The following is a 57,671-nucleotide window of genomic DNA, read 5'->3' as shown; positions in this document are numbered from 1 at the left end:
CTGGTGGTTAGGATCACCCCCGAAGGGCCGTGCTTCCGTCTGCTGGTCTTGAAAGACGGGGCCCAGTCGGGAGAGGCCCCGGCCGAGCCCCCGCCCCACGCCGGCCACGGCGGCTGTTGCGGCGGGAATACTTGTGGTTGAGAGGGTAGGTGCGTTTCGCTTGGGCCAGCCCACCGTCGTGAACGCCGGCCAGTCGATCGGGCCGGAGCTGGCCGAGAAGGAGGCCCATCTCCGCGAGGTCCTGGCCGGGCTGGGCGGGGCGGTGGTGGCCTTCTCCGGCGGTGTCGATAGCACCCTCCTGCTCTGGGAGGCCAAAGAAGCCCTCGGAGAACGGGTCCTGGCGGTCACCGCCTCATCGGAGACCTATTTCCCTGAGGAGATCGTCGCCGCCCGGGACCTGGCCACCGCCTTCGGGGTGCGGTTCGAGCTCATCGAGACGGCGGAACTCGAGAACGAGGAGTTCGCCGTCAACCCGTCAAACCGCTGCTACTACTGCAAGCAAGAGCTCTTTGGGAAGTTGGCCGAGATCGCTCGGACGAAGGGGCTCGGGTCGGTCCTCGACGGTACCAACGCCGACGATCTGTCCGATCACCGGCCGGGCCGCCAGGCGGCGGCGGAGTTGGGGGTCAGAAGTCCGCTCTTGGAGGCCGGGCTTGGCAAGGCCGACATCCGGGCCTTGTCGCGCGCCCACGCCCTGCCCACCTGGGACAAGCCGGCCCTGGCCTGCCTCGCTTCGCGTTTCCCGTACGGGCGGCGGATCACCCGACCGGAACTCAAGCGGGTGGCCGGAGCGGAACAGTTCCTCCATCAGCTGGGTCTGGGGCAACTCCGGGTGAGGAATCACGGAGACGTGGCCCGAATCGAAGTCGCGCCCGGTGATATGGCCCGGCTCGTCGAGGCTCGTGAGCGGGTCGCCGCCCGCTTGAAGGAGCTCGGGTTCACCTACGTGACGATGGACCTCGGGGGATACCGCACGGGGAGCATGAACGAGACTCTGAAGGGGACACGAAAGGGCGGATCGTCGTGACACCGATGACTGACGTCGCCGGACGGGTCGACCGCCTGGTCCGATGGATCAGGGACCAGGTCACGGCGGCCGGCGGCAAGGGCTGCGCCTTCGGCCTGTCCGGGGGGATCGACTCGGCGGTCGTGGCCGGCCTTTGTCGGCGCGCCTTTCCCGACGGCTGCCTCGGCCTCATCATGCCTTGCCACAGCCAACCCGTCGACCAGGAGGATGCCCTTCTGGTCGCTTCAGCGCTCGGGGTCCCGATCAAGACCGTCGACCTGAGCCCCATCTATGACCGCTTCATCGAGGTCCTCGGGATGGCCGAAGGACCGCCACCGCCCGGGGGTTCGTCCGAGGCCCTCGCCCTGGCCAACATCAAGCCCAGGCTGCGAATGATGACCGTCTATTACCACGCCAATCTCCGGGGCTACCTGGTGATCGGCACGGGGAACCGCAGTGAGCTGGCGATGGGCTACTTCACCAAGTACGGCGACGGAGGAGTGGACCTGCTTCCCCTGGGCAACCTGGTCAAGGCCGAGGTCCGCGAGGTCGCCAGGGAACTCGGCGTGCCGGTCAGGGTCGTCGATAAGCCGCCGACCGCCGGCCTTTGGCCGGGGCAGACCGACGAGGGGGAGATGGGCCTGACCTATGCCCAGCTCGATGAGTTCCTCCTGACCGGGAATGGACCCGCCGACGTGGTCGCCAAGATCCGGTCCCGGATGACCGGGAGTGAGCACAAGCGCCGGCTGCCCCCGATTGCCATGGTCTAGAGGTGGAACGAACCCAGGGGCGCTTCATGGCGCCGATGGGTAGGCGCCCGTCCGGGCGCCCTTTTCCACTTTTGCCAGGGGAGCCAGAGATGTGCTAGAATTAGACTCGGGTCTTACGTCAATCAGCTCGTAGGGGGAGAGACGCTTGTCAGGCCATTCCAAGTGGGCCACCACCAAGAGACAGAAGGCCAGGGTCGACGCGGCCCGGGGGAAGGTCTTCAGCAAGATCGCCCGGGAGCTGATCATCGCGGCGCGCGAGGGAGGGCCCAACCCCGACGGCAACTTCCGACTGAAGATGGTCATCGATAAGGCCAAGGCGGCCAACATGCCGGGGGAGAACATCCAGCGGGCCATCCAGCGCGGCAGCGGCGCCGGCGAGGCCGACCACTTCGAAGAGGTCGTCTACGAGGGCTACGGACCGGCCGGCGTGGCGGTCATGCTGGAAGTGATGACCGATAACCGGAATCGCACGGCGGCTGAGATTCGCCACATCTTCGACCGGAACGGGGGCAGCCTCGGGGCAACCGGCTGCGTCGCCTGGATGTTCAAGCGGCGGGGGCAGATTCTGGTCAACCTGGAGGACGTCAAGCTCTCCGAGGACGACCTGATGATGCTCAGCTTGGACGCTGGAGGCGAGGACTTCCAGAAGGAAGAGGACCAGTACGTCATCTACACCGTCCCGGAGCAACTCGAGAAGGTCCGGTCGAACCTGGTCAAGCGGGGAATCAAGACGGCCGAGGCCGAGTTGACCTACGTTCCCACGACCAATACCGAGCTCAGTGGGGACAAGGCCGACCAGGCCATGCGGCTCCTTGACCTCCTCGAAGAGCACGACGACGTTCAGCAGGTCCACGCCAACCTGGAGGTCAAGGGCTAGGGCCAGGATCAGGCCGGGCGGCGGCCGACGGATCATCGGAACAGAAGGTCATGGCAGGGTCGGTCAGCCTTGGGCTGAACCGGCCCTTATTGTCTCGACCCGAGACCCGTACGGCCGCCGAACGCCGGGCAAGCGGGCGCATAGACCGCCCCCCCGCTGGCAATCATAGCCAGGAGAGGGTCAGTGACCCTCGAAGGGGGAGAGCTCGCTTGAGAAAATGGCCGTGGAAACTCCTGGCGGCCGTCTTCGCGGCGTCCCTGGTCGTCGGGATGGTCTTGGCCCTGGTCACCGGCCTACCCAGCCCTGGTCGCCTGCTGCCCAGGCTGCTGGGGCGAGTCCCGGGCGGTCAGAACACGCCGGTCGGCCCGTCGGAGCGGGTCCTGGTCGGCGGGGACTGGGTGGTCATCTTCAGCACCACCTACCGGCAGTGTGGGGACACCGTCATCGATACCGGTCCGCCGCCCCAGGAGATGATCGGACTGAACCTGGAGGGGATCCGCAACCTCTACCCCGAATGGACCGTGGCCACCTTCGAGAAGGGGAAGGCCCAGCTGACGAGGTCGATCGACGGGTTGTGCCCGGATATGGAGCGCTTCCGCTATGTCAAGCTGGAAGGTGATCGGGTCAACATCTACTACGGGCGGCCGCCCAAGTTGATGTTCAAGGAGTTCATCGTCCTCGAGGTCGAGGGCCTCCGCCAGGCCGACCGCGACCGACTGTCCCAGGGGGTCACCGTCGAGGGCGACGACGGCGTGGCCGAGCTGCTGGAGGGGTTGGGGGACTGAACCCGGTCCCCGCCGTCCGGGCCTCACCGGCCGGGCGCCAGGCCGACGGCGCTGCGGCCTTACCGACCTTACGGCCTGTCGGACAGCCGCCGCAAATCCTTGCGGCGGTTATGTTTTGCCAGTCAAGCCTCGATCGACCAGAAAAGGGAAAGCTCGCCCGGACGTGGAATAACCAAGAACGCCTGGCAAACCTGAGGAAAAATGGTCCGGGCGGGAAGGGCGGGCGCTCCTTGATCGTCCTGGGTATCGACCCCGGCACGTCCCTGATGGGCTTCGGAGTCGTCGAAGAAGAGAATCAGAAGGTCAAGGCCCTCGAGTACGGTTGCCTGCGGACCTCCGCCGGCCGCCCGCGCGGGGAACGCCTGTCGTCTCTGTACGACGAGATCAACGGGCTGATCGACCGGCACCGGCCCGATCGTCTGGCCATCGAGGAGCTGTTCTTCAACCGTAACGTGACCACGGCTCTGTCGGTCGGCGAGGCCCGCGGAATCGTCCTGCTGGCCGCCCACCGGGCGGGCCTGCCGGTCGAGGAGTACAACCCGATGCTGGTCAAGCAGGCCGTGGTCGGCTACGGCCGGGCCGATAAGCAGCAGGTCCAAAACATGGTCCGGGTCATCCTGGGCCTGTCCGAGATCCCGCGCCCGGATGACGCCGCCGATGCCCTGGCCATCGCCATCTGCGCCCTTCATAGCGGCCTGGCGGCGGCCGTCCGGGGCGGCCCGGTGAGCGGAGCCGGTCAGAGGAGGGAAGGCCGTTGATCGCCCTCTTGCGGGGCGTCCTCGCCCACGTCGAACAGGATTGGGTCATCGTCGAGACCGGCGGGGTCGGGTTCCGAGTCCAGGTCCCCGTCTCTACTCGTTCGCGCCTACCCGGCGCCGGGGCCGAAGTCCTCCTCCATACCCACCTCCACGTCCGCGAGGATGCCCTGGTCCTCTACGGCTTCGCCACCCGCGAGGAGTTGGAGACCTTCGACCTCCTCCTCACCGTCACCGGGGTCGGCCCCAAGGTGGCCGTCGGGGTGTTGTCGGGGATCACCCCCGGCGATTTCCTTCGGGCCGTGGCCTTCCAGGATGAGGAGGTCCTCAAGGGCCTCCCCGGGGTGGGCAAGAAGACCGCCCAGCGGATCATCCTCGACCTCAAGGACAAGGTCGGCTCGTTCATCGAGAAGACCCGTCCGCCCGAGGTCATCGAGCCGAGAGCCGCCGACTCCCGGGCCGAGGCCATGGAGGCCCTGGTCGCCCTGGGATACGGCCGGCTCGAGGCGGGCCAAGCGGTGGAGCGGGCGGCCCGGCAGTCCGCCGGGAGTCGCCCCGAGGAGCTCGTGCGCCTGGCTCTGCGCCTGGTCGCCCGGGCTAAGGAGGCCTGATCGTGGCAGAAGAAGAGCAGCGCATCATGACTCCCCGGCCGCGGCCGGAAGACGGCGGGCTGGCCCTCACCCTCAGGCCCCGGACGATGGCCGAGTTTCCCGGCCAGGAAACGGTCAAGGAGCGCCTCGGCATCTTCATCCAGGCGGCCAAGGATCGCGGGGAGCCCCTCGACCACGTCCTCCTCTACGGACCGCCGGGACTCGGCAAGACCACCCTGGCCCACGTCATCGCCAACGAGCTGGGGGTCAACCTCCGGATCACCTCCGGGCCGGCCATCGAACGGCCGGGGGATCTGGCCGCCATCCTGACCAACCTGGCCGACCGGGACGTTCTTTTCATCGACGAGGTTCACCGCCTGAACCGGACCGTGGAGGAGATCCTCTACCCGGCGATGGAGGACTTCGCCCTCGACATCGTCATCGGCAAGGGCCCCAGCGCCCGGACGCTGAGGTTGGACCTGCCCCGCTTCACCCTGGTCGGGGCGACCACCCGGGCCGGCATGTTGACCTCCCCGATGCGAGACCGGTTTGGGGTCCTGAGTCGGCTGGAATTCTACTCCGTCGAGGAACTTGAGAACATCGTCCGCCGATCGGCTTCCATCCTCGGGGTCGAGATCGACGGGGAGGGAGCGGCGGAAATCGCCCGGCGATCACGGGGCACACCCCGGGTCGCCAACCGGGTCCTTAAGCGCGTCCGCGACTATGCTCAGGTCCGCGGGGACGGGGTCATCGACAGGCAGATCGCCGGGGAGGGGCTGGACCTTCTGGGCATCGACTCCCTCGGCCTCGACCGGACCGACAAGAACCTCATTGCGGCGATTGTCGAGAAGTTCGACGGCGGCCCGGTGGGAGTGGAGTCGCTGGCCGCCGGGCTAAGCGAAGAGGTCGAAACCATCGAAGACTTCTATGAGCCCTTCTTGATCCAGATCGGTTTCCTGCAACGGACCCCGCGCGGACGCGTTGTCACCCGTTCGGGCTACCAGTACCTCGGACTTCGTCCCCCCGAGAGGACCCAAGCCGTCCAAGACGGTACGCCCGGACGAACCGGGCCCGGCGGACCGGTCGCCTCCGGGGGGCCCGGCCGGCCGGAGGGAGAAGGGCCGGAAGACTCAGGCGGGTCTGGAGCCGGTCAGGGCAGGTTGCTCTAAGGAGGGACCCGATTGCCCGTCTTGCTGCACGTTTGCTGCGGGCCATGCGCGACATACCCGCACCAGGCCCTCAAGGACGAGGGGCATGAGGTTGCCGGCTACTTCTTCAACCCCAACATCCACCCCTATTCAGAGTACCAGCGCCGCCTGGCGACCCTTTGGCAGTATGCCGGCCAGAGCGGCCTTCGTTTGCTTCCCCCCGGCGACTATGACCTGGCCGGATACCTGAAGGCGGCGGTCGAGAATCCAGCCAAACCGGCCCGCTGCCGGGCCTGCTATCGCTATCGCCTGGACCGGGCGGCGGCCGAGGCCGCCGCCGGCGGGTTCAATGCCTTTACCACCACCCTCCTGGTCAGCCCGCATCAGGACCACGCGGTCATCCGGGAGGAAGGAGAGCGGGCCGGTGAGCGATACGGGGTTCGCTTCCTTTATCAGGACTTCCGACCGGGCTGGCGGGAAGGCCGGCGGCTGGCGGTCGAGCACGGGCTGTACCGTCAGAACTACTGTGGCTGCGTCTTCAGCGAGAAGGAACGCTGTCTGGGGGGATAGGCGAGATGCCGGGTCAAACCCCGTTTGAAGGCTTCGGGCGGGTCATGATCATCATCGGGGTCGTCACCACCCTGGCCGGCGCCGGTTTCCTCCTCGGCGGCCGGCACCTGGGCCTGGGGCGCCTGCCGGGCGACATCCTGATCCGCCGGGGCAATTTCACCTTCTACTTCCCGGTGGTCACCATGCTCCTCTTGTCGACCGTCCTGACTATCCTGCTCAACCTGGTCTTTCGGCGGCGGTGATGGGCAAGAGCCGCTGGGGCGCGCCGGGGAACCGCGCCCGGCCCCCAGAAAGGCGCCGAAAGCCTCGAAATCCTGTACCGTGAATGGGGTGGAAGAGTGGGTTTTCTTTTCGGACAGAAAGAAAAACCCATCAAACCTCAGGCAAAACCGGAATTCCTGGTCGATGAGGCCAAGCATGGAAACGCACAGGCCCGCGAGGACCTGATCCGCGGGTTCACCCCGTTCGCCCTGCGAGTTGCGGCCCGGGTTTGTGGTCGCTACATCCGCCTTGGCGCGGACGACGAGGCAAGCATCGCCCTGGGGGCCTTCAACGAGGCCATCGATGCTTTCGATGGGACGCGTGGGATATCGTTCCTGGCCTTCTCCGAGACAGTCATCAAACGGCGGTTGGTTGATCACTACCGCAAGGAGTCGGGCCGGCGCGAGATTCCCCTGACCAGCCTGGAGGAAGAGGACGAGGAAGGCAATGTCCTCAACCCCATCGAGCGGGATCAGGCCATTCGGGCTCATTCGGAGAACCAGGAGGCCGAGGAACGCCGGGAGGAAGTCTTGCGCTACGGAGAGATCCTCGAGGAGTACGGGATTTCCCTTGTTGAGCTGGCCGAGGTGTGCCCTCGCCACGAGGACGCCCGCCAGAACGCGAAGGAGGCGGCGCGGGTCGTCGCCGGAAACCCCGAATACCTTGCTTACCTGCGCCTAAGGCGTGAGTTGCCCTTGAAGAACCTGGCCGAGGAGGTCCGGGTCAGCCGCAAGACCCTGGAGCGACAGCGCAAGTACATCATCGCCCTGGCCCTGATCCTGTCGGAAGACCTGCCATACATGAAGGAGTACGTTCGCTGGTGAATACGCCGCACGAGGAGACGTCCGGTCCCGAGAGGTCGGGCGGGAGAGGGGCGAGTCGAGTGACCGCCGATCGAGGGGTCGTCCTGGAGGTAGCCGGGAGGAAGGCCGTTCTGCTGACGCCGGGGGGCCGGTTCGTCAGGGTTCGGGTTCCGGAGGCGGGATGGTCCGTAGGGCAAGAGGTGACCTTCGGCGAGGCCGAGGTGACGGTGTCCGGCGCTGTCCGTGAGCAGGAGAGGCCCAGGATGGGCCTTGGGGCGGTCCCCGCGCGTCGGCCGGCCTTCGCCTGGACCCGCCTCCGCCTGGTCGCCGCGGCCGCCGTGCTGGCTCTGGTCCTGATGGCTCCCGGCGCCTTCATCTATGCTAATCGGCCCTTGCCGGCCCTGGCCTACGTCAGCGTCGACATCAATCCCGGGATGGACCTTGGCGTAGACGCGCGCGGCGGGGTGGTATCGGCCGCGCCGACCAACGACGACGGAGCCGCCGTCCTGGCCCAGACCAGCGTGGTCCGGATGAGACTCGACGAAGCCCTTAAGAAGCTGGCCGAGGCGGCCATCAAGGCCGGCTTCATGACCGATCAGAACAACCTGGTCATCGTGGCCGCGGTGCCGGTCAAGCCCGGAGCGGCGTTGCCCCAGTCCTTCAACAAGGCGCTCGAAGAGGCTGCGGCCGGCGCCGAGTCCTTCCTGAGCCAGAAGGAACTGGGCGTGGTGGTCCAGACGATCGTCACCGACGAAGCCACCCGCGAATTGGCCAAGGAACAAGGTCTGTCCGTCGGTAAGTACGCCATCTACCTCGTCGCATCCGACGCCGGGCTGCCCCTGAAGGTTTACGACCTGGAGAAGGGCGTCGGCCGGGCGATCCGGGAAGCGGGCGGCCAGGTCGGCGAGATCGTCGGGAGGGCTCACACCGAAAAAGACTTCAACAAACTGTCGGAGAAGTACAAGGGCAAATTGGAGAAGGAGAAGAAGGAGCGGGACAGCGAGCGGGCGGAGACGGGCGGCCAGGGTTCCGGCGGCCAGGGCTCCGGCGGCCAGAACGGGGCCGGCGTGATGAGCACGGAGGGCCAGGGCAAGGACTCCAAGCCCGGCGACGACGTCCAACAAGCTGGCGATAAGGGCGCCGGCACCAAGGACGACACGGGCAAAGATGGCAACGGTGGCAACGACCGGGAAAAACCGGGCGGACAGGGGTCGGACGACAAGGGCACCGGCACCGCCAGTCCGGGGGACTCGAGCCGAGCGGGGCCCGGAACCGGCTCCGGTCAGCTCGAACCAGGCCAGGGGGCGGCCCTGACCGCTTCGCCCGGCAGCATCGCTGAGAACTCGAGGCCAAATGAGCCCAAGGGCTCCTTTGGCTCTTCAATTTTGGAGAAGGGCTGGGACGGCGGGAGGCCGGCCCAATCCGATTCCGGGGACAAGGGCAAAGGGCACAAGCACGAGGTCAAAATGCACTAGCCCGTTGGCTGATGGGGCCGCGCCGGTGGGCGCGGCCTTTGCCATGCGCGCGTCCGGGGGAAGTGGAGTTGGGCGGCGTGGACCTAAGCGGCAGGGAATGGCGGTGCCCTGGTCGAAGAAGACGGTCGGGCCGTCGAAACCTGGCCCTTCGTCGGGGGTCACGTCGAAAAGCCGGAAGGAGAGCCCTTTGATCAGACCGCCTTCTCGCCTGAGGTTCGCCGGCCTCATCGCCTTGTCCCTGATCCTCATCCTGGTCAGCCTCGGCCCGAGCGCCTGGGCTCAGACCGGCAACGAGCCGACGACCCCGCCGCCCGGGCCGGGGACCACACCCGTCGGCCAACCGGTCGGGTCCAACCCCACCATCCGGGTCGGCCTGGTCGTTGACCGCCCCTCGGTCAAGCTCAGCTGCACCGGGCCTTTCCAGGTCGTCAACCTAGCCACGGGGCAGGTCGTTGCGGCCCTGCCTTTGGGGGAGGTCGAGTTCACGGTGACCGGCGGGGTGATTCGCGCCGGCGCTTTCGGCTCATTCGCCGGTCCCGTCCAGGTCGCCCCGGTGCCTCAGATCCCGCCTGGCTCTCCGGCCGGGACGGCCCCCCAGCCGGTGGCCTTCATGCGGCTCGACGACGGCCCGTCGTATCGCGGCGAGTTCCGGATCAGCCTCAGCGCCAAGGGGCTGACGGCCGTCGATCAACTGCCCCTGGAGGATTACCTTCGCGGGGTCGTCCCCCGGGAGATGCCGGCCAGTTGGGCCCCGGAAGCGCTGAAAGCCCAGGCCGTGGCGGCCCGCAGTTACGCCCTTTACCAGATGTCCTCGGGCGGTTCTTCGGACCAGGCCTTCGATCTCCTGGCCACGGTCGACTCCCAGGTCTTCGGGGGGATCGACGGGGAGGACCCGCGGACCGACGCCGCCGTCCAAGCCACTGCCGGCCAGGTCATCACCTACAACGGGTGGGTCGCCGACGCCCTCTTCCATGCCTCCTCCGGCGGGCATACCGAGAACGCGGAGATCGTCTTCAGCGCCGCCACCCCTTACCTCCGTGGGGTGCCCGATTTCGACCAGAGCTACCAGTACTATGATTGGACCGCCGAGATCCCCCTCGGTGACCTGGAGAAGAAGGTCAACGAAGGTGGCTATGCCAAAGGCCGACTGTACGCGGCGGCCCCCGCCGGCACCCGCGGCGTCTCTGGCCGTTATACCTCGGTCCGGCTGACCGGCAGCTTTGGCACGGCCGAGATGAAGGCCAACGACTTCCGCCGGATCCTCAACCTCCGGAGCACTCTCTACACCCTGGTCAACCAGTTAGAACACTGGGAGGATACCCCGTCACCACTGACCGAGGGGGGCGAGTTGGTCGTCGTCGGGGCCGGGGGGGTGACCGTCAAGGCGCCTACCGGCAGCCTGGCCGTCCTCGGGGCGGACGGGAAGCAGGCCAAGTTGGCGGCCGGCGTGGTCATCAACCGGCGACTGGTGCCGGCCGGCGTCCGGGTGGACGGGCGCGGATATGGCCACGGGCTCGGGATGTCGCAAGCCGGCGCCCAAGCCCTGGCGGCCCAGAAAGGGTATAATTACCAGCGGATTCTCCAATATTACTACCAGGGCGTGAAGGTGGAGGTCAGATAGGTCGGCGTGCGACTAGCGGAATTCGATTATGACTTGCCCCCCGAACTGATCGCTCAGGAACCGGTCGAGCCGCGGGATGCCTCGCGGCTCTTGGTCGTCCACCGGGAAAGCGGCCGTTTCGAACACGTCATTTTCCGAGACCTCCCCGGTTACCTGAAGTCCGGGGATTGCCTGGTGCTCAATCAGACGCGGGTCATCCCGGCCCGGCTGATCGGGCGCCGGGTACCCACCGGGGGGGCGGCCGAGCTGCTGCTCCTCCGGAGGCTCGACCGGGACCGCTGGGAGGCCCTGGTCCGGCCGGGGCGACGGCTGAAACCGGGAGCCCGGATCTCTTTCGCCGGGGGCAGGCTGGAAGCGGTCGTCGAAGGCCGGGTGGCCGAAGGGGCGCGTCTGGTCAGGTTCGAATACCAGGGGATCTTTGAGGAGATCCTGGACCACCTCGGCCGGGTGCCCCTGCCGCCGTACATCACCCGGGAGCTGGCCGACGACGAGCGCTACCAGACCGTTTACGCCACGGTCAGGGGGGCGTCGGCGGCCCCCACGGCCGGCCTCCACTTCACCCCCGAACTCCTCGAGGGTTGCCGCCGGATGGGCGTCGGAACGGCCTACTTGACCCTCCACATCGGCCTCGGCACCTTCCGACCGATCCGTGAGGAAGTCATCGAGGAGCACCAGATGCACGAAGAGTACTTCGAGCTTGGGGCGGAGGCGGCCGACCTGGTCAACGCGACCAGGCGGAACGGCGGGCGAGTGGTGGCCGTGGGGACGACCGCCGTTCGGACCCTGGAGACGGTGGCCGCCGAGGATGGCCTGGTCCGCCCGGCGGCCGGGATGACCGACAAGTACATCTATCCGGGTTATCGGTTCAGGGCGGTCGACGCCATGGTCACTAATTTCCATCTCCCGAAGTCGTCCCTGATCCTTCTGGTTTCGGCCTTCGCCGGGCGCGATTTGATCATGCGGGCCTACGCCGACGCCGTCACCCGGCGCTACCGCTTCTTCAGCTTCGGGGACGCCATGCTGATCCTATGAGGAGCGACCATGGAACACTTCACCTTCGAAGTGCGTAGTAGGGACGTGGGGACGGCGGCCCGGACGGGGGTCTTCTCGACACCTCACGGACCGATCCAGACCCCTGCCTTCATGCCGGTGGGCACCCAGGCGACGGTCAAGGCGATGACCCCCGACGAGTTGAAGGCGATCGGGGCCGAGATCATCCTGGCCAACACCTACCACCTATACCTGCGGCCGGGGCACGAACTCATCCGCCGGGCGGGGGGGCTCCACGCCTTCATGAACTGGGACCGCCCGATCCTCACGGACAGCGGCGGATACCAGGTCTTCAGCCTGTCGCAGCGGCGGACGATCGAGGAGGACGGAGTCACCTTCCGTTCCCACCTCGACGGCTCGGAGCATTTCCTCAGTCCGGAGCGGGCCGTCGAGATCCAGGAGGCCCTCGGCTCCGATGTGATGATGGCCTTCGACGAATGCATCCCTTACCCGGCCGAATTCGAGTACCAGCGGCAATCGACCGAGCGCACGGCCCGTTGGGCGGCCCGCTGCAAGGAGGCCCATGAACGGGCCGCGGCCAGTCCCGGCGAGGCCGGCGAAAGGGCCCGAAGACAGGCCCTTTTCGGAATCGTCCAGGGCGGCCTGGAGCGGCCCCTGCGGGAGTGGAGCGCCCGGGCCACCGTGGACATTGGGTTTCCCGGCTACGCCATCGGCGGCCTCTCCGTCGGCGAGCCGAAACCGGTCATGTACGAAGCCCTCGACTACACTGTCCCGCTGCTCCCGGAGGACAGGCCGCGGTACCTAATGGGGGTCGGGTCACCAGACGCCCTTCTGGAAGGGGTCAGGCGGGGGATCGACCTTTTTGACTGCGTCCTTCCGACCAGGCTGGGCCGGCACGGAGCGGTGATGACTTCCCGCGGCCGAGTGACCGTCAGGGACGCCGCCTATGCATCAGACTTCGGCCCCCTCGACCCGGACTGCGGCTGCTATGTCTGCCGGAACTACAGCCGGGCCTATATCCGCCATCTGCTCAAGGCCAATGAGATCCTGGGCCTTCGCCTGACCACTTGGCATAATCTTTGCTTCATCCTGGACCTGATGGGTAAGGTCAGAGGGGCCGTCCAGGCGGGTCGCTTCGAGGCTTTCCGGGCTGAATTCTACCGCCTCCACGGGGAAGACTTCTAGGAAGGGGAATTTCCCTGGGCGTCGAATGGCAGTATGAGTGCCCCGGCACACGAAAGGAGACGAGCGATGACTAGTCAGCAACTCGCAGGCCTTCTCCCCTTGTTACTCTTGGTCGTCCTGTTCTACTTCCTGATCATCCGGCCTCAGCAGACCAATCAGAAGAAACGCCAGCAGATGATGACCGGTCTCCACAAGGGCGACCGGGTGGTGACCATCGGCGGGATGTACGGGACCGTCACCGAAGTCAAGGATGATCGGGTCAAGTTGAGGATCGCCGACAGAGTCGAGGTCGAGATGGCCAAGGCTGGCGTCGACCACGTCCGTACCGAGGGCCCCAAGTCGGACCGGCCCAAAGAGAAGGATGAGGATGAGGCCAAGGCCGAAGAGAAGAAGGCAGAGGCCCAAGAGACCGGCGGCGAGAAGAAGGAATAGTCCGGCGAGCGCGTAAGCCGGGAACCAGCGCCCTGGGAATACCCGACGCCGACCGCGGCCGCTGATCGATATGAAATTCGTTCACCTGGCCCGGCCAAACCGGGTCATTTCTTTGTGGACACACCACCAGACGCCCTCTAATCGCCGCATACATTGATCCAACCGAGGTGAGTGATTACCGTGGCTTCCCAGACCGCCGGGGCGGTCAAAGTGGAACCGCTGCCGGTGACCTTCAACCAAGAATGGTGCAAGAAGTGCGGAGTCTGCGTCAGGTTCTGCCCGGTCAAGGCCCTCGAGACCGGGCCGTCCGGGTTTCCCGCCCTGGCCCGCCCGGACGAATGCACCCGCTGTGGACTCTGCGAGAACCTTTGCCCCGACTACGCCGCCGTGGTCAGTCCCCGACCGAAGAAAAGAGGTGCCGGGGATGAATCCTGAGCGCAGCCGCATCAGGTTGATGCAGGGGAACGAAGCCTGCGTCGAAGGAGCCATCGCCGCCGGGTGCCGGTTCTACGCCGGATACCCGATCACCCCGTCGACCGAGATCGCCGAGCTGATGAGCGAGCGTTTACCAAGAATCGGCGGCCGGTTCATCCAGATGGAGGATGAGATTGGGAGCATGGCCGCGGTCATCGGGGCTTCCCTTGGCGGGCGCAAGGCGATGACCGCCACCAGCGGGCCGGGCTTCTCCCTGAAGCAAGAGAACATCGGCTTCGCCGCGGTGACCGAAGTCCCGTGCGTCATCGTGGACGTCCAGCGGTTCGGTCCGAGCACCGGGCAGCCTACCTCGCCGGGCCAGGGTGATGTGATGGCGGCGAGGTGGGGGACCCACGGTGACCATCCCGCGGTGGTCCTAAGCCCCTGGTCCGTCAGGGAGACCTTTGACCTGACGGTCAGGGCTTTCAACTTGGCCGAGAAGCTGCGGACCCCGGTCATCCTGCTGTCCGATGAGGTCATCGCCCACATGCGCGAAAAGGTCGAGTTGCCCGACCCGGCCTCGATTGAGGTCGTCGACCGGCGCCGGCCGACAGTCGACGCGGATGAGTACCTGGCGTATGGCCCGGCCCCCGGTGACGAGGGACAGGAGGGCTACATCCCCCCGATGGCCGACTTCGGGGATGGGTACCGGTATCACGTGACCGCTCTCTTCCACGGCCTCGATGGGTTCCCCACGGGCGACCACGCGGAATCGGATTTCCTCCTCCGGCGGATCAATGCCAAGATCGAGACCAGGCGATCGGAGATCATCCAGGTCGCTCGGGAAAGCCTGAGCGACGCCGAGGTCGTCGTGGTCGCCTATGGCTGCACGGCCAGGCCGGCCGTGAGCGCCGTCCGCGAGGCGCGGGCCCGGGGAATCAAGGCCGGGCTCCTCCGCCTGGTGACCATCTGGCCGTTCGCCGACGAGGTCATTCAAGAGACGGCCAACACCGGCCGGGTCTTCATCGTTCCAGAGATGAACCTTGGCCAGGTCTCCCGCGAGGTCGAGCGGGCTCTCCACGGAGCGGCACGGGTGGTTCCCTTCGCCCGAGTCGACACCGAACTCTTTACCCCTGACGAGATCCTCGCCAGGATAAGCGAGGAGGCCTGACCGTGCCCGACCTCTCGACCTACTTCCGGACCAACCACATGCCCCACCTCTGGTGTCCCGGCTGCGGCCACGGGATCGTCCTCGGGGCCGTCGTCCGGGCCATCGACCGCTTGAGCCTGGACAAGGATAAGGTGGCCGTGGTCTCGGGCATCGGCTGCGCCTCTCGAGCCCCGGGATACCTGGATTTCAACACCCTGCATACGACCCACGGCCGGGCCCTGGCTTTCGCTACCGGGTTGAAGCTGGCCCGCCCCGACTTGAGAGTGATCGTCGTCGCCGGTGATGGTGACCTGGCGGCCATCGGTGGCAACCACCTGATTCATGCCTGTCGCCGGAATATCGACCTCACCACGGTCTGCTTCAACAACGAGATCTACGGGATGACCAGCGGGCAGTGCTCGCCGATGACGCCGACCGGCAAAGTGGCCACGACGGCCCCTTTCGGGAACATCGAGCGCAACTTCGACCTCTGTGACCTGACCCGGGCGGCCGGGGCGACTTTCGTAGCCCGCGGGGCGGCTTACTATGCCCGGGCTCTCTCGGGCCTGATCGAGCAGGCCATCAAACACAAGGGTTTCTCCTTCGTCGAGGCGGTCAGCCAATGTCCCACCTATTATGGACGGCGGAACAAGATCGGGACCGCCCCGGACATGCTGGAATGGCAGCGGACCCACGCCGTGACGGCGGAGAAGGCGGCCGCCCTGTCCCCGGAAGAGATGGCCGGCAAGTTCATCATCGGCAAGTACTTCGAGACCGAGGCCCCCGAGTACACGGAGGAGTACGCCAGACTCTCCGAGCGGTTGAAGGGGGGGCGGTGAGATGGCCCGGGTCGAAATCAGGCTGTCCGGCGAGGGCGGTCAGGGGATCATCCTGGCCGGGATCATCCTGGCCGAAGCGGCGGCCATCTATGACGGCAAGAACGCCGTCCAGACCCAATCCTACGGCCCCGAATCGCGGGGCGGAGCCTCCAAGGCCGAGGTCATCCTGGACGAGGGGAACATCGATTACCCGGAGGTCCAGAGGCCTCAGATCCTCCTGGCGATGAACCCGGAGGCCTGTGAGAAGTACGCTCCGTCCCTGGCCCCGGGCGGGACGTTGATCGTCGACGAAACATTTGTGAAGGAAATCCCGAAGATCGACGGAAAGGCCTATTCCGTACCCATCACTGGGATCGCCCGGGAGGCCTTCAAGCGGGACATCGTCGCCAACATCGTCGCTCTCGGAACCGTCACCGCCCTCACCGGCGTGGTCTCCCGACCGGCCATCGAGCAGGCCGTATTGAGCCGCGTCCCGAAGGGCACCGAGGACTTGAACCGGCGAGCCCTGGAAGCGGGGTTGGCCGCCGGAGACGAGATAATCCGCCGGGTCGCGCGACCATCGCGGTAAGGGACGCAGCCTATAGACTTAGCAGCAGACTGATGATTTGGGGGGAACTGTCCAAATGAGCGAGACCATGAACCCGTTTATCATCGTCCAGCAGCAGATCAAGAAGGCCTGCGATGCCTTGAAACTCGAGCCTGCCGCGTATGAGCTCCTCAAGCAGCCCCTGAGGGTCATCGAGGTGGCCATCCCCGTGACCATGGACGACGGGACCGTCAAGGTGTTCAGCGGCTGGCGGTCGTTGCACAACGACGCCCCCGGCCCCACCAAGGGCGGCCTTCGTTTCCACCCAGCCGTGCATGTCGATGAGGTCAAGGCCCTCTCCATGTGGATGACCTTCAAATGCGCCGTCCTCGGCCTGCCATACGGCGGCGGCAAGGGCGGCATCAGAGTCAACCCCAAGGAGCTGTCCCAGCGAGAACTGGAGCGACTCAGCCGTGGTTGGGTCGACAAGGTCGCCCCGCTGATCGGGCCGGAGAGGGACGTCCCGGCTCCCGACGTCTATACCAACCCGCAGATCATGGCCTGGATGGTCGACGAGTTCTCGAAGATCCGGCAGTACAACAACTTCGGCCTGATGACCGGCAAGCCTTTGATCATCGGCGGTTCCGCCGGCCGGAACACGGCCACCGCCCGCGGCTGCGTCTTCGTCATCAAGGAAGCGGCCCAGAAGCTCGGGATCAACCCCAAGGGGGCCAAGGTCGCCGTCGAAGGCTTCGGCAACGCCGGCAGCTTTGCCGCCCAGCTCATGAGCGACCTCGGGGCCAAGGTCGTCGCGGTCAACGACTCCAAGGGCGGCGCCTACAACCTTCACGGCCTCGACCTCAAGGCCATCCTGGCCTGGAAGGACAAGACCGGCTCGGTCAAGGGCGCCCCCGGGACAGAGGACATCTCCAACGAGGCCCTTTTGACGTTGGATGTCGACATCCTCATCCCGGCGGCCCTGGAGAACCAGATCACCGCGGCCATCGCTCCGAACGTCAAGGCCAAGATCATCGGCGAGGCCGCCAACGGGCCGACCACCCCAGAGGCCAACGAGATCCTCTTCAAGCGGGGCATCTTCGTCATTCCCGACATCCTGGCGTCGGCCGGCGGCGTCACCGTCTCCTACTTCGAATGGGTCCAGAACCTGATGAGCTTCTACTGGACCGAAGAGGAAGTCAACCAGCGGCTCGAGCGGATGATGATCGAGTCGTTCAACTCCGTCTTCAACATGCACCAGAAGCAGAATGTCGACATGCGGCAGGCGGCCTTCATGGTCGCCGTCGACCGGGTCGCCCAGGCCATGCGCGTCCGCGGCTGGCTGCATTGATCGACCCACTCCACCACTCGCCGCCGCACTAGACGAAGCAGGCAACCCGGCCCCGCCGCGCTCTTGGGCAGCGGGGCCGGGCTTTTACGGGGAATCATGGTCATAAGGGATTGACAAGGAGGGAAGCGTTTGTCAGACGACAAGACCGTTGAGCGCGGTGGACGCTCGCCCGACCGGGCCGGGAAGACCTTCGATGAAGAAGCTGTCGGGCGCATCAGATCGGCCGTGACCGCCTGGACCGAGGGGCCGGTGAAGAAGACCCTGGCCAAGTTCGCCGAACAGAAGGAAGACTTCCGGCTGACCTCCGGGGAGCCGGTCCACCGCCTGTACACCCCGGTCGACCTGGCCGACCAAGACTATCTGGAGGACCTCGGCTTCCCCGGGGAGTACCCGTTCACCCGCGGGGTCCAACCGACCATGTACCGGGGGCGCTTCTGGACGATGCGCCAGTACGCCGGGTTCGGGTCGGCCGAGGAGACCAACGCCCGTTTTAAGTACCTGCGGGAACACGGGCAGACCGGTCTATCGGTGGCTTTCGACCTGCCGACGCAGATCGGTTACGACTCCGACCATCCACTGGCCGAAGGGGAAGTGGGGAAGGTGGGGGTGGCCATCGACACCCTCGCCGACCTGGAGACGCTGTTCGCGGGCATCCCCCTGGACAAGGTCTCGACCTCGATGACCATCAACGCCCCGGCCTCTACGCTCCTGGCCATGTACCAGGCGGTCGGCAGGAAACAGGGGGTCCCGTCAAGGGCCCTCAACGGGACGGTCCAGAATGATATCCTCAAGGAGTATGCCGCCCGGGGAACCTACATCTTCCCGCCCGGCCCGTCGATGCGTCTGGTCACGGACATCTTCGCTTACTGTGCGAGGGAGATGCCCGACTGGAACACCATCAGCATCAGCGGCTATCACATCCGTGAGGCGGGGGCTACGGCCGTTCAGGAGGTCGCCTTCACCCTGGCCAACGGCATCGCCTACGTCCAGGCCGCCGTCGAGGCCGGCCTCGAGGTCGATTCCTTCGGCCCGCGCCTGTCTTTCTTCTTCAACTCGCACCTCGACTTCCTCGAAGAGGTGGCCAAGTTCCGGGCCGCCCGTCGTCTCTGGGCGCGGATCATGCGCGGCCGTTTCGGAGCCAAGAACCCTCGTTCCTGGATGCTCCGCTTCCACACTCAGACCGCCGGGGTCACCCTCACCGCTCAGCAGCCGGACAACAACATCATCCGTGTGGCCTGGCAGGCCATGGCCGCCGTCCTGGGGGGCACCCAGTCGCTGCATACCAACTCCCGCGACGAAGCCCTTGCCCTGCCGTCGGAGGACTCGGTCCGCATCGCTCTTCGCACCCAGCAGTTGATTGCCCACGAGAGCGGCGTGGCCGAGACGATCGACCCCCTCGCCGGCTCATACTATGTCGAGACCCTGACCGACCGGATCGAGGCGGAGGCCCGGCACTACATCGAAAGAATCGACGCCATGGGTGGCGCCCCGGCGGCCATCGAGCGCGGCTTCATCCAGTCTGAGATACACGACAGCGCCTATCGTTACCAGCGGGAGATCGAATCCGGGGACCGGGTCATCGTCGGAGTCAACAAGTTCCAGGTCGAGGAGGAAGGGCCCCGGGAGCTCCTCCGAGTCGACCCGGAGGTGGCCGAGAGGCAACGGGCCAAGCTCGCCCGGATCAAGGCCGCGCGGGATGGGGGAGCCGTCGACCGGGCCCTCGGGGCTCTGGAAGGGGCCGCCCGGGGCCGGGACAACGTCATGCCCCACATCCTCGAGGCGGTCGAGGCTTATGCCACCCTTGGAGAGATCAACGACATCCTGAGAAAGGTCTTCGGGGAGTATCACGCTTCAACCGCCCTGTGATCCGGGCGACGGGCCGGCGGGGCGGAGCCTGGGTACATAACACTAATTATGTGGAGTTGAGGCCTGTGGCACAGGAGAAGATCAGGGTGCTGGTGGCCAAGCCGGGCTTGGACGGCCACGACCGGGGGGCCAAGGTGATCGCCCGGGCCTTACGGGACGCCGGGATGGAAGTCATCTACACCGGCCTCCGGCAGACCCCCGAGCAGATCGCTGAGGCGGCCTTGCAGGAAGACGTCGACGTGGTGGGGCTGTCAATCCTTTCCGGCGCCCATCGCCACCTCTTTCCGCGGGTCGTCGAGGCCCTCCGCCGCAAGGGTTTGGGCGACGTGCTGGTCATCGGCGGGGGGATCATCCCGACCGAGGATGTACCGGAGCTCAAGCGGCAGGGCATCGCCGAGCTCTTCGGACCGGGCACGCCCACGGCCAAAGTGGTCGAGTTCATCCGGAAAATGGTTGGGGCCGAGAGGGAATCGGGGCGGGACGTTGAACCATAATCCTGGGATACTAGGAGTTAGTCTTAAGACTTGTGATTAGGGGCACCGCCCGCGGCGTCCGTCCGCGGGCATGACCATGCGGAGGTGGAACGGTTGATCAAGCGGATTGACCACCTGGGAGTGGCGGTTCACTCCATCGACCAGGCCCTCGGGTTCTATCGGGAGGCCCTGGGCCTCGAGGTCACGCACGTGGAAACGGTTGCCGATCAGAAGGTCAAAGTGGCTATGCTACCCTTAGGGGAATCACGGATCGAGTTGATGGAGCCGACCGGGCCCGAAAGCCCGGTGGCCAAGTTCCTCGAATCCAGGGGAGAGGGGCTGCAACACATCGCCATCGGCGTCGATGACCTCGAGGCGACCCTGCGGCGGGCCAAGGAGCGGGGGGTCCGGCTCCTCGACGAGCGGCCCCGGCCCGGCGCCTCCGGGACGCTGGTCGCCTTCGTTCATCCCAAGAGCACGGGCGGAGTCTTGATCGAGTTCGTAGAGCGGACCGGGGGGAACGAGAAGCATGGCTGATGTCGTCAAGGCGGACCGGGCCGACCGGCCGGCCAAGCTGGAGGACCTGGAAAGACGGGAGGCTGTGGCCCGGGCCGGCGGCGGCCCCAAGCGGGTTGAGCGTCAGCACGAGGCGGGCAAGCTGACCGCCCGTGAACGCCTCGACCGCCTCTTCGACCCGGGCACCTTCAACGAGCTCGACCTGTTCGTCAGGCACCGGGCGACCGAGTTCGGCATGACCGGGATCGAGGCCCCGGCCGAAGGCGTGGTCACCGGTCATGGAACGATTGACGGCCGGCCCGCCTTTGCCTTCGCTCAGGACTTCACGGTCATCGGCGGCACGCTCGGGGAGATGCACGCGGCCAAGATCTGCAAGGCCATGGACCTTGCGGCCAAGGCGGGCGTGCCGTTCATCGGCCTGAACGATTCAGGCGGGGCCAGGATCCAGGAGGGCGTCGACGCTCTCAACGGGTACGGCAGCATCTTCTACCGCAACACCCTCAACTCGGGGGTCATCCCGCAACTTTCGGTCATCCTCGGACCCTGCGCCGGCGGAGCGGTTTACTCCCCGGCCCTGACCGACTTCGTCTTCATGGTCGACCAGACCAGCCAGATGTTCATCACCGGGCCACAGGTGATCAAGGCGGTGACCGGTGAGGAGGTCTCGGCCGATCAGCTGGGCGGGGCCCTGACCCACAACCAGATCAGCGGGGTGGCTCATTTCTACGCCCAGAGTGAGGACGACTGCCTGGCTCTGGTGAAGAGGCTCCTGAGCTTCCTGCCCCCGAACAACCTCGGCGATCCGCCGGCCTCACCGACCGCCGACCCCGTCGACCGGGTGGGGGAAAGCCTCCTGGCGGTGATCCCGGACGACCCGAACAAGGCCTACGACGTTCGGGACGTTATCGTCCCCATCATCGATGATGGCGATTTCTTCGAGTCCCAGCCCTATTGGGCGACCAACATGGTTACCGGATTCGCCAGGCTCGGTGGGCGCCCCATCGGGATCATCGCCAACCAGCCCAAGGTGCTGGCCGGCTGCATCGACATCAACGCCTCGGACAAGGCTTCGCGCTTCGTCCGGTTCTGCGACGCCTTCAATGTGCCCCTGCTGACCCTGGTCGACACGCCGGGCTATCTCCCGGGGACGGATCAGGAGTACGGCGGGATCATCCGCCACGGCGCGAAGCTGCTCTATGCTTACTCTGAAGCAACCGTCCCCAAGCTGACCGTGGTCCTCCGGAAAGCCTACGGCGGGGCCTATCTGGCCATGTGCAGCCGGTCCCTCGGAGCCGACCAGGCCTTCGCCTGGCCGCAGGCGGAGATTGCCGTGATGGGACCCGAGGGCGCGGCCAACATCATCTTCAGAGACGACATCGCCTCGTCGCCGAACCCCCCCGAGACTCGTCGCCAGAAGATCGAGGAGTACCGCGAGAAGCTCCATCACCCGTATGTGGCGGCGGCCCGGGGTTACATCGACGCGGTCATAGACCCGCGGCGGACGCGGGCGGCCTTGGCGGCCGCGCTGGAAGTCTTCAGTTCCAAGCGGGAGACTCGGCCGCCCAAAAAACACGGCAACCTCCCGGTCTGACGACCGGGGGCTTCGGGACGCGGAGGGGAGCGAGATGGCGAAGGGCAAGGCCCGACCGGCCGGGGAGCGGCGGCTGAAGCTGACGGCCGGCGGGGAGCCGCCGCCGGAGGTGGCCGCAGCGATCATCGCCGCCATCGATGAGTACATGCTGGCGGAGGGGCGGTCAACGGAAGGAACCGCCGGCCTGTCTGACGATGCCGGCGACCTTCGCGGTTCGGGGTGGCGGGTCTCCATCAATCCCGGGCGGCCGACGCCCGGCGCCGAGGTTCGCCCGAGGGCGGACTGGTCGGCCGCCGGCCGGCGCGGTCTGATGCAGTCCGGGATGAGAATGGATTGGCGAAAGGGGTCCGGGAGATGACCGTCAGGAAGTTCCGGGTGACCGTCGACGGACAAAGCTACGACGTGGAGATAGAGGAGATCGGACTCGCCGCGGGGCGGCCGGTCCGAGCCGGAGACCGGCCGACCCCGCCCGGCGGACCGGCCGTCCCGCCGGCCGTGCCGGGCCCGGCGGCTCCGGCCCGAAAGGCCGCCGTGGCCAAAGCCCCGGCGATCATCCTGCCGCCGGGGGCCGACGGCATCACCGCGCCGCTCCCGGGGGTCATCCTGGACGTACGGGTTTCGCCCGGCCAGGCGGTCAAGGCCGGCCAGGTCCTGTTCATCCTCGAAGCAATGAAGATGGAGAACGAGATCACCGCTCCGCGGGCCGGCGAGGTGCTCCGGGTCGAGGTGGGCAAGGGGGTCTCGGTCGGCGTCGGCCAACTCCTGGCGGTCCTCAAGGGCTGAGGGCCGGAAATCGGGGGCGGAAAGACGTGGAACAAACTGGTAATACTAAGGGCAACCCCAAGAGGAGGGTTGCCCTTGCGTCGTCTACGCGTTGCTTGGAGACGGGCTTGGCCGACCGTCGCCCTCGGCCTGGCGGCCCTATTGGTCCTGGCCGCCCTGCCCGGGCTTGACCCCCACGGGGCGATGCGCCTCATCCCGCCGGTCCGAAAGCACCTGGGACGCTCGGCCTTCGAGGTCGTTGGCGTCTATGATCGGGCCGGCCAAGGGGTGGACGGTCTGCCAATCTCGGCCTCCTTCGGAGTCTTGAGCGAAAACTCCGGCCTGGTCGACGGGATCCTGGCTGATTGGTATGTGGTCGACGAGAGCGGCCGGGTCGGTCAAGCCGGTCTGGACGGCCAGGCCGTGGGCTTTGCCAGATCGATCGAGGCCGGCGTCTGGGCCCTGGTCACTCTGCAAGCCGGGTCGGGCGGCGCCGCCCCGGCCTACCTGGCCACCCCGGCCGTCCGCCGGTCCACTGCCGGCAGGCTGGCCGACGTAGTGGTCACGGAGCTATACGACGGCCTCGTCATCGACTTATCGCCGGTCGCGGTCACCGGGGGGGCTGCCGTCGAAACGCAGGTCGTCGCCCTCATGGAGGAGACCCGCCGGGCGATGGGGCGCCGCGGGACCCTCGGCGTGGTCATCCCGGCCCTGACGGCTCCGCGCGAGCAGCCGTTTCCCATCGATCCGGCCTCCCTGACCGGGGTCGCCGACTGGATCATCCTCCAAGGATGGGGCGAGCACTGGCCGGGCAGTCGCCCGGGACCGATGGGCGGTCTGGAGTGGCTGACCGGGAACCTCGACGCCTTGCTGGCCCGGGTTGGGCCGCGCCAGGTCAGTCTGGCCTTGCCGGCCTTCGCCTACGATTGGCCGGTCGACGGGGACCAGGCGGCGGTTCGAAGGGGCAGAGACGTGGCGGCCTTGGGCCGGACCGAGGGAACCGCCGTTCGCTCGGTCCAGGCCGCGGAAACCGAAGTCAGGTACGTCACCCGTTCCGGCCTGCAGAGCCAGGCCTGGTACCTGGACGGGCAGTCCTTCTTGAGCCGCGTCAGGATGGCGAAAACCTATGGGCTGCGCGGAGTGGTCCTGTGGCGCCTCGGCGACGAGGACGATTCGTGGTGGATGGAGCTCGGACAGGAGGTCGTTCCAGAACGGTGACTTGGTCCGCCGGTCTGGACCGGCGGACCGCTGACTTGCCGAGAAGAGTTGTCACCCGGGCCCTAAATTTGGCCGAAATTACCACCAGCCAGCTGTCCCCCAGTTTGCCAAAAATGGCAGGATAGCTGGCCCGATTGTCGAATTGAAAGCCCATCTAGCCGAATCCGCCAGCGCTTGAGACCGCGATCCTGGGTCATCCGAAGCTCTGGCGGTACGGGGGAGAAACAGTCGTCGCGGCTTTGAGCCGTAAATGGCGACTCGGGGTGAAGGCGGTTGCGCCGTTGCGCTGATGACCAGCGGTCAACGTCCAGTCCGCCAGGCGTTCCTTCCACCTAACCCGACAGCTAACCCCGGAGGCAGACGAAGGAGGTAGCTTACCCAATGGCCGATGAGCCCAAGCGCGCCAAGCCCGCGCGGGCGTCGTCGGGGAGGACCCCGGCGCATCTCCAGCTCCCGTATCTGAGAATCGTTGGAGCGACGATCCTGGTGGCCTGGTTGATGACGGCTACCGTCGTCCTGGCTGGGACCGGCCGGGCCCCGATCGACCCGGGGCAGGCGGCCGCGGAGCCGTCGGTCACGCCGCCGGCTGAGCCGGCCGCTCCCACCGACTCGCAGGCCCCATCCGCGCCGGTGACCGCCCCCAAGCCCGCGCCGACCCCAGCCCCCAAGCCGACCCCGGCCCCCGCGCCGACCCCGGCCCCCAAGCCGGCCCCCACCCCGTCGCCTGAACCGTCGCGCGGCGGGGACCGACAACCCCTGGCCGGCAGGAGCGTGGTCGTTGACCCCGGGCACGGCACCGCCGGCAGCGGGGCCTCTGGGTTCGGCTCCGACGAAGCCACGAATGTCCTGGCTATCGCCAACCGGGTCCGGAGTCTTCTGACCCAGGCCGGGGCGAAGGTCTACATGACCCGGACCGGGATGTACTTCCCCGGCAACGCGGCGGGACAACTGGCGGTCAGGACGTCCATCGCCAACAAGGCTGGGGCCGACATCTTCGTCAGCCTCCACAACAACTTCTACGACCAGAGTAACCAGGTCCGCGGGGCGATGACGTTCTACTCGACCGGCAATGGCCACACCGCGGACAACCGTGGCCTGGCTTCGGCCATCCAGTCGTCACTGGTCGCCTCCACCGGCCTGCAGAATCGCGGCCTGCAGACGGCCGACTTCTACGTCATCCGCAACAGCTCTCTGAGCGCCTCGGTCTTGGTCGAGGTGGGCTTCCTGAGCAACCGTGACGACGCCCTGGCCCTCAAGGATGATGACTTCCGGGCCAAGGCCGCCGACGGAATCGCCGAGGGTATCGTCGACTACCTAAGCCGCTGACCAGGGATGAACGGCGACCCTCCGACGCCCCCGCCAAGCCGCGGGGGCGCCGGTCTGTGACCGGCCATCACCCCCTCGTCCGGCGGTCCCGGTCCTAATCGTCTCGACCTTTTCCGGACACGGTAGGATTAGCCATCGGTCCGTTGAATAGTATTCCGAAACCGCCGCTCGGGAGGGACCCCCGTGAAAGCCCTGAACTTCTACTCCTCGGTCTACCACGGCATCCTCGTCGTCCGCGACAAGCGTTGCACCATTCGGCTGGGAGACAAGCGCGCCAAGTACGACGAGGGGGACCTGGTCTGGGTGACCCACGGTAATCGCTTCCGTCCCCGCCAAAAAGTCTTCACGGCGGTCGTCGACCGAGTCACCCTGAAGAAGGTATCCGAACTGACCCCGGAGGACCTCTCGGGAGAGAACCCCGACATGAAAAGCCCGGCCGACGCCGCGGCCTTCCTGAAGTCGATCTATGGCCGGGAGATTGGCCCGGACGACCAGGTCACAGTGGTCTACTTCTCCGAGGTCATCGAGTGAGCCGGTGAACACGGGCACCCGAGAAGAGAAGGCTCGGCTCCGACGGGAGATCCTCCAGCGCCGGAAGGCTCTTTCCGGCGAAGAGGTGGCCGCCCGCTCGCGAGCCGTGGTCGCCCTGGCCACCTCGCTCCCCGAGTTCCAGAAGGCCGGGACGATCATGGTCTACTGCTCGTTCAAGCACGAGGTGGACAGCGGCGGACTGATTCGGGAAGGGCTCTTGAGGGGCAAGGTGGTGGCCGTCCCCAAGATCTTCCCGGCCGAGCGCCGGATGATCCCGTCGCGGCTGCTCGATCCGGCCGCCGACTTGGCCCTGGGCAACTACGGCATCCTCGAGCCGAAGGTGGAATCCCTGCGCCCCCTCGAGTCGCCCTCCATCGACCTTGTCTTCGTGCCCGGAGTGGCCTTCGACCGGCTGGGAAACCGGCTCGGTTACGGCGGCGGTTACTACGACCGCTTCCTGAAGAATCTGAGGCCGGGGAGACTGGCCGTGGCCCTGGCCTTCGAGGTCCAGCTGGTGGAGAGCCTCAAACCCGGGCGATTCGACGTCCCGATGGACCTGGTCGTCACCGAGAAGAGGGTCATCGACTGCCGGGCCAACCGACGGACCAAAGGGACCGCCCGGGACTCCTCGACCGCCCAGGGATAAGCAAGCTGCGAGCGGCAGGCCGAGCCTGCCGCTTTCCCATGGGTCGACCAATCACTTCGCGGGGGTGCAGACCTTGCCCGAACCGCCCAAGGAGATCGAGATAAAATTCCGGCTGGGGGCCGGCCCGGCGGCCGTCCGGCGCCGTCTACAGGAAGTCGGCGCCAAAGGCCGGGGGCCGGTCCACGAAGCCGATGTCTACCTCGACCAGGTCGGCGGCCGGCTGGCCGCCGAGGGGCGCGTCCTCAGGCTCCGGCGGGATCAAGCGGGGTTGGTGCTGACCTACAAGGGCCCTCCGGCCGGCGGGACCATCTTCGCCGAGCGGGAGGAGCTTGAGTGCGGGGTGGCCGACTTCGACCGGATGATGGCCCTTCTCGGAGCCCTCGGATACCTCCCGGTGCGGCGTAAGGAAAAGGTCCGGGAGACCTTCGACCTCGGGGAGGTCGCTGTCTGCCTGGACCGCTTGCCGTTCCTTGGCGATTACGTTGAAATCGAAGGCCCCCGGCGGGCCATCACCCGGGCGGCCGCCCTCCTCGGGCTGGACCTGGCCGACGGCACCAACCGGCCTTACCTGGAGCTCTACCAGGCCTACTGGCGGGACCGGGCGGTCGACCCGGAGGGGGCCCCGGAGATGCTCTTCGGGGCTGAACCTGAGGGGAACGGTGATCGCGGCGGCCGGTCGGGCTAGCAGCCGGCACGGCCCCGCGCCCCCAGATGCGACCGTCCTCGACGCGTTTGTCCCTTTTCTTCGGTCTCTTCTTCTAAGGTTCGTCCAAGGTGAATATTCCTTTGCCCAGCGGCCGGCTCTTGCCAAAGGAATCTCCCGGCCAAAGACGAATAGGGTAAAGGACAACCGAATAGCAGCGGCACCCCAAAGAGACCAAGGAGGCGACGCCATTGAAGGTGGTCGACGCGGTTGAGTACTTGTGTCTGAGCTGCGGAGTGCAAGGTCTGGAGGTTGCCCGGGGAACGGCCCCGGAGGATCGGGGGCCGGTCGGCGAGGAAAAACGTGGGAAGGCTCAAGCCCTACGCTGTCCGAGGTGCGGTTCGCCGGTCTTGACGGTAGCCCTCCGTCCTGGCTGGTTGGCCGCGGTGATGCCGTGAAATCGAGGAACCCCTTCGGGGGTTCCTTTCTGTCTGGCCCGTCCACGCTTTCCCCTTCTGGCTGAGGCCGGCTCATACCGTCCTTTGCGCCTGGGGGTTTCCTCGCTTCTTGACCCTTTCCAGCCTTCCGGAGCGGTGATATAATACAGGAAGGGTAGCACAGAGGGCTACACCTCGAGTTTATTCCCTGGTGCCTACGCAGCTTCGTCGAAGCTCAGGAACAGCCATGCTTGGATCCGACCGCGGACCGAGACAGGGAGCTGACCTGCCGGCCATGGCTTTGTCAGCCTTCCCCCGCGGGAAGGCTGTTTTTGTTCAAGGCCGGGCCGCCACTCTTCTCGCACTGAGCCCTCGCTGGCCCTCAAATCGCATAGGAGGGGATCGCCTTGGGAAAGACGGGCGGCGGCAAGAGGACGCGCGGAGCCCTGATCGGGCTCTTGGTGGTGGCGTTTCTGGCGACCGTGATCCTTCCCGGAACGGCCGGGTGCGCCCGGCAGCAAGCCCTGCGAGTGGCCATCAACACCGATCCGGACGGACTCGACCCGTATAAGACGGTGGCCGCGGCCACCTTCAACCTGACCCGGAACATCTTCGACAACCTGGTCCAGACGGACCCGGCCGGACGGCTGGGCCCCGACCTGGCCACCGACTGGAAGGTCTCCCCTGACGGGCTGACCTGGACTTTCAACCTCCGCCCCGACGTCTTCTTCCACAACGGCCGGAAGATGACGGCCGAGGATGTCAAGTGGAGCCTCGACCAGATCCGCGACCCCGGCGCCAACAAGCGGGCGGCCGATTTCGCCGCCGTGGCCTCGGTGGCGGTGAGCGGCCCGGCCCAGGTGACCATCACCCTCAAGGCGCCGCAGGCCTCCTTCTTGTCCAACCTGGCCATGGGCTGGGCGGCCATCGTCCCCAAGGAAGCGGCCGGGACGATGAGCACGGCGCCCGTCGGCACCGGACCCTTCAAGTTTGTCGAGTGGAAGAAGGACCAGGAGGTCGTCCTGGAGCGCTTTGACCAGTACTTCGGGCGCGGCGCGGCCAAGGTCGATCAGGTGGTCTTCCAGGTCATCCCCGACCCGGCCGCCCGGCTGATGGCCCTCAAGTCGGGGACGGTCGACGTCGTCCCGGATGTCCCGCCGGAGAACGCCAAGGACGTCGAGGCCGACGCCGGCCTGAAGCTTCTGGCGGTGCCGATGAACGCCGTACAGCTGATGGCGATCAACAACAAGAAGAAGCCCTTTGACGACGTCCGGGTCCGGCAGGCGCTCGCCCTAGCCGTCGACCGGAAGGCGGTCATCGACGGCTCGGTCTGGGGTTACGGGACGCCCATCGCCACCCACATGCCGGCCTCGAGCGATTGGTACAACGACCTCACGGCCAGACACGCTCAGGACGTGGCCAAGGCCAAGGCTCTCTTGGTCGAGGCCGGCTGGCCGAACGGCTTCAAGACGACGATCATTCTCCCTGAGCCCTACATGCTGCACCGCAAGGCCGGGCAGGTGGTGGCCGAACAGCTCAAGGCGATCGGGGTTCAGGCCGACCTGAAGGTCATCGACTGGGCCACCTGGCTTAAGGAAGTCTACAGCGGTCGCCATTACGAGTTGACCGTCATCGGCCACACCGGGCGGCTCGACCCGGACCCGTTCTTGAATCGATACGTCAGTACCAGCAAAGAGAACTACATGAACTTCTCGGATCCCGAATACGACCAGATCATCGCCCAGGCGGCCACCGTGTCCGACCCGAACCAGCGCAAGCAGCTCTACCGACGGGCTCAGGAGATCCTGGCCGATCAGTGTCCGGCCGTCTATCTCCAGTCGCCGATGCAGGTGGTCGGCCTGAACAAGGCCGTCCAGGGGTGGCAGGTCTATCCCATCGACATCTACGACCTGCGCGGGGTGTCCAAGGGAAAGTAGCAGTCCGGACGCCATATAACCGGCCGGCCGTCAAGGCCGGCCGGTCATCCGGAGGCCCAACGATTGACCATCCAAGCCCTGATGAGGCGCCTCGCCGGACTTGTCCTGACCGTCCTCATCGCCTCGACCCTCAGTTTTTTCGTCTTCAATATCCTGCCTGGGGACCCGGCCGCGGTCATCGTCGGCCTCGAAGGGTCGCCCGAGTCGATCCAGGCCGTCCGGGCCGAACTGGGCCTCGACCGGCCTTTAGGCGTGCGCTTCCTCGGCTGGCTCAGCGGGCTGTCCCGGGGCGACCTCGGGCGCTCGGTCCATTACGAGGAGCCGGTATTGACCCTCATCCTCAGCCGCCTGCCCCTGACGGCCACCCTGGCGGCGATGGCCATCTTTGTCGCCGCCCTCATCGGGGTACCCTTGGGCGTCCTGGCCGCGGCCCGCCGCGGCCGAGGAGTCGATTGGGCGGCCACCTTCTTCTTGCAGCTCGGCCTGGCCGTCCCCGGATTCTGGCTGGGAATCATGGCGATCATGGCTTTCTCCCTCGGCCTTCACATCTTCCCGGCCGGTGGCTATGCCGGCTCGGGGGAGGGCTTCCTGGCCGGACTGGGTTATCTCGTCCTGCCCGCCCTGACCCTGGCCGTCGGGCGGGCGGCCGTGCTGACCCGGTTGACCCGGGCCGCGATGGGTGAAGCCCTCTCGGCCAACTACGTCCAGGCCGCCCGGGGCAAGGGCGTGACCGAGGCCGGCGTCCTCTTTCGCCACGGCCTCCGCAACGCGGTCATCCCCGTCCTGACCACGGCCGGCCTGCAGGTCGGAGCGCTCCTGGCCGGCAGCGTCGTGATCGAGCGGGTCTTCGCCCTGCCGGGCCTGGGCACCCTCCTGCTCCTCGGCGTCGCCGACCGCGACCTGCCCCTCGTCCAGGGGCTGGTCGTTTTCTTCGTGCTTATCGTCTCCCTTATCAACCTGGCCGTGGATCTCAGTTACGGGGTCATCGACCCACGGACCAGGGTGGGGGAGGGGGACGGGGGATGATCGGCCGTTTCGACCTCAACCGACCTCGCCCCGGGCGGCCCGCCGGCGCCCCGTTCCAGCTTGGCCGGCGTCGTTGCCTGAACCTCGTCGTCGGGCTGATCCTGGTCTCGATCGTCCTCGCCCTGGCGGGACTCGGGGCGGTCTGGACCCCTCACGACCCGGAGCGGATGGATCTCTCCGAGCGGGCCGCCCCGCCCTCTTTGAACCACCCCTTCGGAACCGATCAGTTCGGGCGGGACGCCCTCAGCCGGGTCCTCAAGGGGGCCGGCTCGGCGGTCCAGGTGGGCCTGGGCGTGGCGGCCATCGCCGCCGCCCTCGGGGTCATCCTCGGGGCCGCCGGCGGTTTCCGAGGCGGACCACTCGATGAATTCCTCATGCGCTTCATCGACGGCCTTTACGCCTTCCCTCCCTTGATCATGGCCCTGGCCTTGGTGGCCGCCCTGGGTCCCGGCCTCCATCAGGTGACCGTGGCCATCGGCCTCGCCGAGGTCCCGGCCTTTGCCAGGCTCACCCGGAGTCTCGTGATCACCTTGAGGAAGCAGCTTTACATCGAGGCGGCCAAGTCGATCGGGGCCGGCGACTGGCAGATCGTCCGGACCCACCTGCTCCCCAACGCCGCCCCGGCCCTCTTCGTCCAGGCCAGTATCGCTTTCTCCACGGCGGTGCTGGCCGAGGCCGCCCTGTCCTTCCTCGGCCTGGGCGTCCAGCCGCCCGCCGCGAGCTGGGGGTTGATGCTGCAGGAGGCCCAGAACTTCCTTTACCAGGCTCCCTGGATGGCCATCTTCCCGGGGCTCCTGATCGCCCTGACCATCCTCGGGTTCAACCTGCTGGCCGACGGGTTGGCCGAACGCTCGGACCCGCGCCTGCGCTAGAGTAGCCCTGCTTGGCCAAGGCTTGACGAACGTGCGTTTGCACCACCGCCGGTGGAGGAGAAGCTTCTCAGTCAAAGCCGACGAGGACAAGAAGCCCGGCTGTCAATTGACAGTCGGGCTTTTCACATCTACAGGGGGCTGGCCTTCCGCACCGGCATTGGAACGGCCCCTACGCAAATGGAAAATTTTCTTCCCCGGCCAGCAGGAGTCGAGACTGGCATGGAGAAAAATAGGCATTGGTGGGTGAAAGTGGGTAGAAGTGGGGAAGGTCCCCGGGACCGGTCAGAACCGGACCCGCCCCCGCCGGATCTGAGGTTTGGGCCCTCGGGTCAACCACGGACACCGAAGGTTTCGCACCGCGACGCCAAAACCCCTTGCTTGAAAACCCCCATTTGCCCCTGGCGCCGCGATTCTCTTTAAGGGCCCCGGCCGCCCACGGCCGGTCGGACCGATAGGTGGAGGGTCATGTTCAAAGGCGAATTCGAGCACTCGCTGGACGAAAAGAATCGCCTGACGATGCCCTCCAAGTTCCGGGAGCGGCTGGGTGATCACTTTACCATCACCCGCGGCCTGGACAGCTGTCTTTTCGTATACCCGGATGACGAGTGGGCGAAGTTAGAGGAAAAGCTGAAGGGCCTGCCCTTCACACGGGCCGACGCTCGGGCCTTTTCCCGGATGTTCTTCTCCGGAGCCGCCGACGCTGAGCCTGACAAGCAAGGGCGGGTCATCATCCCGGCCAACCTCAAGGAGCATGCCAAGATCGAGCGGGACGTGGTCATCGTCGGAGTGGCCACCCGCGTCGAGGTCTGGGCCAAGGCCGAGTGGGAGAGCTTCCGCCGTAAGGCGGGAGAATCATATGAAGAAATCGCCGAGAAAATCGTGGACATCGGGATTTGATGAGAGCGGTGGGGAAGGCCCCGAGGGGGAGCCGGTGACGGTCGACCAGGGAGGCTACCACCAGCCGGTCTTGTTGAAGGAGGCCATCGAGTTTCTCGACTGCCGTCCCGGGGGCATCTATGTTGATTGCACCCTGGGCGAGGGAGGACACACTTCCGAGATCTTGGCCAGGATCGGGCCTGGCGGAAAGCTCATCGGCATCGACCAGGATGCCGGGGCACTAGCGATAGCCGCCGAGAGACTAGTGAGCCAGGGATGGCTCCCAAGTCCTGACCCGGTCACCAGGGACGAAATGGAGTTAGGGAGCCCGGCCGGCTCGTCGGCGACTTTGGTTCACGCCAACTTCGCCGAGTTATCCGAGGTCCTTGCGTCTCGGGCAATCCCTTCCGTGGACGGCGTCTTATTTGACCTGGGGGCGTCATCAAGACAGTTCGATCAGGCCTCAAGGGGCTTCAGCTACATGCAAGACGCCCCCCTTGACATGAGGATGGATGTGAGCCGGGACTTGACCGCGGCCGACGTGGTCAACCACTGGAGTCCGGCCGACCTGACCCGCATCCTTTACGAATACGGTGAAGAGCGCTGGGCGCGGAGGATCGCCGAGTTCATCGGCGAGGCCCGCGCCCGGCGGCCCCTAGAGACCACCGGAGACTTGGTCGAGGTGATCAAGGCGGCCATCCCGGCCGGGGCCAGGCGGCGAGGGCCGCACCCAGCCAAGCGGACTTTCCAGGCCCTGCGGATTGCCGTCAATGGTGAACTCGGGGCCATCGAAACGGGTTTGGGGGCGGCTCTCGTGGCCGTCCGGGAAGGTGGTCGGGTGGTCGCCATCTCCTTCCACTCCCTCGAGGATCGCTTGGTGAAGAGGACGTTCAAGGCGGCGGCAATGGATGGCCGCTTCGAGATACTGACTAAGAAACCGGTGGAGCCGAGCGACCCGGAGGTCGCCGGCAACCCCAGGGCCAGGAGCGCCAAGCTTCGGGCTGTTCGGGCCGCGTTCTAACGGCCTCGGGAGGCGAATATTCCTTGATTGCAGCAGAGGAACTAGCACGGGGACAAAGAGACTTTTCCCGCCGGAGGCTGGTCACCGGGAACAGGAGAGAGCGGGTAGCAGGCCGAAAACTAGCTTTCAGTCTGCCGGCGCTCTACCTCCTGTGCCTTGTGCTTTGCTTTGTGGTCGCCTTCGGCATCGCCGCCCGGGCCCTTGGCACGGTCAGGGAAGGGTATCAAATCGATCAACTCCAGAGTCAACTGGCCCAGCTCCAGCGGGATAGGGAGTCCCTCGAACTGCAACTGGCCCAGGCCCAAAGCCTGGAGCGGATCCGCGCCGTGGCCACCTCCAAGCTTAGGATGAAAGAACCGGACACCTTCCGATTCGCCTCCGTAACCGTGGCCGCCGACGCCAACGCCTATGGCTTCCGGACCGACCTGGCGGGCGGGAGTCAAGCGGCCAAGGCCCCCATGGATGAGGGCCCGGCCCAGGAAACGGCCGGCCTGGTCGTGGCCCAGGCCTCCGCCCAGCCGGCGGCTAAGGTCATCGCCGACACCTTCCACCGCATCCTGCGCTGGCTGACCACCGTTCGCCAGGCCAACGCGGGCAGTTGGGACTGATGCGCCGGTTCCGACCCGCGGGACGGCTGGGCCAAGGATAAGGGGTGACGTTTTGGTCCGCGAGCTCGCTTCTCTTGCATCGCTGGGAGCTCGATAAACTGAACTGTCCGCCCAAGAGGAGGAAGGCTCCTTGGGTTCCGTACCCGGCTTCAGCATGAGGAAGAGAGTAGCCTTTCTTTTTCTTTTTTCCCTGGCTTGTCTGGGTCTGCTGGTCGGGCGTCTGGGCTGGCTGCAATTGGTCCGCGGGGAGGAGCTGCGGTCCAAGGGCGACGAGGCCCGCACTCGGGACACGCCGATCGAGGCCCGCCGTGGGGCCATCCTCGACCGGAACCTCAAAGAACTGGCGATCAGCGTCAACGTCGATTCGGTCTACGCCGTCCCCATCCAGGTCAAGGCCCCCGAGGAGTCGGCCAAGCTCCTCGCGGGGATCCTCGGGCTGGAAGAGAACGGCCTTTTGACTGAGCTGAAGAAGAGGACCTTCTTCGTCTGGGTGAAGCGGAAGGTCGACGATGAGACCTCGAACAAGATCAAGGCCCTCAAGAAAGAGGGCAAGCTCGAGGGGATCGCCCTGACCCAGGAGTCGAAACGGTTCTACCCCAAGGGCAATCTGGCCTCGTCGGTCATCGGCATCTCGGGCATCGACAGCCAGGGCCTTGGCGGGCTCGAGTACCAGTATGACAAGTACCTCAAGGGCGAGCCGGGGCGGTTGGTCGGCGAGTACGACGCCCGCGGCCGGCAGATCCCCGATGCCAACTACCGCTACTTCCAACCCGTCGACGGGGACACCCTTGTCCTGACCATCGACGAGACCTTGCAGTTCATCGCCGAGCGGGACCTGGAGAAGGCGATGCTCGAGCACCAAGCGGCTTCAGGGACGGTCATCGTGATGGACCCCAACAACGGTGAGGTCCTCGCCCTGGCTCAGCGGCCCGACTACGACCCCAACCACTGGCAGGACTACCCGGCCGCCAACCGACGGATCATCCCCGTCTCGGACACATACTACCCCGGCTCCGTCTTCAAGCCGGTCACCGCCGCGGCCGCCCTCGAAGAGGGCGTCGTGCGAATGACGGATTCCTTCTACTGTCCTGGGTTCGTCAAGGTCCCGGGCGCGACCATCAACTGCTGGAAGGCCAGCGGTCACGGAGCGGAGACCTTCTCCGATGTCATCAAGAACTCGTGCAACGTCGGCTTTGTCCAGGTCGGCCTGAACCGGCTGGGGACCGACAAGTTTTACAAGTACCTTCAGGCCTTCGGGTTCATGGACCTGACCGGGATCGACCTGCCGGGTGAGGCCAAGGCCATCATGCCGGCCCAGAAGGACGCCAAGCCCGTGGACACCGCGGTGATGTCCTTCGGCCAGACCCTGACGGTCACTCCGATCCAGATGGCCACGGCGATGAGCGTCATCGCCAACGGGGGGACCCTGGTCAAGCCGCACGTGGTGAAGGAGATTCGCGACCCGCAGGGGAAGACCGTGGCCACCATTGGCAAGACCGAGGTCCGCCGGGTGATGACCGAGGTGTCCTCCCGCGAGCTGCGCCAGGCGATGGAGCGGGTGATTGAAGAGGGCACCGGCAAGACCGCCTTCATCGAAGGCTATCACCTGGCCGGTAAGACCGGCACCTCGCAAAAGTCGGTCGGCGGCCGGGTCTCCTCAGACTCCTACATCGCTTCGTTCATCGGCTACGGCCCGGCCGATACCCCTCGCCTTCTGGTCCTGGTGGTGGTCGATGAACCGTCGACCGGTCTGTACTTCGGCGGCCAGGTCGCCGGCCCGGTCTTCCAGGCGATCATGCGCGACGCGTACCGCTACCTCGAGATTCCGATCAGCTACGACCCGGCCAAGGCCCCGGCGGACACGAAGACCTCCGTCGGCGTGCCCGATGTGGTCGGGAGCGAGTTGGCCAAGGCCAAGAACGATCTCCACCAGAGAGGCCTGGAGTGGCGGGTCGAGGGGGATGGGGACCGCGTCTACGAGCAGACCCCGCCGGGCGGCGTTCAGGTCCCGGCCGGGACCACGATCATCCTGAGGGTCGGCAGCACCGGGGGAGGATCAGGGACGGACTCCGGCCAGACGGGAACCAGCGAGGTCTTGGTGCCGTCGGTAATAGGGAAGACCATTCGCGAGGCGGGTGAGATTCTCGGGTCCTTCGGCTTGAAGATCAACCCGACCGGGACCGGTCTGGCCAAGGCCCAGGACCCCAGGCCTGGAGTGAAGGTCCCGCGCGGGTCGATTGTCAATGCCCGCTTCGAGCCGCCGCCGCCGTAAGCCGGTCAACCGCGGGCGGCTCCAATGGCTGTTCCAATGGCCGACTCCTTGATAAAACCGGTACATTACGTATACACTAGGGGATAGGGCATTGCCCGCAGGGGGAATCCATGTGCAGTTGAGCCGGATGCTGCAGGCCATTGGCCCGGCCAAGGTGACCGGACCGGTCGACATCGACCTCACCGGACTGGCCTACGACTCCAGGCGGCTCGAGCCGGGCGGCGCCTTCTTCGCCATCCAGGGCTTCGTCCGCGACGGCCACGACTTCATCCCTCAGGCCCTGTCCAAGGGGGCTCGGGCGGTCTTCATCGAGAAGCCGGCGGTGATGGTCCCGGCCATCCCGGCCGGGGTCACCGTGGTCGGGGTCGAGAGTTCGCGGCGAACCCTGGCCCTGGGCTCAGCCGAATTCTACGGCCATCCGTCGAAGGACCTGAAGGTCATCGGGGTGACCGGGACCAACGGCAAGACGACCACCACTCACCTTGTTCGCTCACTGCTCTCAGCCAGGGGGCGCAAGGTGGGTCTGATCGGGACAATCCACAACATCGTCGACGACCTGCCCCGCCCGGTCGAACGGACCACCCCCGAATCCTCGGACCTCGAACTCCTATTCCGGCAGATGGTCGACGTTGGCTCGTACGGGGCGGCCATGGAGGTCTCTTCGCACGCCCTCGAGCTGCACCGGGTGGCCGCCTGTGAGTTCGATGTGGCCGTCCTGACCAACGTCACCCAGGACCACCTGGACTTCCATCACACCTTCGAGCAGTATATGAAGGCCAAGGCCAAGCTCTTCGCGATGCTCGGGGAGACCTACGTCGGGAGACCGAAGGCGGGGCCCAAGGCGGCCGTGATCAATGCCGATGACCCCAACCACGATTTCTTCGTCCGGGCCTGCAGGGTCCCGGTGATCACCTACTCCCTGACCAAGCCGGCCGACCTCCGAGGGCACGACGTCATCGTCGAGGCCTCCGGGGTCAGCTTGGTGATCGAGGCGGGCGGCCGCCGCCTACCCCTGAAGCTGCAGCTGACCGGGAGGTTCAACGCCTACAACGCGCTGGCGGCGATGGGCGTCGGCTTGGCCGACGGCCTCGCCCCGGAGGAGATGATCGAGGTCCTGTCCCGTGCGGACGTCGTCCCCGGTCGCTTCGAGCGGGTCGACGCCGGCCAGGACTTCGCGGTCATCGTCGACTACGCCCACACCCCGGACGGTCTGGAGAACCTGCTTCAAACGGCCCGCGACTTGGCCCGGGGCCGGGTCATCCTGGTCTTCGGGTGCGGCGGCGACCGCGACCGGAAGAAGCGGCCGATCATGGGCGACATCGCCGGACGCTATGCCGATTGTGCCATCATCACCAGCGACAACCCCCGGAGTGAGGACCCCATGTCGATCATCCACGAGGTCGAGGCCGGCCTCGAGACCCGGCCGCCGCGGTGGGGTTACACGACCACGGCCGACCGCGAGGAAGCCATCCGCCAGGCCGTCGCCCGGGCCGGGAAGGACGACGTCGTCGTCATCGCCGGCAAGGGCCACGAGACCTACCAGATCTTTCGCGACCGGACCATCCACTTTGACGATCGGGAAGTGGCCAGGCAGGCCCTGGGGGAAAGGACGAAATGAGCGGAGGCGGGGAGGGCCCGATGGTCGAGGGCCAGGCCCGGGAGGTACGCTTCACGGCCGCCGAGGCGGCCGCCGCGTGCGGCGGGCGCCTGGTCGCCGGGCCGCCCGACGCGGTCTTCACCGGGGCTGCTTCAGACAGCCGGAAGGTCAAGGGTGGCGACCTCTTCGTGGCCATCCCCGGCGAGCGGGTGGATGGTCACGCCTATGTCGCCGAGGCCGTCGCCAGGGGGGCGACCGGGGCTCTGGTTCAACGGCCGGTCGAGGGTCCGCCGGGAGCGGCGGTCATCGTCGTCGAGGAGGCCGTGGCCGCCCTTGGCAAGTTGGCGGCCGCCTACCGTCAACGGTTCAGACTCCCGGTTGTCGGCGTGACCGGGAGCGTCGGTAAGACCACCACCAAGGACCTTGTCGCGGGGGTTCTCGAGCGGCGCTTCGACACCCTGGCCACGGAGGGGAACCTGAACACCGAGGTCGGCCTCCCTTTGACCGTTCTTGAATTGGAGCGCCATCATCAGGCGGCCGTCTTCGAGTTGGCCATGCGAGGGATCGGCGAGATCGCTTATCTGTCTGGGATTGCCAAGCCCTCGGTCGGCCTCGTCACCAACATCGGACTGACCCACCTGGAACTCCTCGGCTCGGTCGAGAACATTGCCCGGGCTAAGGCCGAACTGATTGAGGCCCTCCCCCCGGACGGACTGGCCGTCCTCAACGGCGATGACCCGCGCTGCCGGGAGGTCGCCCACCGCTCGGCGGCCCCGGTCGTCTACTACGGCCGAGGGACGGACTGCCAGGTGCGGGCGGTCGATTTCCAGACCCGTGGGGAAGAGGGGGTCAGGGTGACCGTTGCCCTGGCGGGCGATGACCCAGGGCGCGTTCACGAGGTCACCGTACCGATTCCCGGTCTTCACACCGTGGGCAATGCCCTGGCGGCGATCGCCGTCGGCCGGTCCCTCGGGATGACCATGCCGGAGATCGCCGCCGGTCTGGCGGAGCCGCGGCGCACGGCCATGCGTCTGGAGGTCCATCACGAGGGCGGCGTGACGATTATCGATGACACTTACAACGCTGGACCGGCCTCGACTCGGGCGGCCCTGGAGATCCTCAGGGAGCTCTCCGTCGGCGGCCGTTCGCTGGCCGTCCTTGGGACGATGCTCGAGCTCGGTTCGGCGGCTGAAGCCGGGCATGAAGAGGTGGGTCTGGCGGCCCGCGAGGCCGGCGTCGACCACCTCGTCACGGTCGGGGACCTCGGGGCGATCATCGGCCGGGCGGCGGTGACGGCGGGCCTCGACCCGGCCAGGGTTACCACCTGCGGGGACAACCGGGCGGCGGCCGCGGCGGCCATGGCCGTCCTTCGTCCCGGGGACACCGTGCTGGTCAAGGGATCGCGCGGGATGAAGATGGAGGAGATCGTCGCCGCCCTCCGCGGCTCATTGGCCCGCGGATAGCAAGGTCAACCGGTCATCGGGAGTGGTCCTCATGGAGAAATTGATCCTGGCCCCGGGCCTGGCTTTCGTCGTCGCCGTCGCCGCGGGGCCGGCCATCATCCGCTTCCTGCAACGCCTCAAGGTCGGGCAGAGCATTCGCAGCGACGGACCGCGGACCCACCTCAGGAAGGCCGGCGTCCCGACCATGGGTGGCTTCATCTTCCTCCTCGGGGTCGTTGTCGGGACCGTCGCCTTCGTCCCTCTGACCGTGCCCGTCCTCCTGGTTCTCTTCACTACTTTGGCCCTCGGGGCGATCGGCCTCGTCGACGACTATCGGAAGGTCGTCCTCCACCGGCCGCTCGGTTTGAAGGCCCGGGAGAAACTGCTCGGTCAGATGCTCATCGCCATCGTCCTCAGCCTGGGGGCGACCAATCTCGCCGGGCTGCCGCCGACGGTCGGCGTCCCCTTCACCGGCATCGTCGTCAACCTCGGCTACTTCTATCCCGTTTTCGTGACCGTCCTCCTCATCGCCACGGCCAATACGGTCAACCTGACCGATGGGGTCGACGGGCTGGCGGGGGGGGCGATGGTCATCACCTCGGCCGCCTACGCCGTGATCGCCCTCGCCCTCGATCGTGTCGAGCTGGGCCTGGTGGCCCTGGCCATCACCGGCGCCTGTCTCGGCTACCTGGTCTACAACCTGCATCCGGCCCGCGTCATCATGGGCGATCTGGGCGCGCTGTCCCTCGGTGGAGCCCTCTCGGCCCTGGCCGTCCTGAGCAAGACCGAACTCCTCCTGGTCATCACCGGCGGGCTCTTTGTCATCGAGGGCCTGTCCGACATCATCCAGGTCCTCTATTTTCGGACCACGGGGAAGCGGGTCTTCCTGATGGCCCCGCTGCACCACCATTTCGAGCTGTCCGGGTGGACGGAGAACCAAGTGACGACGCGCTTCTGGCTCCTGGCGACGATCTTCGCCGTGGTCGGCTTCCTGGGCCTCCGCAACTGGGGCTAAGACTCCGGGTGGGAATCGTCCGGCGTGGCGCTGGTTCGAAAGGGGCGGTGACCGTTGGCCCGTCGTAAGCGCAGCCCCGACTTCGCCATCTTCGCCGTGGTCATGGCCCTCCTGGCCATCGGCCTGGTAATGGTCTTCTCGGCCAGCTCGGTCAGGTCCGAGACGCAGTACAACGACGCCTACTACTTCCTTAAGCGCCAGCTGGCCTGGGCCGTCGTTGGCATAACCGCGATGATGGTGATGATGAACGTGGACTACTGGGTGCTGCGCCGGTACGCCACGCCGATCATCCTCGGATCGTTCTTCCTGCTGGTCATCGTGCTCATCCCGGGAATCGGCCGGGAGATCAACGGGGCCCGGCGGTGGGTCGGCTTCGGCACCTACGCCATCCAGCCGTCCGAACTGGCCAAACTGACCATTGTCATCTACTTGGCCCATTTCCTGACGCGAGGACCGCGGCGGTCCGCCGATCCGTGGCGGGCTCCCGAGTCGTCGCGGTCGGCGGGGCGGACCATCGACTTCTGGCGGGGCATCATGCCGACCCTGGCCATCCTCGGGGTCGCCGGGGCCCTGATCATGATGGAGCCCGACCTGGGGACCTCGGTGGCCCTGGCCGGCACGGTCTTCCTGATGCTCTTCGCGGCCGGCGCCAACCTGGCCCACCTCGGCGGGCTGGCCCTGGCCGCCCTGCCCGTGCTCGGGGCCCTGATCTTCGGTGAGGAGTACCGGCGGCGGCGTTTCTTGGCCTTCCTCAACCCCTGGGCGGATCCCAGCGACACCGGGTACCACATCATCCAAGCCCTTTACGCCCTGGGTTCAGGCGGTCTCTTCGGGGTCGGCCTCGGCCGTAGCCGGCAGAAGCTCTTCTACCTGCCGGAGGCCCACACCGACTTCATCTTCGCCATCATCGCCGAAGAACTCGGCTTCATCGGTTCCGCCGCCATCTTGGTGCTCTTCTTCTTCCTCATCTGGCGCGGCTTCAAGGTGGCCATCTCCGCCCCCGACTCCTTTTCCAGCGTCCTGGCGGCCGGCCTGACGGTGATGATCGCCCTCCAGTTGATCATCAACGTCGGCGTGGTGACGGCCTCTCTGCCGATCACCGGCATCCCCCTGCCGCTCATCAGCTCCGGCGGGTCGTCGCTGGTCTTCACGATGATGGGGGTGGGGGTCCTCCTGAACATCTCCAAGTACTCGGTGGTCTAGGTCGCGCCCGGCGGCCGGCCATTCGTTCAAGGCGGTGGGTCCTTGCGCACTCTGATCGCCGGGGGGGGCACCGGCGGGCACGTCAACCCGGCCCTGGCCATCGCCAAGGTCCTGGCCGAACAGGACCCCAAGGGCGAGATTCTTTACGTCGGGACCAAACACGGCCTGGAGGCCGACCTCGTCCCCCGGACGGGTCTGGTCTTTGCCACCATCGATGTCAGCGGCCTCTTGCGCAAGTCGCCCGCCGAGCGGGTTTCCGGGGCCTGCAAGGCGGCCGGAGCCGTTCTTCAGGCCTGGCTGATCATCCGGCGATTCAAGCCCGACGTCGTCGTCGGGACCGGCGGCTACGTCTGCGGACCGGTTGTCCTGGCCGGGTCACTGGCCGGGTTGCCGACGCTGATCCAGGAGCAGAACGTCTTCCCCGGGCTGACCAACCGGATGCTGGCCCGCTTCGTCAGCCGGATCGCCGTGCCCTTCGAGGAAGCCCGCCGGCATTTCGCGACTCCGGGGAAGGTCGTCGTCACCGGCAACCCCATCCGGACTGAGATCATGGACAAGAAGCGACCGGAGGCCATCGCCGAGATGGGCCTCGACCCGGGCCGGCGGACCCTCCTCGTCTTCGGCGGCAGCCGGGGCGCCGAGACCCTCAACCGAGCGATGGTCGAGGCCTTGCCGGGGCTCCTGGCCCGGCGGGATCTCCAGGTCGTCTGGGCCACCGGGACGGCCCACCACGAAGCGACCCTCAAAGAGCTGAGGCAGCGGGGAGTGGACCCGGGCCGGTTGGAAGGCCTCGTCCTCGTGGCCTACCTTTACCAACAGGACGCCGCCCTGGCCTGCGCCGACCTGGCCCTGACCCGGGCCGGAGGAATCACCCTGGCCGAACTGACGGCCCTGGGCATTCCGGCGATCCTCGTCCCGTCGCCCAACGTCACCCACAATCATCAGGAGTTCAACGCCAGGGCGCTCGCCTCTCGCGGAGCGGCGACGATCATCGCCGACTCCGAGTTGACCGGGGAGGTCCTCTCGCGACAGGTCGGCGCCATCCTGGACGACCCGGGGAGGCTGGGGGAGATGGCCGGGGCTTCGAGGCAGATGGGTCGGCCGTCGGCGGCGGCCGAGATCGGGCGGGAGATCCGTTCCCTGGTCCTCAACCGCCGGCGTCGGTAGCCGCGATGGCCCGACCGTGACCGCGTTGCGATAAGGAGAGTCACCTTGAGCCACTATCACTTCATTGGCATCGGCGGGTCGGGGATGAGCGGCATCGCCAAGGTCCTCTTGCAGATGGGGCACCGGGTGAGTGGCTCAGACCTGGCCGCGTCGGCCAATACCCGCCGCCTGACCGGGATGGGGGCCGAGGTCAAGCTCGGCCACCGGGCCGATAACCTGGCCGGGCCCGCTGGGGGGGATCGCCCTGACGTGGTCGTCGTTTCTTCGGCCATCCGGCCGGGGAACGAGGAGTTGGACGCGGCCCGTCGATCGGGGCTGCCCATCCGGCGGAGAGCGGAGGTCCTGGCCGAGATCATGCGCACCGGCCGCGGCGTGGCGGTGGCCGGCTGCCACGGTAAGACGACGACCTCGTCGATGATCGCCCTGATGATGGAGGGCGCCGGGTTGGACCCGACCTTTGTCGTCGGCGGGGAGGTCCGCGACCTCGGCACCAACGCCGCCTTGGGCCGCGGGGCCTACGTCGTGGCCGAGGCCGACGAGAGCGACGGTTCCTTCTTGGACCTGTCCCCGGTGATCGCGGTGGTCACCAACATCGAGGCCGACCACCTCGACCACTACGGAGACCTGGGCCACATCATCGAGGCCTTCGAGGCGTTCCTGCGGCGCCTGCCTCAGGCCGGCTTGGCCGTCCTGGGTTACGACAACGAATGGGTCCGCCAGATCGGCGGTCGCCACGGCGGCCGCAAGGTCACCTACGCGCTGGATGAGAAGGCCGACCTGACGACCTCGGCCATCGGGCTGCGCGGGATCGGGACGAGCTGTACGGCCTACCTGCGGGGGAAGCAACTGGGCCGTTTGGAGCTGGCCGTCCCCGGTCGGCACAACGTCCAGGATGCCCTGGCCGCCGTGGCCGTCGGCCTCGAGGCCGGGCTCAGCTTCGTGGACATCGCCACGGCCCTCAAGGGTTTCACCGGCGCGGAGAGGCGCTTCCAGAAAGTCGGGGAGGCCCGCGGGGTGACCATCGTCGACGATTACGCCCATCATCCCACGGAGATCGCCGCCACCCTGCGGTCGGCCCGCCAGCTCGGATATGGTCGGGTCATCTGCGTCTTCCAGCCCCACCGCTACACTCGAACCCAGCACCTGGCCGGCCAGTTCGGAGGGGCCTTCACCGCGGCCGACCAGCTTTATCTGATGGACATCTACCCGGCCGGGGAACTGCCCATCCCGGGGGTCAGCGGCCGGACCATCTTGGATCAGGTCGCGGCCTCCGGCTACAAGCACGTCTCTTACCACTGCCATCGCGAAGAGCTCGTCGAGACCCTTGCCCGCGACGTCCGACCCGGAGACCTCGTCCTGACCGTCGGTGCCGGCAACGTCACCAACCTAGGACCGGAACTGCTCCGCGTGCTCCAGGGCCCCTAGCCGCTCGTCTCCGGGGAGCGCCCGCCACTCTGGCTCACAATCCCGGTGGGCCCGCGTATGATAGTGGGCAGCCGTTCAGGTGGTGCGTCATCGGGGGTGGCCATGTGGGCTCTTTTGTTATTGAGGGCGGGCACCGGCTTTCGGGGCAGGTCAGGATCAGTGGGGCGAAGAACGCCATCCTGCCGATCCTGGCCGCGGCGTTGCTCTGTCCGGAGGAGTGCCTGATCCATGAGGTTCCGGAACTGCGCGATGTGACGGTCATGCTCGACATCCTCCGGTACCTCGGGGTCGAAGTCGAGACCCGGACCTCCGAAGGGGGCCGCAGGCGGAGCATTTCGACCAAGGCAGGGCAGTTCCGGACGCACATCGGTCCCAGCGACCTGATGGGCCAGATGCGCTCGTCCATCTTCGTCATGGGGCCCCTCCTCGGTCGGCTGGGCCGGGTGACGGTGACCTACCCGGGTGGTTGCGCCATCGGCCCGCGACCGATCGACCTTCACCTGAGGGGGCTTTCGGCGCTCGGGGCCAGGTTCAGGGAGCGTTATGGCCGCATCGAGGCCGAGGCTCCAAACCTCACCGGGAACGAGGTCCATCTCGACTTCCCGAGCGTCGGCGCGACCGAGAACATCATGATGGCCGCCGTCCTGGCCGAGGGGACGACGATCATCCGCAACACGGCCCGCGAGCCGGAGATCGTCGACCTGCAGAACTTCCTCAACTCGATGGGGGCTCAGGTCAGGGGAGCCGGTTCGGACTCCATCCGGATTGACGGGGTCAGGCGCCTGCACGGCGCGGAGCATTCAGTCATCCCGGACCGCATCGAGGCGGGGACGATGCTGGCCGCCGTGGCCGCCACCGGTGGGTGCGTGGAACTGGCCAACATCGTCGAGGACCACATCGAATCGGCGGTGGCCAAGTTGCGGGAAGCCGGTCTGCTGATCCGCGAGGGCCGGGACACCCTCGAGGCCAGGGCCTCGGGGCGGCTTCGGTCGGTGGATTTCAAGACCCTGCCCTACCCGGGCTTCCCGACCGACCTGCAGCCGCAGGCGATGGCCCTGATGAGCGTGACCGAAGGGACCTCGCTGATCACCGAGACGGTCTTCGACAAGCGCTTCAACCACGTCGAGGAACTCACCCGGATGGGCGCCAGGATCCGGGTCGAGGGGCGGGCCGCCGTGGTCGAAGGGGTGGATAGTCTGTCAGGGACCGAAGTGACCGTCCCCGACCTGAGAGGTGGGGCGGCCCTGGTCATCGCCGGTCTGGCCGCCGAGGGAGTGTCCAAGGTCAAGGGGACGGACCACATCGACCGCGGCTACGATGGGTTCGAGGTCAAGTTGACGGGTCTGGGAGCGATCATCCGCCGGGAGCCGTAGGGCTTGAACCCGAGCTCGCCGCCAAGTCACGACCGGCGGGCCTTCTCGAGCTGGCGAGGTGGACAGGCCGTGCGTTGGGAGTCCGCCGACAAAAGAGGCTTACGGCCGTGGTTTGACATAACGCCGGCCGGGCCTTACAATTTATTGTTGATGCGGGCCCGTCCTTGCGGGGTTTTTCCGGGCGTTCTCGACTTCCGGCGGCGGAGGTACCAGGGTAGTGGAGAAGTCCACCAGACGAAGGTGGCGCGCGCAGCGCCGCGTTTTCCTGATCTTTGATCTTCTCCTGATCGGCGGGATCGGTCTTTTTTTCTTCTTGAGTTCTAGCTACTTCCGAGTGGCCACGGTGAGCGTCACCGGCAACGTCAAGCTATCCAGCCAGGAGGTCATCAACGCGGCCCAGCTGCCGCCGAAGGCCAACCTGTGGCAGGTCAAGCTGGCGGAGGTGAGACAGCGTCTGGCGGCTGAACCGTGGATCAAGGAGGTCGCCGTCCGGCGGGAATTCCCCGGGCGGTTGATCATCGATATCAAGGAATGCGAAGCCTTGGCCGCCGTGCCCAACAACAATACCTTCTACTTGGTCGACGCCGACGGGCGGGTCCTTCGCCTGGTCGAGAACCTCTACGGCCTTGGACTGCCGGTCCTCACCGGGGTCAAGGCCGAGGAATGGCGGGTCGGGCTGAGCGTTGATGAGACCCTCCTCAATGGGGCGCTCGCCGTAATCGACACTTTCGATCCGGACCATCGCTCGCTCTTGGCCGAGGTTCACGCGGCTCCCCGAGCCGACGGCTCGGCGGAAGTGACGGTCTACACGACCGACCGCATCACCGTCCTGTTCGGGGCCGTTCCCGCGGCACCCGACGAACGTCTGAAACGCAAGATCCAGGCCCTGGTCGGGATCGTCGACGACGCCAGGGCCTCCAAGCTCCGGGTCAGGCTGATCGACCTCAGGTATGACGGCCCACCGGTGATTCGGCTTGGCGATAGTTGAACCAGGTGGACAGAGCTGGACATAGCGATCGGATATAGATGAAATGAGGTATCAGCGATGAGAAGGGGAGGGGCGTGGGCTGTCGCCCTGGTCAGCATGGTCCTCGGGGTCATGCTGGCCGTTCAAATCAAGGTGCAGCACGACATCCGCGGGCCGCTGACCTTCGGGCGCTCCGAGGAGATCAGCGTGATGCTGCAACAGACGGAGAACGAGCGCAACCTATTGCGCCAGGAGGTGGCCACCCTTAGGGAGCAGCTGACCAAGGCGGCCGAGGGCCAGCAGTCAGCTCAAGCCTTACAGGATGCCCTTCTGCGCTCAGAGATGATGGCCGGGGCCACGGCGGTCAAGGGCCCTGGCGTCAAGCTCGTCCTCGACGACTCGAAGACCCCGCGCCAGCAAGGGGAGGATCCGAACCTGTTCGTCCTCCACGACGACGACCTCCTCAAGGTGGTCAACGAGCTGAGGGCGGCCGGGGCCGAGGCCGTCTCCATCAACGGCCAGCGGCTGGTGGCCCGGTCGGAGATTCGCTGCGCCGGTCCGACCATTTCGATCAACAACACCCGGACGGCGCCGCCCGTGGAGATCCTGGCCATCGGCGACCCGGCCACCTTGGAGAGCGCCCTGCGGATGCGCGGCGGGGTACTGGACCAACTCGGCTTCTGGAAGATCGATATCAAGCTGTCGAAGGTCCAGGAGTTGACGATTCCGGCCTATAACGGGCCGCTCCAGTTCGTCTACGCAAAGCCGGCGAAGGGGGGTGAGCCGAAGTGATCTGGCTGGCCATCATCGGGCTCGGGGCGGGACTGGCCGTCGGCCTCTTCCTGCCGGTCGCCCTGCCTATCGTCTACGCCCGTTACCTGTCCATCGCCGTCCTGGCCGCCCTGGACTCGGTTTTCGGTGGTCTGCGGGCCGGTCTGGAAGGCAACTTCGACACGGCCGTCTTCGTCAGCGGCTTCTTCGGCAACGCCCTCCTGGCCGCGGCCCTGACCTACATCGGCGACCGCCTGGGCGTGGAGCTTTACTACGCCGCCCTGTTCGCCCTCGGTTATCGACTCTTTCTCAACCTCGGCACCATCCGTCGCCATCTTTTGCGTTTTTGGCCCGCCCCCGGGCGGTTGAAAGTCGGGAAAAACCCGGATACGGAAAAAGGGAAAACCCCCTCCACCTAGAAATAAGTAGTCCAGGCTGAAGCGGCCTGGACCGTTTTTTGGGCCTATATGCCTGGTTTTTGGCCGGTGCCCAGGGGCCATCCGGCCCCGGTCCAAGGAGGTAAAGGGGTTAATGCTCGAACTCGACCTAGACAAAGAGCAGTTCGCACTGATAAAGGTGGTCGGAGTCGGCGGCGGCGGGAACAACGCCGTCAACCGGATGATCACCACCGGCCTGAAAGGCGTGGAGTTCATTTCCCTGAACACCGACGCGCAGGCCCTTTACTTGTCGTCGGCGCCTCACAAGATCCAGCTCGGGGCCAAGCTCACCCGCGGGTTGGGGGCCGGTGGTAACCCCGAGGTCGGCTATCAGGCCGCCGAAGAGAGCCGGGAGACCATCGCCCAGGCCCTCAAAGGCGCGGACATGATCTTCATCACCGCCGGCATGGGTGGCGGGACCGGCACCGGGGCCGCGCCGATCGTCGCCGAATGCGCCAAGGAGACCGGCGCCCTGACCGTCGGCGTGGTCACCAAGCCCTTCACTTTCGAGGGCCGGAAGCGGATGCTTCAGGCCGAGAAAGGGATTGCCGACCTGAAGGAAAAAGTCGACACGTTGATCACCATTCCCAACGACCGCCTCCTTCAGGTGGTCGAGAAGAAGACCTCCATCGTCGACGCCTTCCGCATCGCCGACGACGTCCTCCGCCAGGGCGTACAGGGCATCTCCGACCTCGTCGCCGTGCCGGGGTTGATCAACCTGGACTTCGCCGACGTCCGGACGATCATGCTCGACACCGGGTCGGCTCTGATGGGCATCGGGACGGCCTCCGGCGATAGCCGGGCGACGGACGCGGCCAAGGCGGCCATCTCCAGCCCGCTCCTGGAGACTTCCATCGACGGGGCCAAGGGTGTCCTACTGAACATCACCGGCGGTCCCGACCTCGGCCTCTTCGAGGTCAACGAGGCGGCCGAGATCATCGCCCAGGCGGCCGACCCTGAGGCCAACATCATCTTCGGCGCGGTCATCAATGAAGACATGAAGGATCAAGTGCGGGTGACCGTCATCGCCACCGGCTTCGACAACCGGCAGCGCAAAAACAAGCCGCAAGAGGACCTGGAGTTCAAGCCATTCCCCGGGGACGACCTCGACATCCCGGCCTTCCTCCGCAAGAAGGGCTAGGACTCGCGGCCGAGGGGCCGACGATCCCCTTCATAGCTGAAAAAAACCCCGTCGCCGAGAGGCGGCGGGGTTTTTCGTTTGACAAAATTCGGCTCGGCGGTCCGGCTATAATTCACCTTGAGCGCTCGGGGGGTCCGTCGGAGCGGCCGGGCATGGCCGGCCCGGGACAGGCATACAATCCACTGGATGGGGAGGAAACCCCGGCCAGTTCTGGGAGGCGCGCCCCGGATGCGGGTCTACGCGGACATCTTCCTCATCGAGAACTTCCTGATCGACCTGGCCCTCCTGTGGGCCGCGGCCGGTTTGGCCCGGCGTCCGGCCCGCCCGTGGCGCCTGGCTCTGGGAGCCGCCCTCGGGGCCGGCTACGCCCTCTTTGCCCTGGCCGGTCCGTGGCCGATGGCCCGCGGGCTCATGGCTCGCCTGCTCGTCGCGGCGGCCATGCTCGCCGCCGCCTTCTGCCCCGTGGGGTGGGGGGTCTTCGCCGGACTCTTGGCTTATCTCTTGCTGACCGCGGTCTTTCTTGGCGGGACCGTCCTGGCCCTGAGCCTCCTGACTTCGTCCATCGGGCTCCGGGTCGCCCTCGGTCCGGCCGACACCGGCTGGTGGACGATCGCCGCGGGTCTCGCCATCGCCTTCATCGGCGGGCGGGCGGCCTGGGCTCACTTCCGCCGCCGAGCCGGGGAGGAAGGGCGGCTCCTCCAACTGGAGGTCGAGATCGATCGGCGCCGGGCCGACTTCACCGCCCTGGTCGACACGGGCAATCAGCTGCAGGACCCGTTCTCCGGTCATCCCGTGGTCGTCGTCGAGCTGGGAGCGGTCAGCGAGATCATCCCGGCGGGCCTGGCCGACATCTACGGGACCGGTCCGGCGGCCGGTCTTGAAGGCCAGGCCCTCGACACACTCACCGGTCTGGACCGCCTGCCGCCGCCGTGGCCCGCCCGGGTGAGGTTGGTGCCCTTCACCTCCCTGGGCCGGGAGAACGGCCTTCTCCTCGGCTTTCGACCCGATTCCGTGACCGTTCGTGACGACCGCCGCAGGGCACGTTACCGCGACGTTGTCGTCTGCGTGTACGCCGGCGCGCTCTCGGCGGCCGGCACCTACAATGCTCTCCTCCATCCCGACCTGGCCGCGGGCCATGGAGGCGCGGATCAAATCAGCGAGGGGGACTGACCGTGCTCGGCTTGGCCGCTAAGCTCCGCTGGCTAGCCCTCATCAACCTGATCCGGCTCAGAGAGGCCGTTGGTCTTCCAGTCCATGGCCGGGTCCATCTGGCGGGGACCACCGAGGCCCTGCCGCCGCCCCTCTCAGCCGACGAGGAGTCCTTCCTGCTGGGCCGGCTCCAGCACGGTGACCAGGCGGTCAAGGGGATCCTCATTGAGCGCAACCTGCGCCTGGTGGTCTACATCGCCAAGAAGTTCGAGAACACCGGGGTCGGCATCGAGGACCTCGTCTCCATCGGGACGATCGGTCTGATCAAGGCGGTCAACACCTTCGACCCAGAGAAGAAGATCAAGCTGGCGACGTACGCCTCCAAGTGCATCGAGAACGAGATCCTGATGTACCTGAGGCGGAACAACCGGACCCGCTCGGAGATCTCCTTCGACGAGCCCCTGAACGTCGATTGGGACGGCAACGAACTCCTCCTGTCCGACGTCTACGGGTCTGAGTGCGCCGACTACCGCAACCTCGAAGAGGAGGTTGACCGGCTCCTCTTGCGGCGGGCCATCGGCCGTCTGACCGCCCGCGAGCGCCGCATCGTCGAGCTCCGGTTCGGCCTGAAGGACGGCCGGGAACGGACCCAGAAGGAAGTCGCCGACCTGATGGGCATCTCCCAGTCGTACATTTCGCGCCTGGAGAAGAGGATCATCAAGCGCCTGCGCAAGGAGATCAAGAAGATGGAGTGAGCTAGCCAAGACCAGCCAGGAGTGACCCCTCGGGGCCCGGCCGCCATGCGGTCGGGCCCTGGGTTTTCTTGGTAAGTTCCTACCGGCCCAGAATAAAGTCGCCCAGCCCAGGGCATAATCTAGAGTGCTCAGTAAGAATCTGGAAAACCGCGGGGTGGGCGTACTTGCTGGTCAACAAGGTCGAAATCTGCGGGGTCAACACCTCGAAGCTGTCCGTCCTGACTTCGACCAACATGCGTGAACTCTTCCAGCGGATGCGGAGCGGGAACCCCGACGCGCGGCAGCAGCTGATCAACGGCAACCTGAGGCTGGTCCTATCGGTCATCCAACGGTTCAACAACCGAGGCGAGTATGTCGACGACCTCTTCCAAGTCGGCTGCATCGGCCTGATGAAGGCGATTGACAACTTCGACCTCGGGCAGAACGTCAAGTTCTCGACCTACGCCGTACCCATGATCATCGGCGAGATTCGCCGCTACCTGAGGGACAACAACCCGATCCGGGTCAGCCGGTCCTTGCGGGACATCGCCTACAAAGCCCTCCAGGTCCGGGACAGCCTGGTTAACAAGTTCTCGCGGGAGCCGTCGATCACCGAGATCGCCAAGGAATTGAAGATCCCCCGCGAGGAGATCGTCTTCGCCCTGGACGCCATCCAGGAACCGATCTCCCTGTTCGACCCGATCTACCACGACGGCGGTGACCCGATCTACGTCATGGACCAGATCAGTGACGAGAAGAACCAAGACCACAACTGGCTTGAGGGGATCGCCATCCGGGAAGCCCTGCGCAAGCTGTCCGACCGCGAGAAGCTGATCCTCTCCAAGCGCTTCTTCGAGGGTAAGACCCAGATGGAGGTGGCCGAGGAGATCGGCATCTCCCAGGCCCAGGTCTCCCGGCTGGAGAAGGCCGCCCTCAACCACATGCGCAAGCATATCTGACGGAGGTTTGGTGCCTTGCCTGACGACCATGTACCCGGCTCCAAGCCCGGGCCCGAACGGGCCGCCTGGCTGCTGTTGCCCCGACTGCCCGTCCCCAGACCGACCCGGCGCGACCTGGCCCGCGTGGCCGCCGTCCTGAGCCTCATCGCCCTGCTCTTGGTGATCCTCCAGGGCGGCTGGTCCGGACGGAACCAGGTGGCCTACAACCACTACAACCTGTTCCGCCTGCACGTAAGGGCGAACAGCGACGACCCCGCCGACCAGGTCCAGAAACTGAAGGCCAGGGACGCCATCATGGAGGCCTTCGGGCCGGCCATGGCCCGCCTGGCCGACGCCCAAGCGGCGGAGGCTTTCGCCCGCGAGCACCTGGTGGAGATCGAGGCGGTGGTGGCCAAGGCGGCGGCCGAGCACGGGCCGGCCTACGGCGTCAGGGCTACCGTCGGGACCAGCCTCTTTCCGACCCGCACCTACGGCGCCGTGGTCGTCCCGGCCGGGTTCTACTCGTCTCTACAGGTGGCCATCGGCCGCGGCGAGGGACAAAACTGGTGGTGCGTCCTCTTCCCGCCGCTCTGCCTGAATGACCTGGCGGCCAGGGTCGACCGGGCGACCCCGGGGGCCGCGGTCGGCGCGGCCGCCGTACCGACCTTCCGGCTCGAGCCCTTCTCCCCAGGCGAGGTGGCCGTGCTGGCCGAGGCCGCCGACCCCGAGAAGCTGCCGGTGGAGCTCCGCTGGAAAGTCCTAGAATGGGCCAAGGCCGCCCGGATGGGCGCCCGGGTCCTCCTGGCTCGCCTGGTCGGATCGTCAGGGCCGATCCCGTACCCCTGACCGCGGTCACAAGCGGGGCGACCCGCCCGCGGGGTCGAGCTGAATCCCGATCATCAAGCCTCCCCCGACGCCGGGGGAGGCTTTTCCGCGCCGATGGCGAATCCATTTTGGCCCGACCCGCCGCCATCGGCTACCGCCACATATATTGTTGCGGGGGGTGAGTGCGATGATGAAGTCCGACCTGAGGGTCAGGGAGGTCATCAACATCGCCGACGGCCGAAAGCTCGGCGGCCTCGTGGATATCGAGGTCGACCTGGAGTCCGGCCGGGTGACCGCCCTGGTCGTCCCGGGGCGGGGACGGGTCTTGGGGCTGTTCGGCGGGGACGACGACTGCGTCATCCCGTGGGAGAAAGTGGTCAAGATCGGCGTCGATGTGATTCTGGTGGACCTACCGGCGCAGGCGGGGGCTGGAAGGAGTCCAAGGCTTCGATAGAAATCAAAAACCCGACCCTGAGCAGTCGGGGGTAGGGCCCGAAGCGTCGAACTGTGCCCCTCTTCGATACCTTAGGTCGCGCCGGAGCACCTGTGACAGGGGCACAGTTCGACGCTTCGGGCCCTAAATCCTTCTGATCGAGAGAAAAAATGTGGCCGTAGCATTCTTGAGTGGGCAGCATTAACATTCAACCCGTTACCGCACGCTTCTGATCCAGTTGATGATTTGTGAAGAATAGGTTCGGCGCAGTCCGTGATGTCCCGGCCCTTGACACGTGTATTTCTTCAGCCAACGCTGAATGCGTTCGATTGACATGCCAAGCGCGACTCCTTTTGCCAGGCGAAGGAGCTTCCTATCTTCGACTGTGAGATCATACCCGTTATCCTGAAGGAAGATTATGGTCGAAATCACAGCTGTCCTCTTGTTTCCGTTGATGAATGGATGGTTCTCGACTAAGGATCTCATTAGCGCTGCTGCTTTCAGCAGTGTGGATTCAAAGAGATCTTTCTTATCGAAAGTCTGCCGGGGGGCGTAGACAGCAGAAAGCAGACCGGAAGGGTTCTGAACGCCCCTTTGGTCTGCATCCGTGGCTAGATCACTGAAGTGCTTGTCCACAACCACAAAGTGAACTGCTAGGACTTCAGTTTCCGATACATAATGCACTCTTCTTATCTTTTCGAGAGCTCCTTCAGTACATGGCTATACTTCTCTGCTGTCGTCAAGACTCTGCCTATGAACCCCGGCCTTATCTTCCTAGACCAGTCTCTGTCAAGGCCAAGCGCCAAGAGTTGATGAGGCGGAATCTCTACGGACCTTATCTTCCTAAGCATTTCTGCCTCAGTCATCTTGACTCCACCCTCCACAGTCTTTCTTCCCCTAATTCTATAACTTGATTCCCTTTGTGGCAATACCCTCCACCCCAAACATAAGGCTTGGATCACTAGGAATATCGGAAATAGTGGCTGAGTCTATTATTCCAACAAACAATCCACAGCTATTCAGGCCATGCTTGAGAGGATGAGGACCCTGCGCATGGTGACTTGTGCTAGATTGGGCGAGGTTTACCGGGACAACAGGCAGCGTGTGGCAAGCCGTGAAAACTTCTAGACACACTATACCTAGTGGGATATAATGGAGTCGCCGCCCAAATGTCGTGGACGAACAGAGGTTCGGCCATCCGACCAGGCCTTTCGAGGGAGCGACTCCATGCGCTGTCCGTACTGCGGAGAACCGGAAAGCAAGGTGTTGGACTCCCGGCCGACCGAGGAAGGCGCGGCCATTCGCCGGCGTCGCGAATGTCTGGCCTGCGGTCGGCGTTTCACTACCTACGAGAAGGTCGAAGAACTGCCCCTGGTGGTCATCAAGAAGGACGGCCGCCGGGAGTCCTTCGACCGGGTGAAACTCCTCAACGGGCTGCTCAGGGCAGGCGAGAAGCGCCCCATTCCCCTGGCCAAGCTGGAAGCCCTGGTCGCTGACATCGAGCGGCAGATCCGCAACCGCTCGGCCAATGAGGTGGACAGCCGGGACATTGGCGAACTGGCCATGGAAGGGTTGCGACAGCTGGACGAGGTGGCCTACGTCCGGTTCGCCTCGGTTTACCGTTCGTTCAAGGACATCAACGACATCAACCGGTTCCTGGAGCAACTGGAGACCCTGGTTCAAAAGCGCTCGTAAGTCGCCGGCCCCCCCCCCCCGTACCAAGGGGGACGTGCCGGCGGCCGGCGGCGCTTTTCGTTCCGACCATCCGGCGGCGACGGCTCATCAACCATTAGAGACAGTAAGATCAAACCAAGAGGCTCGGGGGGACACGAGGGTGAACCTGTCGGAGAACGCCATGACGGTGCTGAAGAAGAGGTACCTGAAGAAGGTCGACGGGCGAGTGGTGGAGACGGCCGAGGACATGTTCAGGCGGGTGGCCGAGAACATCGCCGCGGTCGATGGCGAGATCTATGGCGTTGCTTCCGGCTCGGTGAAAAAGCTGGCCGATGAGTTCTATCAGATGATGACCGACCTCGACTTCATGCCCAACTCCCCGACGTTGATGAACGCCGGTCGGGAGCTGCAGCAACTGGCGGCCTGTTTTGTCCTACCCGTCCGTGACTCGATGGAGTCCATCTTCGACTCCCTCAAGCACGCCGCCCTGATCCACAAGTCGGGCGGTGGCACCGGCTTCGCCTTCTCGCGCCTCCGCCCGAAGAACGACGAGGTTCTCTCGACCGGCGGGGTGGCCTCCGGGCCGGTCTCCTTCATGCGCGTCTTCAACGCCGCCACCGAGGCCGTTAAGCAAGGCGGGACCCGGCGCGGAGCGAACATGGGCATCCTCCGGGTGGACCATCCGGACATCCTCGAGTTTATCCAGGCCAAGCAGAACAACGCCGACATCACCAACTTCAACCTCTCCGTGGGCATCACCGAAGCCTTCATGCAGGCGGTCAAGGCCGACGGGGACTTCTCCTTGATCAACCCCCGCAACGGTGAGGCCACAAAGACGCTCAAGGCCCGGGAGATCATGAACCTGATGGTCGAGATGGCCTGGAAGAACGGCGAGCCGGGGATCGTCTTCCTCGATCGGCTGAACCGCGACAACCCCACGCCGGAGCTCGGCGAGATCGAGAGCACGAACCCCTGCGGGGAGCAGCCGCTCCTGCCATACGAAGCGTGCAACCTCGGCTCCATCAACTTGGCCCGCTTGGTGGTCCGCCGCGGGCCTCGCCCGGAGGTCGATTGGGACAGGCTCGGCGACCTTGTCGCCAAGGCGGTCCACTTCCTCGACAACGTCATCGACGCCGGCAAGTATCCCCTCGTCGAGATCGAACAGACGGTCAAGGGCAATCGGAAGATCGGCCTCGGGGTGATGGGCTTCGCCGACCTGCTCATCCTGATGGGTGTCCCCTACAGCTCCAATGAAGCCGCCGATCTGGCCAGGAAGCTGATGTCCTTCATCCGCGACCAGGCCCGTGAGGCCTCGCGGGAACTGGCCGCGAAACGCGGGGCCTTCCCGAACTTCCAGCGCAGCACGTTCCAGGGCGACCGGCCGATCCGCAACGCGACGACGACGACCATCGCCCCGACCGGGACGATCAGCATGATCGCCGGTTGCTCGAGCGGCATCGAGCCCGTCTTCGCCCTTTCGTATGTGCGCAACGTCCTCGACCAGACCAAGCTGGTGGAGGTAAATCCGCTCTTTGAGAAGGTCGCCAGGGAACGGGGCTTCTACAGCGACGACCTGATGCAGCGCATCGCCGAGGCCGGAACGGTTCACGGGATGAAGGAGATCCCCGAGGACGTCCAGCGGGTCTTCGTCACTGCCCATGATGTCACCCCGGAAGCCCACATCGCCATCCAGGCGGCCTTCCAGGAGTTCACCGACAACGCCGTCTCGAAGACGGTGAACTTCGCGAACTCGGCCGTCAAGGAGGACGTCGCCCGGGTCTTCGAGCTGGCCTACGAGATGGGCTGCAAGGGCGTAACCATCTACCGCGACGGCAGCCGCGAAGCTCAGGTCCTGACCACCGGCACCAGGGCCAAGGAAGCCGGGTCGGAAGCCGAGGCGGCCGCGGCCAGGGCCGGCGCCGCCCCGGCGGTCGCGCTCCATCCGCCGGTGACCCCACGCCCGCGACCCCGGCCAGAGGAGACTCACGGGATCACGCGCGAGTTCAAGATCGGCGGCTGCGGCCACCTCTTCGTTACGGTAAACGCCGATGAGAACGGAATTTGCGAGGTCTTCACCAACACCGGCGAGGAGGGGTGCGAGTCCTTGTCCCAGGCCGTCGCCCGGCTGATCAGCATCGCCCTTCGGGCCGGTGTCGACATCGACCCCATCGTCGACCAGTTGCGCGGGATCAAGTGTGTGGGTTGTATCATCGATGCCGACACCCGCGTCCTGTCTTGCCCCGACGCCATCGGCAAGGCCATCGAGAAGTTCGCCAACGGGACCAACAAGTTCGACCTGAATGTCTTCGGTGGCCCGCGGTCGGCCATCGTCTGCCCCGAGAAAGGGTGCGGAGGGATCATGGTCCACGAAAGCGGTTGTTGGCACTGCACGACTTGCGGCTATTCGAAGTGCGGTTGACCGATCAAGTCCGCCGCGGGGCGCCGGCCGTCAAGGACCGGCGCCTCGGCCAGTCCGGGGGCCGGATTCGGCGACGGGGCAAGAAACCTCGCCCCGGCCGGGATGGGCCGGGGCGATGGCAGGAAAACTGGTCGTGACGAAGAAGGGCGAAGGGTCGGTGGCGGGCATCCGACCCGTTAGCGGTCAGGAGGGTATCGATGCCCCTGATTGTCCAGTGGAGGCGGCTGAGCGGGTTGGCCTGGAGGATCTCGAGAGCCAGGCGGAGCCGCTCCTGGATGCGGATGATGAAAGGCATCACCCGCTCCGGCCCGACCGACGGGACCGACAGCAACTGTGACAGGCGGGCCAGTTCAACCTCGTAGGTCCTGGCCGTGGAGTCCTCACCGGCGGGGACAGCCGGCTGACCGCCGGTAGTCATGGTCCAACCCTCCCGCTTTCAGGGTACCGACGCTCCGGGGGAATGTCAAATCCGATTCTTCACAAAAGCGACCGACGGTGGCGGGGATGTCGTCCTCGACCCGGCCGGCCTGAACTACAGGATCAGCTTTCTCGAGCGGTCGGCCCCGGTGGTGGCCGCTTTCACCACCAGGCGGGGCGGGGTCAGCCAGGGCGACTTCGCCCAATGCAACTTGGGTCTGGCCGTCGGCGATGACCCCGCGGACGTCCTCGAGAACCGCCGGCGGGCCCTGTCGGCGGTGGGGCTCGGGGTTGAGTCGGTGGTCGCCGCCCAGCAGGTTCACGGGGACCGGGTGGCCAGGGTAGGTCGGGCCGAGG

Annotated in this window: 61 protein-coding genes and 1 riboswitch (1 of these 62 running past the window's edge); of the genes, 58 read left to right on the top strand and 3 right to left on the bottom strand. The window is 66.1% G+C overall.

Going from position 1 to position 57,671, the window contains the following annotated elements; all coding sequences use genetic code 11:
- From VGL40_10190 to VGL40_09920, 55 genes are all read left to right on the top strand, one after another.
- Positions 1-141: the 3' end of a sulfurtransferase TusA family protein gene (locus VGL40_10190; GenBank protein HEY3315627.1), read on the top strand. The gene continues 180 nt to the left of window position 1, outside the view; 141 of the gene's 321 nt are visible here — the last part of the coding sequence; the start codon falls outside the window, past its left edge; it ends in the stop codon at positions 139-141.
- A gap of 19 nt (positions 142-160) precedes the next feature.
- A complete protein-coding gene (gene larE / locus VGL40_10185; protein HEY3315626.1) occupies positions 161-1,027 on the top strand; it encodes an ATP-dependent sacrificial sulfur transferase LarE in 867 nt (288 codons plus the stop codon).
- A 5-nt stretch (positions 1,028-1,032) separates the two neighbouring features.
- A complete protein-coding gene (nadE, locus tag VGL40_10180; protein ID HEY3315625.1) occupies positions 1,033-1,776 on the top strand; it encodes an NAD(+) synthase in 744 nt (247 codons plus the stop codon).
- Positions 1,777-1,921: 145 nt separating this feature from the next.
- Positions 1,922-2,653: a YebC/PmpR family DNA-binding transcriptional regulator gene (locus VGL40_10175; GenBank protein ID HEY3315624.1), complete on the top strand. Its 732-nt coding sequence runs from the start codon at positions 1,922-1,924 to the stop codon at positions 2,651-2,653.
- Positions 2,654-2,862: 209 nt separating this feature from the next.
- Positions 2,863-3,438 (top strand): BofC C-terminal domain-containing protein, encoded by a 576-nt coding sequence (locus VGL40_10170; GenBank protein ID HEY3315623.1) that lies wholly within the window; start codon positions 2,863-2,865, stop codon positions 3,436-3,438.
- A gap of 230 nt (positions 3,439-3,668) precedes the next feature.
- The gene (ruvC, locus tag VGL40_10165; protein ID HEY3315622.1) at positions 3,669-4,196 is read left to right on the top strand and encodes a crossover junction endodeoxyribonuclease RuvC; all 528 of its coding nucleotides are present in this window, start codon (positions 3,669-3,671) and stop codon (positions 4,194-4,196) included.
- Entirely contained in the window at positions 4,193-4,804 is a 612-nt protein-coding gene (gene ruvA / locus VGL40_10160) for a Holliday junction branch migration protein RuvA (GenBank protein ID HEY3315621.1), read from the top strand. The genes ruvC and ruvA overlap by 4 nt, the downstream gene beginning before the upstream one ends.
- Positions 4,805-4,830: 26 nt before the next feature.
- Positions 4,831-5,952 (top strand): Holliday junction branch migration DNA helicase RuvB, encoded by a 1,122-nt coding sequence (ruvB, locus tag VGL40_10155; GenBank protein HEY3315620.1) that lies wholly within the window; start codon positions 4,831-4,833, stop codon positions 5,950-5,952.
- A 12-nt stretch (positions 5,953-5,964) separates the two neighbouring features.
- Positions 5,965-6,501 (top strand): epoxyqueuosine reductase QueH, encoded by a 537-nt coding sequence (locus VGL40_10150; protein ID HEY3315619.1) that lies wholly within the window; start codon positions 5,965-5,967, stop codon positions 6,499-6,501.
- A 5-nt stretch (positions 6,502-6,506) separates the two neighbouring features.
- On the top strand, positions 6,507-6,743 hold the full coding sequence (locus VGL40_10145; GenBank protein HEY3315618.1) for a DUF2905 domain-containing protein: 237 nt from the start codon (positions 6,507-6,509) through the stop codon (positions 6,741-6,743).
- A 96-nt stretch (positions 6,744-6,839) separates the two neighbouring features.
- Positions 6,840-7,586: an RNA polymerase sigma factor SigI gene (gene sigI, locus VGL40_10140; protein HEY3315617.1), complete on the top strand. Its 747-nt coding sequence runs from the start codon at positions 6,840-6,842 to the stop codon at positions 7,584-7,586.
- A 59-nt stretch (positions 7,587-7,645) separates the two neighbouring features.
- Positions 7,646-9,040 carry an anti-sigma factor domain-containing protein gene (locus VGL40_10135; GenBank protein HEY3315616.1) on the top strand — a complete coding sequence of 465 codons (1,395 nt, stop codon included), beginning with the start codon at positions 7,646-7,648 and terminating at the stop codon, positions 9,038-9,040.
- 187 nt (positions 9,041-9,227) lie between these two features.
- Positions 9,228-10,661: a SpoIID/LytB domain-containing protein gene (locus VGL40_10130; protein HEY3315615.1), complete on the top strand. Its 1,434-nt coding sequence runs from the start codon at positions 9,228-9,230 to the stop codon at positions 10,659-10,661.
- A gap of 6 nt (positions 10,662-10,667) precedes the next feature.
- Complete coding sequence (gene queA / locus VGL40_10125) at positions 10,668-11,693, top strand: tRNA preQ1(34) S-adenosylmethionine ribosyltransferase-isomerase QueA (GenBank protein HEY3315614.1); 1,026 nt, start codon at positions 10,668-10,670, stop codon at positions 11,691-11,693.
- A gap of 9 nt (positions 11,694-11,702) precedes the next feature.
- A complete protein-coding gene (gene tgt / locus VGL40_10120) occupies positions 11,703-12,857 on the top strand; it encodes a tRNA guanosine(34) transglycosylase Tgt (protein ID HEY3315613.1) in 1,155 nt (384 codons plus the stop codon).
- Positions 12,858-12,923: 66 nt separating this feature from the next.
- Positions 12,924-13,289 carry a preprotein translocase subunit YajC gene (yajC, locus tag VGL40_10115; GenBank protein HEY3315612.1) on the top strand — a complete coding sequence of 122 codons (366 nt, stop codon included), beginning with the start codon at positions 12,924-12,926 and terminating at the stop codon, positions 13,287-13,289.
- Between the two features lie 180 nt (positions 13,290-13,469).
- On the top strand, positions 13,470-13,724 hold the full coding sequence (locus tag VGL40_10110) for a ferredoxin family protein (GenBank protein HEY3315611.1): 255 nt from the start codon (positions 13,470-13,472) through the stop codon (positions 13,722-13,724).
- Entirely contained in the window at positions 13,714-14,874 is a 1,161-nt protein-coding gene (locus VGL40_10105; GenBank protein HEY3315610.1) for a 2-oxoacid:acceptor oxidoreductase subunit alpha, read from the top strand. The genes VGL40_10110 and VGL40_10105 overlap by 11 nt, the downstream gene beginning before the upstream one ends.
- 38 nt (positions 14,875-14,912) lie before the next feature.
- Positions 14,913-15,692 carry a 2-oxoacid:ferredoxin oxidoreductase subunit beta gene (locus tag VGL40_10100; GenBank protein ID HEY3315609.1) on the top strand — a complete coding sequence of 260 codons (780 nt, stop codon included), beginning with the start codon at positions 14,913-14,915 and terminating at the stop codon, positions 15,690-15,692.
- 1 nt (position 15,693) lies between these two features.
- Positions 15,694-16,260, top strand: a complete 567-nt coding sequence (locus VGL40_10095; protein ID HEY3315608.1) for a 2-oxoacid:acceptor oxidoreductase family protein — start codon at positions 15,694-15,696, stop codon at positions 16,258-16,260.
- A gap of 55 nt (positions 16,261-16,315) precedes the next feature.
- Entirely contained in the window at positions 16,316-17,566 is a 1,251-nt protein-coding gene (locus VGL40_10090; protein HEY3315607.1) for a Glu/Leu/Phe/Val dehydrogenase, read from the top strand.
- 225 nt (positions 17,567-17,791) lie between these two features.
- Positions 17,792-19,432: a methylmalonyl-CoA mutase family protein gene (locus tag VGL40_10085; GenBank protein HEY3315606.1), complete on the top strand. Its 1,641-nt coding sequence runs from the start codon at positions 17,792-17,794 to the stop codon at positions 19,430-19,432.
- A gap of 65 nt (positions 19,433-19,497) precedes the next feature.
- Positions 19,498-19,926 carry a cobalamin B12-binding domain-containing protein gene (locus VGL40_10080; GenBank protein HEY3315605.1) on the top strand — a complete coding sequence of 143 codons (429 nt, stop codon included), beginning with the start codon at positions 19,498-19,500 and terminating at the stop codon, positions 19,924-19,926.
- Between the two features lie 93 nt (positions 19,927-20,019).
- Positions 20,020-20,442 (top strand): methylmalonyl-CoA epimerase, encoded by a 423-nt coding sequence (mce, locus tag VGL40_10075; GenBank protein ID HEY3315604.1) that lies wholly within the window; start codon positions 20,020-20,022, stop codon positions 20,440-20,442.
- Positions 20,435-22,012 (top strand): carboxyl transferase domain-containing protein, encoded by a 1,578-nt coding sequence (locus VGL40_10070; protein ID HEY3315603.1) that lies wholly within the window; start codon positions 20,435-20,437, stop codon positions 22,010-22,012. The genes mce and VGL40_10070 overlap by 8 nt, the downstream gene beginning before the upstream one ends.
- A gap of 34 nt (positions 22,013-22,046) precedes the next feature.
- The gene (locus VGL40_10065; GenBank protein HEY3315602.1) at positions 22,047-22,370 is read left to right on the top strand and encodes a hypothetical protein; all 324 of its coding nucleotides are present in this window, start codon (positions 22,047-22,049) and stop codon (positions 22,368-22,370) included.
- A complete protein-coding gene (locus VGL40_10060; protein ID HEY3315601.1) occupies positions 22,367-22,795 on the top strand; it encodes a biotin/lipoyl-containing protein in 429 nt (142 codons plus the stop codon). Before VGL40_10065 ends, VGL40_10060 begins: the two co-directional genes overlap by 4 nt.
- A 75-nt stretch (positions 22,796-22,870) precedes the next feature.
- Complete coding sequence (locus VGL40_10055) at positions 22,871-23,992, top strand: hypothetical protein (protein HEY3315600.1); 1,122 nt, start codon at positions 22,871-22,873, stop codon at positions 23,990-23,992.
- Positions 23,993-24,177: 185 nt separating this feature from the next.
- Positions 24,178-24,366: riboswitch (cyclic di-AMP (ydaO/yuaA leader) on the top strand.
- A 7-nt stretch (positions 24,367-24,373) separates the two neighbouring features.
- Positions 24,374-25,318 (top strand): N-acetylmuramoyl-L-alanine amidase, encoded by a 945-nt coding sequence (locus tag VGL40_10050; GenBank protein ID HEY3315599.1) that lies wholly within the window; start codon positions 24,374-24,376, stop codon positions 25,316-25,318.
- A gap of 183 nt (positions 25,319-25,501) precedes the next feature.
- The gene (locus VGL40_10045; GenBank protein ID HEY3315598.1) at positions 25,502-25,849 is read left to right on the top strand and encodes an ASCH domain-containing protein; all 348 of its coding nucleotides are present in this window, start codon (positions 25,502-25,504) and stop codon (positions 25,847-25,849) included.
- A gap of 4 nt (positions 25,850-25,853) precedes the next feature.
- On the top strand, positions 25,854-26,495 hold the full coding sequence (locus VGL40_10040; GenBank protein ID HEY3315597.1) for a 5-formyltetrahydrofolate cyclo-ligase: 642 nt from the start codon (positions 25,854-25,856) through the stop codon (positions 26,493-26,495).
- Positions 26,496-26,568: 73 nt separating this feature from the next.
- Positions 26,569-27,180 carry a class IV adenylate cyclase gene (cyaB, locus tag VGL40_10035; GenBank protein ID HEY3315596.1) on the top strand — a complete coding sequence of 204 codons (612 nt, stop codon included), beginning with the start codon at positions 26,569-26,571 and terminating at the stop codon, positions 27,178-27,180.
- 802 nt (positions 27,181-27,982) lie between these two features.
- A complete protein-coding gene (locus VGL40_10030; protein HEY3315595.1) occupies positions 27,983-29,512 on the top strand; it encodes an ABC transporter substrate-binding protein in 1,530 nt (509 codons plus the stop codon).
- Between the two features lie 63 nt (positions 29,513-29,575).
- On the top strand, positions 29,576-30,538 hold the full coding sequence (locus VGL40_10025) for an ABC transporter permease (GenBank protein HEY3315594.1): 963 nt from the start codon (positions 29,576-29,578) through the stop codon (positions 30,536-30,538).
- On the top strand, positions 30,535-31,410 hold the full coding sequence (locus VGL40_10020; GenBank protein HEY3315593.1) for an ABC transporter permease: 876 nt from the start codon (positions 30,535-30,537) through the stop codon (positions 31,408-31,410). The genes VGL40_10025 and VGL40_10020 overlap by 4 nt, the downstream gene beginning before the upstream one ends.
- A 465-nt stretch (positions 31,411-31,875) precedes the next feature.
- On the top strand, positions 31,876-32,307 hold the full coding sequence (gene mraZ / locus VGL40_10015) for a division/cell wall cluster transcriptional repressor MraZ (GenBank protein HEY3315592.1): 432 nt from the start codon (positions 31,876-31,878) through the stop codon (positions 32,305-32,307).
- A gap of 34 nt (positions 32,308-32,341) precedes the next feature.
- On the top strand, positions 32,342-33,307 hold the full coding sequence (gene rsmH / locus VGL40_10010; protein HEY3315591.1) for a 16S rRNA (cytosine(1402)-N(4))-methyltransferase RsmH: 966 nt from the start codon (positions 32,342-32,344) through the stop codon (positions 33,305-33,307).
- 170 nt (positions 33,308-33,477) lie between these two features.
- On the top strand, positions 33,478-33,915 hold the full coding sequence (locus VGL40_10005; GenBank protein ID HEY3315590.1) for a hypothetical protein: 438 nt from the start codon (positions 33,478-33,480) through the stop codon (positions 33,913-33,915).
- Between the two features lie 130 nt (positions 33,916-34,045).
- Entirely contained in the window at positions 34,046-36,187 is a 2,142-nt protein-coding gene (locus tag VGL40_10000) for a penicillin-binding transpeptidase domain-containing protein (GenBank protein ID HEY3315589.1), read from the top strand.
- A 91-nt stretch (positions 36,188-36,278) separates the two neighbouring features.
- Positions 36,279-37,805: a UDP-N-acetylmuramoyl-L-alanyl-D-glutamate--2,6-diaminopimelate ligase gene (locus tag VGL40_09995; protein ID HEY3315588.1), complete on the top strand. Its 1,527-nt coding sequence runs from the start codon at positions 36,279-36,281 to the stop codon at positions 37,803-37,805.
- Positions 37,802-39,247 carry a UDP-N-acetylmuramoyl-tripeptide--D-alanyl-D-alanine ligase gene (gene murF, locus VGL40_09990; GenBank protein HEY3315587.1) on the top strand — a complete coding sequence of 482 codons (1,446 nt, stop codon included), beginning with the start codon at positions 37,802-37,804 and terminating at the stop codon, positions 39,245-39,247. The genes VGL40_09995 and murF overlap by 4 nt, the downstream gene beginning before the upstream one ends.
- Before the next feature lie 31 nt (positions 39,248-39,278).
- Entirely contained in the window at positions 39,279-40,241 is a 963-nt protein-coding gene (gene mraY, locus VGL40_09985) for a phospho-N-acetylmuramoyl-pentapeptide-transferase (GenBank protein HEY3315586.1), read from the top strand.
- 54 nt (positions 40,242-40,295) lie between these two features.
- Positions 40,296-41,444, top strand: a complete 1,149-nt coding sequence (gene spoVE / locus VGL40_09980) for a stage V sporulation protein E (protein HEY3315585.1) — start codon at positions 40,296-40,298, stop codon at positions 41,442-41,444.
- A 42-nt stretch (positions 41,445-41,486) separates the two neighbouring features.
- Positions 41,487-42,611 (top strand): undecaprenyldiphospho-muramoylpentapeptide beta-N-acetylglucosaminyltransferase, encoded by a 1,125-nt coding sequence (murG, locus tag VGL40_09975; GenBank protein ID HEY3315584.1) that lies wholly within the window; start codon positions 41,487-41,489, stop codon positions 42,609-42,611.
- 45 nt (positions 42,612-42,656) lie between these two features.
- Positions 42,657-44,036: a UDP-N-acetylmuramate--L-alanine ligase gene (murC, locus tag VGL40_09970; protein HEY3315583.1), complete on the top strand. Its 1,380-nt coding sequence runs from the start codon at positions 42,657-42,659 to the stop codon at positions 44,034-44,036.
- A gap of 104 nt (positions 44,037-44,140) precedes the next feature.
- Entirely contained in the window at positions 44,141-45,409 is a 1,269-nt protein-coding gene (gene murA / locus VGL40_09965) for a UDP-N-acetylglucosamine 1-carboxyvinyltransferase (protein ID HEY3315582.1), read from the top strand.
- Positions 45,410-45,626: 217 nt separating this feature from the next.
- Positions 45,627-46,397, top strand: a complete 771-nt coding sequence (locus VGL40_09960) for an FtsQ-type POTRA domain-containing protein (protein ID HEY3315581.1) — start codon at positions 45,627-45,629, stop codon at positions 46,395-46,397.
- Positions 46,398-46,454: 57 nt separating this feature from the next.
- The gene (locus VGL40_09955; GenBank protein HEY3315580.1) at positions 46,455-47,168 is read left to right on the top strand and encodes a DUF881 domain-containing protein; all 714 of its coding nucleotides are present in this window, start codon (positions 46,455-46,457) and stop codon (positions 47,166-47,168) included.
- Positions 47,165-47,566, top strand: a complete 402-nt coding sequence (locus VGL40_09950) for a small basic family protein (protein ID HEY3315579.1) — start codon at positions 47,165-47,167, stop codon at positions 47,564-47,566. The genes VGL40_09955 and VGL40_09950 overlap by 4 nt, the downstream gene beginning before the upstream one ends.
- Positions 47,567-47,678: 112 nt before the next feature.
- Positions 47,679-48,725 carry a cell division protein FtsZ gene (gene ftsZ, locus VGL40_09945; GenBank protein HEY3315578.1) on the top strand — a complete coding sequence of 349 codons (1,047 nt, stop codon included), beginning with the start codon at positions 47,679-47,681 and terminating at the stop codon, positions 48,723-48,725.
- 228 nt (positions 48,726-48,953) lie between these two features.
- Positions 48,954-49,895 (top strand): sigma-E processing peptidase SpoIIGA, encoded by a 942-nt coding sequence (locus tag VGL40_09940; protein HEY3315577.1) that lies wholly within the window; start codon positions 48,954-48,956, stop codon positions 49,893-49,895.
- A gap of 47 nt (positions 49,896-49,942) precedes the next feature.
- Positions 49,943-50,629 (top strand): RNA polymerase sporulation sigma factor SigE, encoded by a 687-nt coding sequence (sigE, locus tag VGL40_09935; GenBank protein ID HEY3315576.1) that lies wholly within the window; start codon positions 49,943-49,945, stop codon positions 50,627-50,629.
- 164 nt (positions 50,630-50,793) lie between these two features.
- Entirely contained in the window at positions 50,794-51,567 is a 774-nt protein-coding gene (gene sigG / locus VGL40_09930; protein ID HEY3315575.1) for an RNA polymerase sporulation sigma factor SigG, read from the top strand.
- A gap of 15 nt (positions 51,568-51,582) precedes the next feature.
- Positions 51,583-52,392 carry a stage II sporulation protein R gene (locus VGL40_09925; protein HEY3315574.1) on the top strand — a complete coding sequence of 270 codons (810 nt, stop codon included), beginning with the start codon at positions 51,583-51,585 and terminating at the stop codon, positions 52,390-52,392.
- A gap of 166 nt (positions 52,393-52,558) precedes the next feature.
- A complete protein-coding gene (locus VGL40_09920; protein HEY3315573.1) occupies positions 52,559-52,825 on the top strand; it encodes a YlmC/YmxH family sporulation protein in 267 nt (88 codons plus the stop codon).
- 195 nt (positions 52,826-53,020) lie between these two features.
- Here VGL40_09920 and VGL40_09915 read toward each other — a convergent pair whose 3' ends face one another.
- Both VGL40_09915 and VGL40_09910 read right to left on the bottom strand, forming a co-directional pair.
- Positions 53,021-53,488: a type II toxin-antitoxin system death-on-curing family toxin gene (locus VGL40_09915; protein HEY3315572.1), complete on the bottom strand. Its 468-nt coding sequence runs from the start codon at positions 53,486-53,488 to the stop codon at positions 53,021-53,023.
- 5 nt (positions 53,489-53,493) lie between these two features.
- Complete coding sequence (locus VGL40_09910; GenBank protein HEY3315571.1) at positions 53,494-53,733, bottom strand: hypothetical protein; 240 nt, start codon at positions 53,731-53,733, stop codon at positions 53,494-53,496.
- Positions 53,734-54,031: 298 nt separating this feature from the next.
- Here VGL40_09910 and nrdR point away from each other — a divergent pair, with 298 nt between their 5' ends.
- A complete protein-coding gene (gene nrdR / locus VGL40_09905) occupies positions 54,032-54,499 on the top strand; it encodes a transcriptional regulator NrdR (protein HEY3315570.1) in 468 nt (155 codons plus the stop codon).
- Between the two features lie 139 nt (positions 54,500-54,638).
- On the top strand, positions 54,639-56,897 hold the full coding sequence (locus VGL40_09900; GenBank protein HEY3315569.1) for a vitamin B12-dependent ribonucleotide reductase: 2,259 nt from the start codon (positions 54,639-54,641) through the stop codon (positions 56,895-56,897).
- A 4-nt stretch (positions 56,898-56,901) separates the two neighbouring features.
- Here the strand turns inward: VGL40_09900 and VGL40_09895 are convergent, their stop codons facing one another.
- Positions 56,902-57,315: a hypothetical protein gene (locus VGL40_09895; protein HEY3315568.1), complete on the bottom strand. Its 414-nt coding sequence runs from the start codon at positions 57,313-57,315 to the stop codon at positions 56,902-56,904.
- Positions 57,316-57,466: 151 nt separating this feature from the next.
- Between VGL40_09895 and VGL40_09890 the strand changes: the two genes are divergently transcribed.
- Positions 57,467-57,671: laccase domain-containing protein (locus VGL40_09890; protein ID HEY3315567.1), on the top strand; the 205-nt coding region annotated here is incomplete at its 3' end.

The sequence above is a fragment of the Bacillota bacterium genome, from assembly GCA_036504675.1.
Lineage (GTDB): Bacteria > Bacillota > Sulfobacillia > JAJYWN01 > JAJZPE01 > DASXUT01.
This window is presented reverse-complemented; position numbering and strand designations above follow the sequence as displayed.

Excerpts from the sequence above, each read along its gene's own strand:
- VGL40_10095 (HEY3315608.1), top strand. The coding sequence starts at position 15,694 with ATGGCCCGGGTCGAAATCAGGCTGTCCGGCGAGGGCGGTCAGGGGATC.
- nadE (HEY3315625.1), top strand. The coding sequence starts at position 1,033 with ATGACTGACGTCGCCGGACGGGTCGACCGCCTGGTCCGATGGATCAGG.
- ftsZ (HEY3315578.1), top strand. The coding sequence starts at position 47,679 with ATGCTCGAACTCGACCTAGACAAAGAGCAGTTCGCACTGATAAAGGTG.
- VGL40_10065 (HEY3315602.1), top strand. The coding sequence starts at position 22,047 with ATGGCGAAGGGCAAGGCCCGACCGGCCGGGGAGCGGCGGCTGAAGCTG.
- VGL40_10070 (HEY3315603.1), top strand. The coding sequence starts at position 20,435 with ATGGCTGATGTCGTCAAGGCGGACCGGGCCGACCGGCCGGCCAAGCTG.
- VGL40_09940 (HEY3315577.1), top strand. The coding sequence starts at position 48,954 with ATGCGGGTCTACGCGGACATCTTCCTCATCGAGAACTTCCTGATCGAC.
- VGL40_10145 (HEY3315618.1), top strand. The coding sequence starts at position 6,507 with ATGCCGGGTCAAACCCCGTTTGAAGGCTTCGGGCGGGTCATGATCATC.
- yajC (HEY3315612.1), top strand. The coding sequence starts at position 12,924 with ATGACTAGTCAGCAACTCGCAGGCCTTCTCCCCTTGTTACTCTTGGTC.
- VGL40_09955 (HEY3315580.1), top strand. The coding sequence starts at position 46,455 with ATGAGAAGGGGAGGGGCGTGGGCTGTCGCCCTGGTCAGCATGGTCCTC.
- VGL40_09920 (HEY3315573.1), top strand. The coding sequence starts at position 52,559 with ATGATGAAGTCCGACCTGAGGGTCAGGGAGGTCATCAACATCGCCGAC.
- nrdR (HEY3315570.1), top strand. The coding sequence starts at position 54,032 with ATGCGCTGTCCGTACTGCGGAGAACCGGAAAGCAAGGTGTTGGACTCC.
- VGL40_10050 (HEY3315599.1), top strand. The coding sequence starts at position 24,374 with ATGGCCGATGAGCCCAAGCGCGCCAAGCCCGCGCGGGCGTCGTCGGGG.
- VGL40_10090 (HEY3315607.1), top strand. The coding sequence starts at position 16,316 with ATGAGCGAGACCATGAACCCGTTTATCATCGTCCAGCAGCAGATCAAG.
- murF (HEY3315587.1), top strand. The coding sequence starts at position 37,802 with ATGAGCGGAGGCGGGGAGGGCCCGATGGTCGAGGGCCAGGCCCGGGAG.
- mraY (HEY3315586.1), top strand. The coding sequence starts at position 39,279 with ATGGAGAAATTGATCCTGGCCCCGGGCCTGGCTTTCGTCGTCGCCGTC.
- VGL40_10100 (HEY3315609.1), top strand. The coding sequence starts at position 14,913 with ATGCCCCACCTCTGGTGTCCCGGCTGCGGCCACGGGATCGTCCTCGGG.
- ruvB (HEY3315620.1), top strand. The coding sequence starts at position 4,831 with ATGACTCCCCGGCCGCGGCCGGAAGACGGCGGGCTGGCCCTCACCCTC.
- VGL40_09895 (HEY3315568.1), bottom strand. The coding sequence starts at position 57,315 with ATGACTACCGGCGGTCAGCCGGCTGTCCCCGCCGGTGAGGACTCCACG.
- VGL40_10020 (HEY3315593.1), top strand. The coding sequence starts at position 30,535 with ATGATCGGCCGTTTCGACCTCAACCGACCTCGCCCCGGGCGGCCCGCC.
- mraZ (HEY3315592.1), top strand. The coding sequence starts at position 31,876 with ATGTTCAAAGGCGAATTCGAGCACTCGCTGGACGAAAAGAATCGCCTG.
- VGL40_10060 (HEY3315601.1), top strand. The coding sequence starts at position 22,367 with ATGACCGTCAGGAAGTTCCGGGTGACCGTCGACGGACAAAGCTACGAC.
- tgt (HEY3315613.1), top strand. The coding sequence starts at position 11,703 with ATGGAACACTTCACCTTCGAAGTGCGTAGTAGGGACGTGGGGACGGCG.
- VGL40_10105 (HEY3315610.1), top strand. The coding sequence starts at position 13,714 with ATGAATCCTGAGCGCAGCCGCATCAGGTTGATGCAGGGGAACGAAGCC.